The following is a 55849-nucleotide window of genomic DNA, read 5'->3' as shown; positions in this document are numbered from 1 at the left end:
TCCAGCGCCTTCTCGCCGTCGACGTCCTCGAGCCACAGGTAGGGGTCGGTCTGCGTCATGGTTCGAGCCTAGGCGTACGCCCCAGCGCGCCGGGCACGCGTCTGCGCACGGCGTAAGCCGCCCGGTTTGCCACGCCAACGCGGCAAGCCTCACCACCCGCCGCCGTACGCCCCGGCGGCGCAGCGTCAGATCGGATCGAGCGGAGGCTCCTCGGGCGACATCGCCGGGGTCGCGCCGACGATGCGGTCGCGGGCGATGACCGACTGCAGCGCCCGCAGCGCCGACGTCGTCTCGCCGCCCCACGAGGAGAAGAACGAGAACTGCCACCACCACAGCGCCTCGATCGGACGCCCCGCACGGGCGTGCTGCATCCCGTGCGCGAGGGCGGCGACGAGGGAGATGACGTCGTCGGAGATCCGGTACGCGGCCGGCTCCGCGGGATCGTCGTACGGGTCGAAGACCTCGACGTAGGTGTCGAACCCGTCGAGCACCGTGGCCAGTCCGACCCGGACGTCGTCGAGCTCGATCTCCGGACCGCTGTCGGGCTCGTAGCGGTCGGGCGGGACCATGCGGGGCATCGCCGCCATCCGGGCGCCGATCGTCAGCGCGCGGCTCAGCTCGACGAGCAGCCCGGCGACCATCTCCTCGCCGTCGGTGATCCCGATCAGCGTGCGGAAGCCCTCGAGCACGGCATCGACGTCCTCGGCGAACCCTCGGGCCACCGCGGCCAGCTCGTCGTCGTTGGTCTCGGTCACGATCCCCCCGTGCTCGTGCGGTCAGTCGACGGTGCGGCGACCCTCGAAGGCCCGCCCGAGCGTGACCTCGTCGGCGTACTCGAGGTCGCCGCCTACGGGTAGTCCACTGGCCAGACGCGTCACCCGCAACCCCAGGGGCTTCAGCAGTCGCGTCAGGTAGGTCGCGGTCGCCTCGCCCTCGAGGTTGGGATCGGTGGCCAGGATGATCTCCTGGATCGCCCCGTCGGACAGCCGCTGCATGAGCTCCTTGATGCGCAGGTCGTCGGGCCCGACGCCCTCGATCGGCGAGATCGCGCCGCCGAGGACGTGGTAGCGGCCCCGGAACTCGCGGGTCCGCTCGATCGCGACGACGTCCTTCGACTCCTCGACGACGCACAGGACGGACGGGTCACGGCGCGGGTCGGCGCAGATCCGGCACGTCTCCGACTCCGCGACGTTGCCGCACGTGGCGCAGAAGCGGACCTTCTCCTTGACCTCCGTCAGCACCTCGGCGAAGCGCCTGACGTCGACCGGGTCGGCGTCGAGGAGGTAGAACGCGATCCGCTGCGCGCTCTTGGGACCGATCCCGGGGAGCCGGCCGAGCTCGTCGATCAGGTCCTGGACGACCCCTTCGTACATGCGTCAGAACCCGAGGGCGCCCGCGCCGCCCCCGCCGAGCTCACCGCCACCGAGGCCGCCCGCGAACGGGCCGAGCTTCTCGGCGGCCAGCTGCTCGGCCTGGTCGGTGGCGTCCCGGACCGCGGCGACGACCATGTCACCGAGGATCTCGGTGTCGTCGGGGTCGACCGCCTCGGGCTTGATCTCGACCGACACGAGCTCGCCGGTGCCGGTCACCGTGGCCTTGACGAGCCCGTTGGCGGCCTCGCCGGTGACCTGGGCGCGGCTCAGCTCCTCCTTGGCCGCGAGCAGCTGCTCCTGCATCTGCTGGGCCTGCTGCAGCAGCGCTGCCATGTCTGGCATGCCGCCTCCGGGCTGGTTGAGCCCGCCGAAATCATCACCGAACACCGGGACGTCCTCACGTGTCGTACGACCGCGGTGCCGCCACCGCGGAGTGCACCGCCAGCCTACCGGCGCGCACCGTCGGACCGGCCCAGGCGCCGGATGCCGCTGGCGACCAGGCCGGCGACGAGCCCGACGACCGCTCCGGTGAAGACGCTGCTCCCGAACGTCGCCGAGCGCATCAGGATCTCCTCGGCGGCCGCCGGGAGCTCGCCGTCCAGCGACCCGCTGAGCTGTGGCTCGTCCTCGAACACCGAGTCCCACATGAGGTTGTGGCCGAGGCCGAGCCCGATCCCGTACAGCGCGCCGACGACGACCAGCGTCGTCACGGGCGAGGGGACGCGCGCACGCAGCGCCACGACCACCCAGACCGCGGGCGGGACGAGCGCGAGCAGGGCCGTGACGAGACCGCCGACGTCGATGCCGAGGTCGTGCACGACGACCCGCGGCAGCGCCAGCGCGGCGAGCAGCAGGAGCGCCCACAGGGGCAGCCCGAGCCGGGGTCGGTTCTCGCGAGGAGGTCGTGACGAGTCCATGGTCTGTCCTTCCGTCATCGCCGAGCGCCCCGCGGACCGCGGGAGGACTCGATGGTCAGGTGCGGCAAGGTGCGGTCCAGCCAGCGCGGCAGCCACCAGTTCCGGTCGCCGAGCAGTTCCATCACCGCCGGCACGAGCACGAGGCGGACGAGCGTGGCGTCGATGAAGACGGCGAAGGCGAGCCCGAACCCGAACAGCTGGAGCTCGCGGCTCGAGCCGAGGACGAAGCTCCCGAAGACGCACACCATGATCGCGGCAGCCGCGGAGATGACCCGTGCCGTACGGGCGAGCCCCTCCGCGACCGCGGAGGCGTTGTCTCCCGTGCGGTCGTACTCCTCGCGGATGCGCGACAGCAGGAAGACCTCGTAGTCCATCGAGAGGCCGAACACGATCGCGATGAGCATCATCGGCACCCACGCCTCGATCGGCGCGCTCGCCCCGAGGTCGAGCAGCTCGACCCCCCAGCCCCACTGGAACACCGCCACCACCGCACCGAAGGCCGCACCGAGGGAGAGCAGGTTCACGAGGACCGCCTTCACCGCGACCGCGAGCCCGCGGAAGACCGCCACGAGAAGCACGAGCGCTGCACCGAGGACGACGGCGAGGAAGAGCGGCAGCCGCTCCGCGGTGTAGTCGGCGAAGTCGACCGCCGCTGCCGTCGCACCGCCGACCGCCACCTCGAGGGCGCCGTCGGCCACGTTCGCGGGCACGACCTCGTCACGGAGGGTGTGCACGAGCTCGGTGGTCGCCTCGTCCTGCGGCCCCGTCGTCGGGATCACCTGCAGGAACGCGACGTCCCCGGCGTCGGAGAACACCGGCGGTGTCGTCGCCTCGACGCCCGGTGTCGCGGCGAGCGCGTCGGCGAGGTTCTCGACGTCGCCGGCGTCCGCGCCGTCACCGATCGCGGCCGCGACGACGAGCGGCCCGTTCGCGCCAGGGCCGAAGCCCTCCGCGACCAGGTCGTACGCCCGTCGGCCGGTGTCGCTGGTCGGCCGTGTGCCGGCGTCGGAGAACCCGAGCCGCAGGTCGAGCACGGGCAGCGTCAGCAGCACGAGCACCGCGGTCGCGGCGATCGCGGCCGGCCACGGACGTCGCTGCACCACGCGGCTCCACCGGCGCGCGAGGCGACCGCCGTCGGAGCGCGTACGACGCCGGTGCACCGAGAGCCGGTCGATCCGTCGTCCGGTGATCGTGAGCATCGCGGGCAGCAGCGTCACCGCGGCGAGCATCGTGACGAGGACCGAGCCCGCGATGCCCAGCGCGACGCCGGTGATGACCTTCAGGTCCATCAGGACCAGGCCGAGCGACGCGATGACGACCGTGACGCCGGCGAACAGCACGGACCGCCCGGCCGTGGTCTGCGCCAGCCGCACGGCCACCGCCGGGTGGGTTCCGTCGGCCAGCGCCTCGCGGTAGCGGGTGACGACGAGCAGGGCGTAGTCGATGCCGACACCGATCGCGATCATGGCAGCGACCGGAGCGGCGAAGCTGGGCATCTCGACCACGCGCGCCCCGAGCGCCACGAGGGCCACGCCGCTGGCGGCCCCGACGACGCCGACGAGGATCGGCAGCACCATCGCGATCACCGACCCGAAGGCGAACAGAAGGATCACGATCGCCGCGAGGACGCCGATCATCTCGCTCGGCGGTCCGCTCTCGCCCTCGGCGTCGACCGCGAGACCGCCGATCTCGACGGTGAGGTCGCCACCGTCGTACGCGCTCCGTACGTCGGTGAGGTCGTCCTGGAGGTCCGCCGTCGCCTCTGCGTCCTGGGGCGGCAGCCCGACCGCGACGTACCCGGTCGTGCCGTCGGGCGAGAGCTGCCCGGCGCCCTCGGGCGAGAACGGGCTGACCACGCTCGCGTCCGGCGCCAGGCGCTCGATCTCGGCGACCATCGACTCCACCTCGGAGCGCACCGCAGGGGTGTCGAGCCCCCCGTCGCGGTGCAGCACGACCTGCGCCTGGGTGCCGGCGTCGGACGAGAATCCGCCGTCCTCGAGGATCTGCACCGCACGGTCGCTCGGGGACCCGGGCAGCTCGTAGTCGTCGCTGGTCTCGCCGCCGAACGTCCCCGACAGCGCCGACAGCGCCACGACGACGAGGACCCACCCCGCCACCACCCACCAGCGCGCTCGCTGGCACACGCGAGCAATCCTGTCCATCGCGATCCCTTCCTCCACGTGACGCGTCGTCGCTCCCTGCGACGGGTCGTCGGCGGCCCACGCTAGGAGCGCGGAGGCGGGGAATCAGTCCCTCAGGAGCGGCACCGCGGTCGCCTCCGGGCGTACGCGGCTCAGGGTCGGGCTCAGTCGACCAGGCCGGCCCGGTGGGCGAGCACGACCAGCTGCGCGCGGTCGCGGGCGTCGAGCTTGGCGAGCAGGCGGCTCACGTAGGTGCGCGCCGTCTCCGGGCTGAGGAACAACGCCTTGCCGATCTCCTCGTTCGTGAGCCCGAGCCCCACGTGCGTGAGCACCTCGACCTCGCGCTCGGTGAGGCCGGCGAGCCTCTCCTCGCGGGTACGGCGGGTGGGCAGGCGGGCGACACGGTCCATCAGCTGGCGCAGCACCCCGGGTGCGATCTGGGCACGCCCGTCCGCGGCGTTGCGAACGGCGCGCCGGAGCTCGTCGGCGTCGATGTCCTTCAGCAGGTAGCCGTTGGCCCCCGCGGCGATCGCCTCGACCACGTCGTCCTCGTCGTCGAACGTCGTGAGCACCAGCACGGGCGTCTCCGCCAGCAGCGGGTCGGCACGCATCGCCGCGATCGCCGCCGTCCCGGACATCCCGGGCATCTGGAGGTCCATGAGCACGACGTCCGGCCGCAGCTCGCGGGCGACCCGCAGCGCCTCCCGGCCGTCGCTCGCCTCTCCGGCGACGGTGATGTCGTCGGTGTTCTGCATGATGGCCCGCAGCCCGTGGCGCAGGAGGACCTGGTCGTCCACGAGCAGGAGCCTGATCACGTGGATCCTCCGGTCGCCGAGGTCTCTGGTGTCGTCGGGATCGACGCCGCGACGACCCACCCGTGCGGGCCGGCATCGACGTCGAGCGTGCCGCCGAGGTCGGCGACGCGCTCGCGCATCCCGCTCAGGCCGTGGCCCGAGCGGATCTGCGGGGGTACGACCGCCGTACCGTCGTCGACGACGCGCACGCCGAGCACGCCGGGCTCCTGCAACCCCACCCGGACGCTGATGCTCGTGCCGTTCGAGTGCCGCAGGGTGTTGGTGATCGCCTCCTGCACGAGCCGGAACGCCGCCGCACCGACCTCGGGGGCGACGTCGACCGGATCCACCTGCACGTCGACCTCGTACCCGACCGCGGTCGGCGCGGCTCCCAGGCGGTCCACCTGGTCGAGCCCCGCCTCGGCGTCGAAGGTCCCCCGTCCACGCAGCACGGCGACGGTGCGCCGCAGCTGCGCGGACGCGTCGGTGATCGACGTGCGCACGAGCTCGAGGGCGTCGTCGCGCTCGTCGCCGTCCGGCGCCTCGCGGGCGACGTCGGAGTAGAGCGCCGCCACCGACAACGAGTGCCCGATCGAGTCGTGCAGCTCGCGGGCGAGCCGCATCCGTTCGTCGCGGACCTGCGCGACGTGGTCCAGCTCGCCCTGGCGGGTGAGCAGGCGCGAGACCTGCTCGGTGCGTCGCCGCAGGTGCCGCCCGACCCGGACGCTGTGTCCGAGCGCGATCGCGGCGGCGATCAGGGCGGCGTGCGAGACGAACTCGTACCCGACGACGAACGAGGCGCTCTGGCCGTCCGCCAACCGGTACGCCGTCGACAGCCCGAGCGTGAGCGTGCCCGTGACGACGGCCGCGCGAAGGTGGCCCATCTCCGCGGCCGAGTACAGCGCCGCCGCGATCGGCACCGCCACACCGATCGCCGGGAAGCCGGCCGCGTAGTAGCTGAAGAACCCCAGCGTCGTCAGCACGAGCACCAGCACCGGGTGGCTGCGCCGGATGAGCATGAGGAGGCCGAGCCCCAGAGCCCAGAGGTAGGCCAGCGGGTTCACGTCCCCCGAGCGCCCTTCGTGGGAGTTGACCACGACGGCGAGCACGGCGGCGACACCGACGCACAGCAGCACGTCCGTCCTGCGTGGGCTCATCGCGGCTCCCTCCGTCCCTCCGATGCTAGGGCGGGGAGGGCGACGGCGCGGTCGCTGCCGGGCGACATCCGTGTCGCCCGGGAGCGACGGACCGGCCGGATCACGCTCGGGACGGCCTGTCTAGGCTTCTGGTGTGGACCGACCCGAAGGACCGGCGGCCGAGGTCTGGCTGTTCTTCTTCGTCGTCGTCTTCCTGCGGGCTCAGGCGACGTACTGGATCGCGCGCGTCGCGACCAGCCAGGTGATCGACCACACGCATCCCGTCACCGGCTGGCGAGCACGGGTGCACGGCTGGCTGTCCGGGGACTCGACCGCGCGCGGCATCGAGGTGCTGCGCCGATGGGGTGCGTGGGCGGTGCCGTTCTCGTTCCTCACCGTCGGGCTCCAGACCGTGGTGAACGCCGGGGCGGGCGTGATCCGGATGCCGTACGTCCGCTACCTGCTCGCGATGCTGCCCGGGTGCGCGGCGTGGGCGCTGGTGTGGACGACGGTCGGGATGTCGGCGTTCTACGCCGCGCTCGCGGCCGGGCTCACGACCGGGTGGGGGATCGCGCTCGGCGTCCTCGCGATCGTCCTCGTCGCCGCCGGTGTCGCGGTCTGGCGTCGCCGCCGGGTGGACGACCGCACGCCCTAGCGTCCGAGGAACGCCGCGAGCAGGTCGTGCCCGCGCGGCGTCAGGATCGACTCGGGATGGATCTGCACGCCCTCGACCGGGTGCTGACGGTGCCGGACCCCCATCAGGACGCCCTCGCCGTTCCACGCGGTGGGGACCAGCACGTCCGGCAGGTCGCGCACGATCAACGAGTGGTAGCGGGCCGCGACGAGCGGCCCCTCCATCCCTTCGTACACGCCGGCGCCGTCGTGGTGCACCAGTGACGGCACGCCGTGCACGGGTCGCGGCGCGCGGGCGACCGCGGCACCGTACGCCTCCCCGATCGCCTGGTGCCCGAGGCAGACCCCGAGGACCGGAGTGGTCGCGCCGAGGGCGCGGACGGCGTCGACGCTCACGCCGGCCTCGGACGGCGCGCCGGGTCCGGGCGAGATCACGAGGTGCGTCAACGCGCCGGTACGACGCAGCCGCTGCAGCTCTCCCACGGTCACCGCGTCGTTGCGGACCACCGTCGCCTCGGCCCCGAGCTCGCGGACGTACTGCGCGAGGTTGTGCACGAACGAGTCGTAGTTGTCGATCAGCAGCACCCGCGCCGCGGCGGCCCGGTACGACGCTGCGGACGGACGAGGAGTCTCGACCAGCCCGCGGCCGGAGTGCCTCGCCCTCCTGTCGAGTCCCTGGATCCACGCGGTCGTGGGGCCAGGATCTCGTCGTACGACGCCGGCGACCTCGACGACCGGGCGCACCCGCCCGATCGCGTTCGTGACGAACAGCTCCGTCACGCGCTCCAGCTGGTCCAGCCCGATCCTCCGCTCGAAGACGGGCACCCGGTGCGTCCGCAGCAGACTCAGCACGACCTCGCGCGTGACGCCGGGCAGGATGCGGCCGTCGAGCGCCGGGGTGTGGACGCCGTCGTCGAACACCGCGAACACGGTGCCGCGCCCGGTCTCCAGCACCGACCCGTCGTCGTCGACCAGCAGCGGGTCGTGGGTGTCGTCCCACGGGGCGCCGGGAAGGTTCTCGAGGATGCGGCGGTCGTTCCACTTGGCGTCGCCGAGCCCGCCGGGGACCACGGCCGGGAGGAGCGTCCACGGAGCGGTCGGGACAGCACCCGCGGGGACCGCGCGGACGTCGACGCGACCGCTCGCCGGGTTGTAGGTGATCCGCACGCGGTGCGCGTCGCCCAGGCCCTCGGCGAGCGCCCGGACCTCCGCCGTGAGCGCAGCGGCGTCGACGTCGTCCTCGTACGTCGCCGCGACCGCCGCCGTGAACCGTGCGACGTGCCCCTCGAGATCGACCGCCGAGCCGTCGCGGGCGAGGAGCGTGTCGAAGATCCCGACCGAGGGATCGGGCCGTGTCGTCGCGACCCGCTCCGGTCGCTCCACCGGCGCAGCCTCCGGGGGGCGTGTCATCCCCTCCGCAGCGGCCAGGTCGAGCCCGCCCCCGACCGCCCGCAGCAGCGGCGCCGCCTTCGTGAAGCACTCGCGCAGCTCGTCGTCCGGGTCGGAGCCCGCGACGACGCCCCCACCGACCCCGAGCCACACACGGTCGTCGCGGATCTCGAACGTGCGGATCACGACGCTCGCCTCGAGCCCGTGTGGCCCCGCGTAGCCGATCGCCCCCGTGTAGACCTCGCGCCCCGTCGCCTCCAGCTCCCCGATGACCTGCATCGCCCGCACCTTCGGCGCGCCCGTGACGGACCCGGGCGGGAACGACGCGCGCAGCAGGTCGCCGTCGGTCGCATCCGGGAGCAGCGTCGCCTCGACGTCGGAGACCAGGTGCCAGACCCCGGTGTGCGCGCGCGGCGCCGCGGTCGCGGTCACGCGGACGGTGCCCGTCTCGGCGACGCGGCCCAGGTCGTTGCGGACGAGGTCGACGATCATCACGTTCTCGGCCCGGTCCTTCACCGACGCCGCGAGCGCCGCGGGGTCGGTGTCGGCCGGTGCCGTGCCCTTGATCGGCGACGACACGACGGCACGGCCGGTCCGCCGGACGTACAGCTCCGGCGACAGGCTGACGACCGTCCCCGCTCGGCCCGCGACGTACGCGGCGTACGCCGGCGCGAGCGCGTCGACGCCCGCGAGGAACATCTCCAGCCCGGCACCCGACCGGTCCGCGCCCTCGATCCGTGACTCGAGCCGCAGGCAGACGTTGGCCTGGAAGATGTCGCCGGCGTGGACGTGGGCGACCGCGCGGCGCACCGCCTCGCGATGGGCGTCGAGCCCGGGGACGGGGACGAACGACGCCAGCTGGTACGGCGTGGGGCGCGGCGCGTCGCCGGCGAGCAGGCCGCTCAGCAAGGCCCACCGCGCCTCGGTCTCGGGCGCCGGCGCGACCGACTCGAACCACCACTCGCCGTCGGTGCGGCGCAGGACCGTCTCGTACAGCGCGAGGTCCGCGTCCGGCAGACGGTCCGGGCGCGGCGGGACCGGACCGACGTCCTCCAGGCGGGCGCCGAGCTGGTAGCCCCACCAGCCGATCCACGTCCCGGCGTCCCGCGCTCCCGCCGGCCCCGTGCCCAGGTCGAACGGGTCCTCGTCGTCACCGAGGGTGCGCACCGGGTCGTACGCGACGAGGTCGGCGCCGGAGTCCCAGGCTCCGACCAGCGCGACGAGCCGGTCGCGGCCCCGCAGCCGCCGCAGCAGCACGTCGAGCCCGAGCCGGCCGACCTTGCGCCGGTCGGTGGGCGGGCTCATTCGGGAGCGAGCTCCGTGGGCCGCGGGAGCAGCGCGGCGTCGTGCCGCAGCCACGCGTCCACCGCCTCGTACGCCCGTCGGCGCGGGGCTTCGAGCGAGAGGAACACGTCGTGCCGCGCGCCCTCGATCGGGACGACGCGGGTGTCGCCGCCGAGGCAGCCGCACCAGCGGGCGATCTGGCGGACGTCGAGGACACCGTCGGCGGCGTCGATCTCCTCCGAGTACGCGGCGGCGAAGTGGGTGCGGGTCGAGCGCAGGACGAGCGCGGGCACGCCGATGTCGAGCCCGCGGTGCAGCCGCGCGTGGCCGACGCGGATCGCGCGCAGCCAGCCGAACGTGACGGGGAAGCCGGCGATCGGCTTCCACGCCGTGTTGAACTCCCACTCGCCGTTGTGCGACGCCGCCAGACTGCTGCCGTACGCGCCGCCCGGCGGGAGCTTGATGACGCCGGTCGGCCGGACCCGGCCGATCACCTTGATGGCCTCGGTGCCGACCGTGCGCAGGTACGGCGCGCCCTGGAGGTCGAACCACGGGCTGTTGAGGACGAGACCTGCGACGCCCTCGCCGCGCACACCGCTCGCGCGTCGGCGGCGGTCGAGCCACAGCGGGAGGATCAGGCCTCCGGTCGAGTGGGCGGCGAGCAGCACGTCGGCGCCGGTCTCCTCGCGGACGATCGCGAGCGCCTGGTCGAGCTCCTCGTCGTACATCGCGAGGTCCGACACGTAGTGCGCGGTGTGGCTCGGGCGCAGCGACCGGCCGCACTTGCGCAGGTCGAGCGCGTAGAACGCCATGCCGCGCTCGGCGAAGAAGTCCGCGAGAGCCGTCTGGAAGAAGTAGTCGCTGAACCCGTGGACGTAGAGCACGGCGCCGGTCGGCGACTCCCCCTCGCGCGGCAAGCGACGGACCAGCGTCGCGTCGATCGTGCCCTCGCCGTCGGGGTCGGGCCCGAGATCGATCCGACGCTGCTCGTAGCCGGGACCGAGGACGTCAGGCTGCCAGCTGCTCATGGGTGCTCCTCTCGCGCGGCCGACGGACCGCGGCCTCCACGTCGAAGGGTACGGAAACGTACGCCCGCGCGGGACCGCGGTCCACAACCTCCCGCCACGCGCCGGGCTAACCCACCTTCTCGAACGGCGTCGGCGCCCGGCCGGTCCAGCGATGGAGGTCGAGCGCGCCGGACTGCTTGGTCACGCCGTCCTCGACGACGCGAACGCCGGACGCGCCGTAGAAGTAGCCGCCCCCGACCGACACGAGCCCGTACGACGCGTCGAAGGTCCAGCCGAAGGTCGACGACACGGGGTCGTACTGCCCCTGCGGCAGCAGGGTCAGGTAGTCACCCAGCTCCGGCGCGGCCTGCCCGCGGACGACCTGCTCGTACGGAGCGCGGTCGCCGTCGACGACGAAGAGCGAGTAGTTCGGGTACGACGGCTTGGTCCCCTTGTAGACGGCGAGGAACCAGTGGCCGGACGCCTCGTCGTACTCGAGGTTCTGGACGCCGTACGTCGTGTTGCCGGTGTGCACGAAGAACTTGTTGCGGACCTCGCGGGGACCGCTGTGGTGCGGCGCGCTCTGCTCGAGGGGCCGCTCGTACCGGCGCCAGCCCGCGACGTCGTACTCGAGCAGCACCTGGTTGTCGTTGTCGATGCGGTCCTTGTTGGCGTACACGCCGTACGCGACCCGCAGGACCTGCCTGCCCTTGCGCTTGCCGTCGGCCGGGCCGAAGGCGACCCCGTCGATGCCGCTGCTGCCGTAGCGGTGGTCGGGCGTGGCAGCGACATCGCCGTCGAAGACGCCGTTACCGTCCATGTCGGCGGTGAAGTCCTCGACCACCTCCGGCAGGTAGACCGTGGTCATCACGCCGTCGGCCTCGGCGTCCATGCCGACCCGGTCGATCGCGTCGCCGTCGAAGATCGCGATGTAGAACGCCTTCTCGGCCTTGTACTCCAGCGAGCCGTAGACGCGTCCGTCCTTCGGGTTGATGTCGAGGTCGCCGAGGTGTCCGGTGAGTCCGGTGACGGTGCCGAGGACGTTGCCCTCGAGGTCGGTCTTGACGAGCATCTGCGTGAACGACCAGTAGACGATGCCGCGACGCTGGTCGATCGCGGCGCCTTGCACGTGGCTGGTCGGCCAGGCGCCGCCGTCGATGTGGCGCGGGAGCTTCGACGGCTCGGCCCGGCCGGCCGAGGGCGCGTCCGTGCGCGCGGTCGCCTCAGGACTCGCCGAGGCCTGGGTGGTGGTGAGCAGGACCGTTGCGGCGGTCGCGGCGATCGCGGCGGCACGCAGGGTGGGTTTGCGCATGGGTTCCTCTCGTCGCTGTCACGAGGAGACGTGACGGGTACGGGACGAGTCCCAACGAAGCGAGGCGAGGTGGCGGGAAGGCGACATCCGGGCGACGGGTCGGCGAACTCCCGCCACCCCTGGGGACGCGCTGTCAGTCGTGCGGGATCTCGCTGATGACCTGGGCGCCGAGCGTCCGGCTCAGGAGCTCCTCGTGGCTCAGCCCGTCGTTGTCCATCGCCGGGTCGTCGGCGGTGACGTGCCGATCGGGGTCGTACGCCTCCGGCCGCGCGGCGTCGTCGCGCAGGCTGGCCCGCGCCGCGGCGATCGCGTCGGCGCTGGCCCGCTCACGGGGCGGCGGCGCGGTCGGCGGGGCGGGTGCCGGCTCGGGAGTCGGCGGCGGTGCGGCGGCCGGTGGAGCGGCGTCGGCCGGGTCCGGCGCCGGCGGCGCGGGGTCGGACGGCCGTTGCGGCGGCGGCGCGGGGCGGGACGCCGCGGAGGCACCGGCGTTGGGGTCGACGATCGCCTCGACGCGCCACGTCCCGCCCAGCACGTCGGCGAGCGCCTGCACGAGGATCCCGTCGGACCCGCTGCGGACGAAGGAGTCGCGCGCACCGCTGTTGACGAGGCCGATCGTGAGCGTGGTGCCCTCGAGCGAGTGGACCTGGGCGTTCTGGCTGAGCATCACCCAGGTGAAGCGACGGATCACCCGCACCTTGTCGAGGATCTCGGGCCAGAGGCGGCGTACGTCGGCCACGCCCGGGGTGCCCGTCGGGGCGGCGGCCTGGTCGGCGGGCGGGGCGTCGACGCGGGGTGCCCGCTCGACCGGCGGGGCGGGCGGCTGCTCTGCCGGCTGCTCGACCGGCGCGGCCGAGGTCTCGACCCGCTCCGCTCGCTCGGCCACCGGGGTCGGCGTCGGCTCGACCACCGGAGCGGGCGGCTGCTCAGCCGGCGGGGCGGCGGTCTCGGGGCGCGGCGCCCGCTCGTCCGCCGACGGGGCAGACGGGGCGTCGCCGACCATCGACAGGCGACGCTCGATCCGGTCGAGCCGCGCCTGGACGCCGTCCGGCGTCGCGTCGGCGCCCGGCAGCAGGATGCGGGCGCACATCAGCTCCAGCAGCAGGCGCGGCGCGGTCGCGCCCCGCAGCTCGGTGAGTCCGGCGCTGACCACGTCGGCCGCGCGGGTGAGGTCGGCGCGACCGAAGCGGGAGGCCTGGTTCTCGACGCGTTCGGCGCGGTCGCCGGGGATGTCGATGAGGCCCATCCCGATCGCGTCGGGGACGTTGGCGACGATGACGAGGTCGCGCAGCCGCTGCAGGAGGTCCTCGGCGAAGCGCCGCGGGTCCTGTCCGGTCTCGACGACCTTGTCGACCGCCGCGAACACCGCGCCCCCGTCGCCGGCGGCGAACGCGTCGATCACCTCGTCGAGCAGCGAGTCGGGGGTGTAGCCGAGCAGCGAGGCCGCGAGGTCGTAGGTGACGCCGTCGTCGGAGGCGCCCGCGATCAGCTGGTCGAGCACGCTCAGCGTGTCACGGACCGATCCACCGCCCGCGCGGACGACCAGGGGCAGCGCCGTCGGCTCGAGCGGCACGCCCTCGGTGCGGCCGAGCTCCTCGAGGTAGGTGGTCAGCGTCTTGGGCGGGACCAGCCGGAACGGGTAGTGGTGGGTCCGCGAGCGGATCGTGCCGATGACCTTCTCGGGCTCGGTCGTCGCGAAGATGAACTTGAGGTGGGGCGGGGGCTCCTCGACGAGCTTGAGGAGCGCGTTGAAGCCCTGGCTCGAGACCATGTGGGCCTCGTCGATGATGTAGACCTTGTAGCGGCTGTTGACCGGGGCGAAGAACGCGCGCTCCCGCAGGTCGCGCGCGTCGTCGACGCCGCCGTGGCTCGCCGCGTCGATCTCGATGACGTCGATGCTCCCCGGCCCTCCGCGCGCGAGGTCGCGGCAGCTCTGGCACTCGCCGCACGGGTCGGCGACCGGGGCCTTCTCGCAGTTGAGCGTGCGCGCCAGGATGCGGGCGCTCGTCGTCTTGCCGCAGCCGCGCGGACCGGAGAACAGGTAGGCGTGGTTGACGCGGTTGTTGGCGAGCGCGTGTCGCAGCGGCTCGGTCACGTGGGACTGGCCGATCACCTCGGCGAAGGTCTCCGGGCGGTAGCGCCGGTACAAGGCCATGGGTTCGTCCACGCGTCAACCCTAACGATCGTCCCTGACGTCCCGAAGCGCCCTGTCGTGTGCCGCCCGGGGCGCCCGGCGATGCGCAAGGCCCCACGACACACGTCGGCGTCGCGGGGCCTTCCGGGGGTTTGCTTCATCGCATGGCGCCCGAGGCGCACCTGCACTGTCCTACCGTGCGATCAGGAGCGGGTGCAAGGGTACGAGCGGGAGAAGTTTGACCTTTTCGCGTCGTCCAGAGGGTCGTACACAGGAGTCGGACCGCCATCCACAGATCGCGCCCGTTCATCCACAGTTTCCCCACAGGGTGAACTGTTCCGGATCGTGAGACCGGGCGCGGTCGCGACGTCCGGCGACCTCACGCGGACGGTTCGTCGGCGGCCTGCCGCCCGTACGTCACCACCGCCGCCACCTCGGCCGGCACACCGTCGGCGAGCTGCCGGTCGGGCCGGGCCCCGAGCGCGTCGTTGACGGTGGAGAACGCCAGCCGCAGCGCGACGAACGCCGTCGCCTCGAAGATCTCCCGGTCGCCCAGGCCGACCGCCCGCAGCCCGGCGACGTCGTCGCCGCTGGTCGCGTTGGGATCGCGGACGACCACCGACGCCCAGGCGGCGAGCGCCCGGGTGCGCGGGTCGAGGCCGTCGGTGTCGCCGCTCAGGACGCCCGCCGCCGTCGCAGGGTCGGTCAGGCTCGCCAGCCGACGCCCCCAGGCCAAGGAGCAGTACGAGTCGCCGCGCGCTGCCGCGGTCGCCGCCACGAGCACCGCCCGGTCGGCGTCGGTCAGCGCGCTGTCCCGCGCGACGGTGGCGCGTGCCTGCGTCGCCGCCTGCTCGACGTCCGGACGCCACGCCCACACGCGGGTGAGGTTGTTGACGTAGCCGTCGCTCTCACGGTCGGCGTCGTAGAGGGCTCGCACCTGGTCGTCGTACGGCGGTTCGTCGAGGAACATGTGCTCAGCATGCTCCGTACCGCGGGCCAGCGGGCGGCGCCAGGCATGAAAAGGTCCCTCGCGCACCCGGTAGAGCTCACTTACCCTTGCTGCCTTCCGGCCCTGGGGGAGTTGGGCGAGATGCCGCCGCGCGAGGGACTGCCGTCATCCTACCGAGCACGGGCAAGGGCCGGGACCCGGGGGAGGCCTACCCCGGATTTCAGCGCGGGAGGGGCGAACGGGTACCCTGCTCGCGGAGGATTCGCATAGTGGCCTAGTGCGCACGCTTGGAAAGCGTGTTGGGTTAACGCCCTCAGGGGTTCGAATCCCCTATCCTCCGCCACAACCTCGAAGGCCCGGACCGTGCTGCGGTCCGGGCCTTCGGCGTCCGGGGCCGAATCCGGTTGCCGGTCACCCGCGTGGCCCCAAGACTTGCATCCGCGACCGGATCCTGGTCGCGGATGCACGTCCTGACGACAAGTCCTGACGGAGGAGGCAGCGATGGCCGAGGATGCGACGGCGCTCCGTGCGCGGATGCGCACCGACCTCGTGGCCGCGATGAAGGCGCGGCAGCCCGAGGTCGTCACCGCCCTGCGGACCGCGATCGCCGCGATCGACAACGCCGAGGCCGTCGAGGTGACCGAGGCACCGCACGCCACGAGCACGGCGGTCAGCGAGCACGTCGCCGGCACGCAGAGCGGCGCGGGTGCGACGGAGGCGGAGCGCCGCACGCTGTCCGCGGACGAGGTCCGCGCGGTGCTTCAGGTGCAGATCGACGAGCGACTCGCGGAGGCGCAGGGATACGAGGAGCACGGCCGAGCGGATGCGGCCGCGCGGCTCCGGCGCGAGGCCGACGCACTGCAGTCGTACGTCGGCCCCGCGTCCTGAGCCGTCAGAACTCCTGCCACGTCCCGCCCGGCGGCACCCAGCCGCGGGACTTCTTGGAGTAGTCGCACACGCCGTCGGGGAACGCCGCCTTCAGCCGCGCCTTCTGGTCCGCGGTGAACGTCACCGCGTAGTCGGACCAGCGGACCGGCCTCAGCGCACAGGCGACGACGTCCTGGGCCATCGACTGCCCCGCGACCTGGCGCGGGTTGGACCCGATCTTGTAGATCGAGGCGCAGGCGTCGCCGCCCTTGTCCCAGTCGGTCGGGGCGAGCTGCCCGGTCGGCAGCCAGCACCCGTCGGTCAGCGCCGCCGGCTTGTTGCGGACGACCTTGTCCGCCTTCGAGCCGCGAGCGTGGTCACCGTCGATCGCGGTGAGCCAGGCCTCCATCGACGCGAACGCGTGCGCCGAGGCCGCGGCCGTGAGGGCCGGGACCGGCAGGTGCGCCACGATCACCTGGTTGTCGGCGTCCCCGTTGGCCTTGCGGAGCCGCTCGCGCATCACGAACGACCACTCCGCGGTGTGGAAGTTGGCCGGGACCCCGGCGACGTCGGCGTACGTCCGCAAGTCGATGACCGGGGTCTCGGCTAGCCCCTGCGACGCGGTGTTGACCATCCCGTACCGGTACGACCCGCGGACCGCCTTCAGGTCGGCGCGGCTCCGCTCGGGGACGACGACGCCCGCGGGGTCGTACCCGCCGATCTTCTCGTTGAGCGTCACGAACTGCTCGGCGTCGATCGTGCCCGCCGCGAGCGCCGCGAGCCCGTACTGCTGCCCGACGTTGTCGAGCGCGCTCCGGACGAACCCGGTCTCCGGGTCGCGCCCGACCTGGTTGACGAACTGCTCCATGGCCGCGCAGCGCACGCCGTCGGGGTTGGTGGCGGCGTCCCAGCGGACCTCGACCGGGATCACCGCCGGGCAGGAGTCGGTCGCGGTGAGCCGGTTGGCGAAGGCGAGGTCCCAGGAGACGCAGCTGCTCGCGTTGAGGTAGCCGGTCACGGCCCGCTGCTGCTCGGCGGTCCAGGAGGCACCGGCCCCGGCGTAGAACCGCTGCAGGAGCCGGCAGTCGGCGTTGGGGCCGGTGGTGGTGACGACGTCGGGGAAGCCGATGCTGGGGACGATGCCGTCGACGATCCCGGGGTAGGTGTCGGCGATCGTGTACTGCTGGATCGCGCCGCCCGAGCCGCCCCAGCCGATGGTGTGCACGGGCGCGCCGTACGTCTCGACGACGTGCTCCTTGACCATCATGGCGGTCTCGGCCGAGATGATCGGGCTGCAGTTGTTGTCGAGGACGTTGAGCGACGACGACGCCACCACGTAGCCCTGCGACAGCATCATGTGGTCCATCACCCCGCCGGTCCCGGCGCCCTGGTGGTAGCCGCCGTTGCAGCCGCCGCCGAAGGTGTAGACGAGACGGTCGTTCCACGTCGCCTCGGGCGCGGTCGGCGACGGGTCCGTGCCGTCGTACAGGCCCGCGACCTGGTAGACCGCGCGGTTGATCGTGCCGGTCTCGAGTCGCACGACGTACGGGAAGGTCCTGCCGCCGACCGTCACCGTCGCGGCGTCGGCCGGGACCTGGGTCGGGTCGGGGAGCGGCTTGAAGGAGCTGCCCGAGCGGTACTGGTAGGTGACCTTCGTCGCTGCCGCGCAGTCGGGCTGCTCGGCCGGACCGAGCCCGAAGGCCTCGGTCTCGCAGTAGAACGGCTGCTGCTGAGGTCCGGAGAGCACCGGGCCGGTGATGTCGTGGTTCGTCACGATCTCCGTGGCCAGCCTCCAGCCGCTGGCGGCGATCAGCAGGTTGCGTCCCTCGCGCAGCCCGGAGACGACGCCGGTCCGGCTGCCGTCGGCCTGCTCGACGAGCGCCGTGCTCGTACGCCGTCCGTTGAGGAGGAGGGTCACGCGCGCGTCGTCGGTGGCTCCCGTGACGCGGACCAGGACGTCACCTCCGCTGACCAGGTCCGGTCGCGGGTTGGACACCGTCTCGACCGCCAGCCGTGCCTTGCCGCCCTCGGACCCGTGCGCGGTGACCGCGCCGCTGGCCGGTGGCGACAGCGACGCCATGAGAAGTCCCGAGACCAGCACCCCTGCCGCCGGTGCCACCACGACCGCACGCCTCCACCGCATCAGCAACGCCTCTCGTCACGAGGGACCGGCTCCGCCGGAGCGGGCGTCGGGCGTCCCGCGGGACGACCGTAGTGTGTGACGCGGATCACGTCCAGCGATTGAGGAAGTCGAGGACGACCCGGTGCGCGGGTCGGCGCGCACGCGGCGCCCGAGGGGCAGACAGGCGCCTGACTACACTGCAGGGGTGATCTTCCGAGGAGTGGGTGAGGGCAAGCCGTACCCTGAGCACGGCTTGACCCAGAGCCAGTGGGCCAAGCTGCCTCCGCAGCAGGTCCGTCTGGACACCCTCATCACGGTGAAGCGCCAGCTCGACCTCGCCAATCTCCTCGACGAGGACTCCACGTTCTTCGGCGACCTGTTCCCGCACGTCGTCGGCTGGCAGGGCGACCTCTACCTCGAGGACGGTCTGCACCGCGCCCTCCGCGCGGCGCTGCAGCAGCGCCAGGTCATGCATGCCCGTATCTACGCGATGGACAGGTGACGATGAGCCGGGGGTTGCGCACGTTCCTCACGATGTCGGTGCTCGCCGCCGTCCTCGTGGCGGGCACGTACACAGGGGTGAGGCTGCTGTTCGCCGAGGCGCCGGAGCTTCCCGACGCCGACGCGTCCAGCTCCTGCCGCAACCGCACGCTGGAGCCCGGCGAGCAGCTCGCCCCCAACCAGGTCAGCGTCAACGTCTTCAACGCGGGCGGCCGCTCCGGCATGGCCAACCGGACGATGATCAACCTCCAAGGCATCGGGTTCCTGCCCGGCAAGATCGGCAACGCCCCCGACGACACCCGGATCGCGAACGTCCGCGTCGTCGCGCGCGAGCCGAAGCGGGTCGACGCCCGCCTCGTCGGCGCCCAGTTCAAGGGCAAGGTGCAGTACACGAAGGGCACCCCCGAGGACGAGGCGAGCGTCGAGGTCTACATCGGGACCGACTTCAAGGGCATGAAGAAGGAGCCGGTCAAGGCGATCAAGGCCAAGAACCGGGTCACCCTCTGCGTCCCCGACGTCGGCGTGGAGCCGGCCGCCTGACGCTCAGCTCGTGATCGCCACGACGCCGAGGTGGCTCGAGATCGACGCGTAGCGCTCGGCGTACATCCGCACGCCGCTCATGTCGTACGCGATCACCATCGCCCGGATGGACGCCCGCGCCTCGGTGAGGTTGCGCTGGTAGACGGGGCCGCCGCTGTCGCCGTTGCGGGCGATGACCCGGTCGTCGCTGCGCCGGCCACGCATCAGGTAGGTGCTGCAGGTCGACGCCACGTCCGGGTCGTCGCAGAACGTGGCCGACAGGCTCGTGATCTCGATCCCGCAGACCGACTTCGTCACCGCGCCGGACGCGCAGACGTTGTCGCCGACCGCGCCGTCGTTCGCTCCGGTGACCGTCCGGACGTCGAAGTTGTCCAGCCCGTCGGTGTAGATCGAGCCCGAGTACGTCGAGCCGGCCAGCCGTGCCTGGTCGTACTCGGGATAGTTCGAACGCCCCGAGGTCTGCCCGAAGTAGTAAGCGCCCGAGTACCAGGACGTCCCGTTGCCGCCGCAGTGGCCGGCCGTCACCGAGTAGCGGGTGCTCGACGTCTTGCTCTTCACCGTGAAGCCGGACGAGCAGTTGGAGGAGCCCGACGAGATGCGGGCGCCGCCCCAGTGCGGCGCAGTGTCGGCCGTACGCGAGCTGCGTCCGGCGTCGCCGGAGTAGCGGACCACCACGGCTCCGGCCGGGACGCCCTCGACCGGCGCCGCCTGCACGTCGAGCCGTGCGGCCGCCGAGTCCGGGGCCTCCGACGCGACGTCGACGACGACGGCCTCGAGCTCGGGGTCGAGGTCCATCGCGTAGCCGGCCGACGGCGCGGCCGCGGAGGCACGCCACTGCTGCCCGGCGACGCCGAGCCACGCGTCGCGCAGCTCGTCGGCGGTGCGCTCGGACGTCCGGACCGTCAGCAGGCGACGCGCGGTCGTGGGGAGGCCACGCGTGAGCCGGTCCACCAGCGCCCTGCCGTCGGTGCCCTGCGTGACGACGAGCGTGTAGCCCTCGGTCGGGCTCCCGGTCACTCCGATGACACCCGCGTCGAGGCTGACCGGTACGCCGTCGGCAGGCTTCTCCCCCTGCGGCGTGAGCAGGGCCGTGACCCGGTCGGCCACCGTGCGCTGGAGCGGGGTCGCGACCGGTCCGTCGTACGCGACGGCCTCCGGCTCGTCGGCCGCGACGACGAGGGCGGTCTTGTCCGGTGACAGTGCGGCGTCGTCTCCCTGCGCTGGAGCCCCGGTGGCGGCGAGCATCCCTGCTCCGAGGACCAGAGACGCGAGCGAGGCGGTGACGAGCGGGCGTGGAGTCGGCATCGTGGGCTCCTTCGTCGCAGGGTTCGTACCAGGAGATTAGTGGGTCCCGCCCTGGACTGCCCGGCACCTCTTTGGTTAGCCTTACCTGAGAACGTCTGTCCGAGCAGGAGGCTCCGCGTTGACCACCACCACCGAGACCGTAGTCCAGGCCTGGCGGTTCTTCGACGTCGAGGTGGCCCGGACGACCACCCTCTCCCGCTCGTTCGTCCGCATCACCTTCCGCGGCGACGACCTCCACGAGATGGCGGCCAACGGCTTCGACCAGCGCATCAAGCTGCTCCTCCCCGACGCGACCGGCGGCTACGCGCACGTGCCCGTCGGGGCGAGCTGGTACGACGAGTGGCGCAGCCTGCCCGACGATCACCGCAACCCGATCCGCACCTACACCGTCCGCGCCTCGCGTCCGGCGCTGCGCGAGATCGACGTGGACGTGGTGCTGCACGGGACGACGGGGCCCGCCGGACGCTTCGCGGCGACCTGTCGACCGGGGACGCCGGCCGTCCTCATGGGACCCAACGCGCTCCACCCCGGCCCGCACGGCGGTCTCGAGTTCGCCGTGCCCACCGCCGACCGGCCGATCCTCGTCGTCGGCGACGAGACGGCCGTCCCCGCGATCTCACGGATCCTGGAGGACCTGCCCGGCGACCTGTGCGGCCACGTCGTCCTCGAGGTGCCGCACGCCGAGGACTTCACCGACCTCCCGCGACCTGCCGGCGTCTCCCTCACCTGGATCGCCCGCGAGGGTGCGGCCCACGGCGAGCAGCTCGTCCCCGCCGTACGCCGGTGCGCGTCGTCGCTGCTCGGCCTCCCCGTCGCCCCGGCACCGGAGGGCACGAACGCCGACACCACGACGATCGACGACGTCGCCCCCGACGAGGAGCTCCTGTGGGAGGTCGCCCTCGACGACCAGGGCGTCCCCCTCCCCCCGACCGGCGACCTGTACGCGTGGCTGGCCGGCGAGGCGTCGGTGATCAAGACGCTGCGCCGCTTCCTCGTCACCGAGAGCGGCGTCGACCGGCGCTCGGTGGCGTTCATGGGCTACTGGCGAGCGGGCCGCCCCGAGATGTGACCGGCCCCGTCCGGCTCCCGGTCGTACGCCGTCGGTCACCGTAGTCTCGAGCCCATGATCACGGCCGTCGTGTTCGACCTGGACGGGGTCCTCGTCGACTCCGAGGAGCGGTGGGACACCGCGCGCCGCGACGTCGTGGCCGCGGCCGGGCGTCCGTTCCCCGACCACGCCACCCGCGCGATGCAGGGGATGAGCGCCCCCGAGTGGGAGCGCTACCTGCACGGCGAGCTTGGGGTGCCCGACCCGCCCGACCGGATCGGTCGCGCGGTCGTGGAGGTGATGGCGGCCGGCTACCGCGACGACCTCCCGCTCCTCCCCGGGGCCGTCGACGCCGTGACCGCCCTTGCCGGGTCGTACCGGCTGGCCGTCGCCTCGTCGGCCAACCGCGTGCTGATCGACCTCGTCCTTGCTCTGGCGGGGGTCGCCGACCGGTTCGCCGCGGTCGTCTCCAGCGAGGAGGTCCCCCGCGGGAAGCCGGCGCCGGACGTCTACCTCGAGGCGGCGACGCGGCTCGGTGTCGCGCCGGAGGCCTGCGCGGCGGTCGAGGACTCCTCCAACGGGCTGCGCTCCGCCCACGCGGCGGGGATGACGGTCGTCGCCGTCCCCAACGCCGCCTACCCGCCCGACGACGACGCGCTCGCGCTCGCCGCGGCGGTCGTGGAGCGCGTCGACGCGGTCACGCCGGAGATGGTCGCCGGGTTGCGCTGACCGGGCGCCCGGCCTGACAAGCAGCGAACCCCGCCTGGACGCGGGTCCAGACGGGGTTCGTACGGCGGTGGCGGTGGGATTTGAACCCACGGTAGGTTGCCCTACACAACATTTCGAGTGTTGCACCTTCGGCCGCTCGGACACGCCACCGCAGAAGAGATTACCGGACCGGGTCCCCGGCTCCCCACCCGGGTCCGCTGCCTCAGCGGTGCTCGGCGAAGAACGCCAGCAGCTGCGCGGACGCCTCGTCGGCGCGCACCCCGCCGCGTACCTCCGGGCGGTGGTTCAGGCGCCGGTCGCGCACGACGTCCCAGAGAGAGCCGACCGCGCCCGCCTTCTCGTCGTACGCACCGAAAACCAGCCGCGAGACCCTCGCCAGGACGAGCGCGCCCGCGCACATGGTGCAGGGCTCGAGCGTCACGACGAGCGTGCAGCCGTCGAGCCGCCACTCACCCCGGGCCTCGGCGGCCGCACGAAGGGCGAGGACCTCGGCGTGGGCGGTCGGGTCGCCGTCGCGCTCGCGGGCGTTCCAGCCCTCGCCGAGCACTGTGCCGTCGGCGTCGACCACGAGGGCACCGACCGGGACGTCGGCGGAGGCGAGAGCACGCGGAGCGAGATCGAGGGCGCGACCCATCAGGGCCTCGTCGCGGGCGAGCGGGGACGGCACGTCAGTCGACGAGCGCCTGGTAGGCGTCGCCGAAGCCGAGCCGCTCGGCGATGTCGCCCAACACCTCGTCGGGATAGGCGTCGGGGTCGTCGAGCATCACGGCTAGGTCGATCGCGGTCACGCCGAGGTCGGCGAGGATCTCCATGTCGCCGGCCGGCTGCGGCTCGTCGTCCTCCTCCGGGTCGGGGAGGTCGAGCTCGTCGGCCACGGAGCTGGCCAGCGGCCACTCGTCGATCGCGGTGACGTCGGACAGCAGCAGCCGCGTGTGGGTGCCGGAGACGCGGGCGAGCACGAAGAAGTCCTCGTCGACCGCGACCATCCCGATCACCCCGCAGTCGGACGGGAAGGGGCGCAGCGCCCGCTCCAGCTCCTCGACGTCCTCGCCGACACCGGACGGGAGCGCGGTCAGCTGCCACACGCCCTCCTCGCGGTAGGCGACCAGCGCGACGTCGACCGCGTCCTCCACCTCGTTCTCCACGACCGACACCCCCCTCCGGCGCTCACCGTCGAACGCGTACCCCCGAGGATGTCAGAGGATCGCGCGCTCGTGTTGGAGAGCTACCGCGAGTTCGCTGGTCGGTAGGGTGCCGGTCATGGACATCCACGTCGTCGACCACCCGCTGGTCGCGCACAAGCTCACGACGCTCCGCGACGCCGGGACCGACTCGCCGACCTTCCGGCGGCTGACCGACGAGCTGGTCACGCTCCTGACGTACGAGGCGACGCGCGACGTCCGCGTCGAGCCGGTCCGGGTCGAGACCCCCGTCTCGCCGGCCCAGGGCGTCCGCCTGGCGCCGCCGAAGCCGCTCATCGTGCCGATCCTGCGCGCCGGCCTCGGGATGCTCGAGGGGATGCAGCACCTGCTCCCGACCGCGGAGGTCGGCTTCCTCGGCATGATCCGCAACGAGGAGACGCTCGAGCCCGCGACGTACGCCGAGCGCCTTCCCGACGACCTCACGGGCCGGCAGGCGTACGTGCTCGACCCGATGCTCGCCACCGGCGGCACCCTGTCGGCGGCGATCGAGTTCCTCGTCTCGCGCGGCTGCTCCGCCATCACGGCGGTGTGCCTGCTCGCGGCGCCCGAGGGCATCGCGCGCGTCGAGGCGGACCTCGCCGACATCGCGGTGCCGGTGTCGCTGGTCGTGGCGGCCGTGGACGAGAAGCTCAACGACGTCGGCTACATCGTGCCGGGGCTGGGCGACGCAGGAGACCGCTTGTACGGCGTGGTGTGAGGCACCCGCGCACCCGTTGGTGCCTCAGCGGTCACCGGTGCGACGCGGGTGACCACTGACCCACCGACGCAGACCGCGCGGACGGCGCATCATCAGCACGCCGATCGCGGCCACGGCGACGCCGCGCGGCGCCTCGTACAGGAAGCCGGAGAGGCCTGCCGTCGCGGGGACCGGCACGAAGAACCCGACCATCCCGGCGAGCGTGAGGATCGCGATCCAGCGCGGGACGGCCCGGTTGCGGAGCATGCTCGCGCCGAGCAGACCCATGCCGAGCAGCATCACGAGGCCGCCCAGGGTGTTGAAGAGCCCGAACGCGGTCGTGCCGATCATCGTGTCGTCGTCGGCGATGAGGTGCGCCGTGTCCGGGTTCTCGGCCAGCGGGTGGGCCACGAACAGCTCGACGGTCAGGTGGCCGGCCGCGGTGACGATGTTGCCGACCAGGTAGAGGAGCGTGCCGACGAACCCGGCCGTGCCGAGCCGCGGGCGCATCCACGCGTACATCGCGGGCAGGCCCAGGATCAGCAGGACGGTCCCGATCCCGAGCAGGATCTGGGCGATCGGCGTGCCGGGGCTGGTCAGGGCTTCGACGGAGTGGCCCTTGCCGTGCACGATCGGGTGGAGGACCCCACCGGCGATGCACAGGGTGCCGCCAAGAGCGAGCGCCGCTCCGGCCATGCGCAGTACAGTCTCGCGAGACGGGCCACCGACCTCGGTGCGGGACTCGGCGCGGGAGGTTGAGGTGGGCTGGGTTGCTGTGGTGTTGGTCATGCGACGACGGTCGCCCAGGCCGCTGGTGTGACGCTGGTGCCGTCCTGGTCGGCCTCTGAAGCCCCGCCCGCGCCGACGATCGCGACGCTCGGCCCGCTCCAGGTGCGCGGTGGAGACGGGTCGCTGATCGCCGTCCCGGCCCGCAAGCACGCCGACCTTCTCGTCATCCTCGCGGTCGAGCGGACGACGCGCAGCGCCGACTACCTCAGCGAGCTGCTCTGGCGGGGCGACCCGCCGGAGAGCGCCCGGGTGACGCTGCAGGGCTACGTGTCCCGGCTGCGGCGGGCGCTGCGGTCGGCGCCCGACGTCACGATCGAGACCACGTCCAACGGCTACGCGCTGCGGTGCGCCGGGGAGAGCACCGACCTGGACCTGCTCGACAGCCTGTCCCGGGAGGCCCGCAGCGCGCACGCCGACGGCGACGCCGCCCGGGCGGTCGGGCTCCTCGAGCGGGCTCTCGCCCTCTGGCGGGCCGACGCACTCCCCGAGGTCGAGGACGTCGCGGAGCTCGCGCCGGAGCGTGCGCGTCTGGACGAGCTGCGCTCGGAGCTGACCGAGATGTGCGCCGAGGACCTGCTGGCGCTCGGCCGTCCGCAGCAGGCGGTCACGCTGCTCGCCGAGAGCTGCGAACGACGACCCCTGCGCGAGGGCACGGTCCGGCTGCTGGCGCTCGCGCTGCGCGACTGCGGTCGGGTGCCGGAGGCGTTGGACGTGCTCGTACGCCTGCGGCGCGGCCTGCGCGACGAGCTCGGGCTCGACCCGGCTGCGGACACGCTGCGCGTCGAGCAGGAGATCCGCAACCCGGCGGTGTCGACCGAGCCCACCTCCGCGACGGGGTCGCGTCTGATCGGCCGGGCTGACGCGGCTGCGGCGCTGGACCGGGCTTGGCAGCGCAGCGAGCGGGAGCTGGTGGTCGTCACCGTGCGCGGTCCGGCCGGGATCGGGAAGTCGACCCTCGTCGCCGACGCGGTCGACCGCCACAGGGAGACGGCGTTCGTCACCGGCGGGGTGGCCGGAGAGGGGACGGCGCCGCGCGAGACGCTGACACCCTGGCTGGACCAGGCCGCGCTCACGGGACGCGAGGTCCCGGATGCGCCCTCGGCACGGACCCTTGCCGCGCTCTTCGCCGACGTGGCCCGGGAGCGCGGCCACGTGGTCGCCGTGGTCGACGACGTGCAGTGGGCGGACCTCGACTCGCTGCGGACGATCGCCTCGGCGGTGCGGGTCCTCCGTGCGCACCCTGTGCTCGTCGTCCTCACCCAGCGCCCGGGGCGGACGGAGCCCGAGCGCGCCGCCCTGATTCAGCTGCTGCAGTCCGCCGGCGTCCACACCGACCTCGAGCTCCCGCCGCTCTCCGAGACCGACCTGGAGGCGCTGGTCGGTTCGCGGGTCGGCGGTGTCGACGCGTCAGTGGCCCGGGAGATCGTCACGCGCAGCGACGGCAGCCCGCTCGTCGCCACCCAGCTCTGCGACCTCGTCCGCACCGGCCTGCCGATCACCGACCACGCGATGACCCGCATCATCCGGGGCAAGCTCGACGCGGTGTCGGACCCCTCCCGCGCGCTCGCGGAGGTGCTGGCCGTGGTCGGACCCCGTACGACGCTGGCGCTCGCGTCGGCGGTGGATGGCACCAGCGCGGCCGGGGCGGCGGGCGCGGCCGGGGCGGCGGGCGCGGCCGGGCTCGACGGACGCGTGAGCGAGCTCGTGGCGGCGCAGATCGTGACGGTCTCCGGGTCTGAGATCGCCTTCGTGCACGACCTGGTCCGCCAGGCGGTTCTCGATCGGGTCGGGGGCGCCGAGCTCGCGGCGCTGCACGCGCGCGTCGCCGAGGCCCTCACCGTCGTGGCGCCGTCGGGGCTCGCCGCGATCGCGGTCCACCGCAGCGCGGCGGCGATGGGAGCCGTGGACGCGGGCGCCGCCCACGCCTGCCGCAGCGCTGCCGACGACGCGCTGCGGCACGGCGCCGCGGGTGAGGCCGTCCGGCTCGCCGAGCTCGGCCTCCAGCACGCCGACCCGTCCGAGGTGACGGTGGTGACCGACCTGGAGGCGCTGGCGGGGCGGGCACGCGCTCAGCTGGGCGACTACGCGTCGGCGGACGAGTGGTTCGAGCGGGCCGGGCGTCGCTGCGCGGAGCGGGCGGACTGGCCCGGCCTGGCGCGCATCGCCCTGCTCGCGGCGCCGAGGGGTGTCGGCGGCTACTTCTCGGGGTTCGGGCTCACGCAGTCCGGTTCCTCGACCTTGCGGGCGCGCGCGCTCGCGCACCGCGAGGAGCTCGACGCCGAGGTGGTGGCGCGCATCCAGGCCGTCGAGGCGGTCGACCGTGCGGTGCAGGGCCTGTCGGGCGACCTCGACCTCCTGCGCGAGGCCACGGCCTGCAGCGCACCGGGCAGTGCGGCGGAGCGCCAGGTCCACCTGGCCGCGTTCGTGTGCCGGTGGGAGCCGTCGACGGTGGCCGAGCGGACCGCGATCGCCCACACCCTCGCCGCGCTCGCCGACGACGTCGACTCCCGCGCGACCGCCCTCCACCTGCGGCGGGTGTGCGCGCTCGAGGCCGGCGACCTCCGCCTCGTACGCCGCCTGTCCGCCGAGTTCGGCCGGCTCGCCGTGGACGGCGGCGACGACCTCGAGGCGATGCAGCTCTGGTGGCAGGTGATGCTGGCGGTGCTGCGCGGCGAGTACGACGCGTCGAGGGACCTCATGGCCCGGCACCTCGCGGGAGTCGCCCCGGACAGCCCGGCACGTCGCCTCGCGGAGGTCTCGCTGATGACCAGCGCCTCGATCGAGCTGTGGCACCGCGGCCGTCTGGCGGAGAGCGTCGAGGAGGCAGACGCTCTCGCGGACGAGTTCGACGAGGACTTCGCGCTCGTCGTGGCGATGGGGGCCGCGGAGAGCGGGGACCCCCGGCGGGCGCTGGAGCTGGTGGAGGCGGTGGTCGGCCAGCCGGGTGGGCTGCACGGGCCTCGGGTCGCCGTGCGGGTGCCGCTCGCCACGGAGGCCCTCGTCGCGGTCGGTCACGTCGCGCCCGAGCTGCGCCCGCGGGTGCGCGAGGTGGCCGCGGTCCTGGAGCCGTACACGTCAGGGTGGGGCGACACCCTCGTCGTGCAGTGGCCGGGACTGGTCTGCCTCGGGCCGTCGGGACTCTACGGCGGCACGCTCCGCGGGATCCTCGGGCACGACGGTGCCCGCGTCGAGGTGGCCGCGGCAGCGCGGCGGGCACGCGCGCTCGGCGCCCGGCCGTACGCCGCCCGCGCCGAGGCCCGGCTCGAGAAGTGGCCGTTCGCGGGCTGAGCGCCGCGGAGGGCACGCGACTCCGTTTGCGCAGGTCACGTGGGGTGGACGCGAAGAAAATGTTGCGCGAGCCAACGCTCAGGTCCCAACCGATGAGATGCACGTCTCACCCACTGGTCGTCCGCCAGTCGCTGCGGATAACGTCTGCCGAATGAAGATCGGCGTGGTCAAGGAGACCTCGCCGGGTGAGACACGCGTCGCCGGCACTCCGGCGACGGTCACGCAGCTGATCAAGCTGGGTTACGACGTCGTGGTCGAGTCCGGTGCAGGCGTAGCGTCCAGCTTTTCCGACGAGGCGTACGTCGAGGCCGGTGCCTCGACGGCATCGCGCGACGAGGCGTGGCAGTCCGACCTGGTGCTCAAGATCAACGCACCGTCGTCGGACGAGATCGGCCTGCTCCGCGACGACGCGACGCTGGTCAGCCTGGTCGCCCCGGCGTTGAACGAGGCGCTCGTCGACGCGTTGGCCCAGCGCAGCCTCACGGTGCTGGCGATGGACGCGGTGCCGCGCATCTCGCGGGCGCAGTCGATGGACGTGCTCTCGTCGATGGCCAACATCGCGGGCTACCGGGCCGTGGTCGAGGCGGCGCACGAGTTCGGCCGGTTCTTCACCGGTCAGGTCACCGCCGCGGGCAAGGTGCCTCCGGCCAAGGTGCTCGTCGCGGGCGCCGGCGTCGCCGGGCTGGCCGCGATCGGTGCGGCGAGCAGCCTGGGCGCGATCGTCCGCGCCACCGACCCGCGTCCCGAGGTCGCCGACCAGGTCAAGTCGATCGGCGGGGAGTACCTCAAGGTCGACGTCGAGCAGGAGGTCTCGACCGACGGCTACGCGCGGGCGACCAGCGAGGCGTACGACCGGCGCGCCGCGGAGATCTACTCCGAGCAGGCTGCCGACGTCGACATCATCATCACGACCGCCCTGATCCCCGGGCGTGCGGCGCCCCGCCTGATCACCGAGGCGGACGTGGCGAGCATGAAGCCGGGCAGCGTCATCGTCGACATGGCGGCAGCCCAGGGCGGCAACGTCGCCGGGTCGGTCGCGGGCGAGAAGGTCGTCACCGACAACGGCGTGACGATCCTCGGCTACACCGACCTCGCGGGCCGGCTGCCCACCCAGGCCTCGCAGCTGTACGGCACGAACCTGGTCAACCTGCTCAAGCTGCTCACCCCGGCCAAGGACGGGCAGCTCGTCCTCGACTTCGACGACGTCGTCCAGCGCGGCGTCACCGTGGTCCGCGACGGCGAGAAGACCTGGCCGCCACCGCCGGTCTCCGTCTCGGCCGCACCTGCCGCCGCCGCCCCGGCAGCCGTGCCCGCCGTCACCGAGAGGAAGGCGCCGCCCAACCCCGCGATCAAGTGGGGCCTGATCGGCACCGGCATCCTCGCGCTGTTCCTGGTCAACGCCTTCGCGCCTGCCCCGCTGCCCGAGCACTTCACGGTGCTCACGCTGGCGATCGTCATCGGCTACTACGTGATCGGCAAGGTGCACCACGCCCTGCACACGCCGCTGATGTCGGTGACCAACGCGATCAGCGGCATCATCGTCGTCGGCGCGATGCTGCAGATCTCGATCGGCGACGGGGCCGACAACGCCACCACCATCCGGGTGCTGTCGTTCGTCGCGATCCTGCTGGCCTCCATCAACGTCTTCGGCGGGTTCGCCGTGACCCGTCGCATGCTCAGCATGTTCTCGAAGGACTGACGCCGCCATGACTGCACAGAGTGCTGCCACCGCGGCGTACATCGTCGCTTCCCTGCTGTTCATCCTCTCCCTCGCCGGGCTGTCCAAGCACGAGACGTCGCGCAACGGCGTCTGGTACGGCATCGCCGGCATGGCGATCGCGCTGGTCGCGACGTTCGCGCTGGTCGCCGACGTCGCCGACGCCACCGCGATCGCGCTGCTGCTCGTCGCCGTCCTGATCGGTGCCGCCATCGGACTGTGGCGTGCGCGCATCGTCGCGATGACCCAGATGCCCGAGCTGATCGCGCTGCTGCACTCGTTCGTCGGTCTGGCGGCTGTGCTGGTCGGCTGGAACGGCTACCTGGCCCCGAACCACCTGACCGGGTCGCTGGCCGACATCCATCACGCCGAGATCTTCATCGGCATCTTCATCGGCGCTGTCACCTTCACCGGCTCGATCGTCGCCAACCTGAAGCTGTCCGCGCGGATGCGCTCGGCGCCGCTGATGCTCCCGGGCAAGAACGCGATCAACGTCGGCGCGCTCGTGGCCTTCGTGATCCTGACGGTCTGGTTCGTCGTCTCCCCGAACCTCGTCCTGCTGATCGTCGTCACCGTGCTCGCGCTCGCGCTCGGCTGGCACCTCGTCGCGTCGATCGGCGGCGGCGACATGCCGGTCGTCGTGTCGATGCTCAACAGCTACTCGGGCTGGGCCGCGGCCGCGTCGGGCTTCCTGCTCAACAACGACCTGCTGATCGTCACCGGCGCGCTCGTCGGCTCCTCCGGTGCGTACCTGTCCTACATCATGTGCCAGGCGATGAACCGCTCGTTCATCTCGGTGATCGCCGGCGGCTTCGGCATCGAGGCCTCGACCAACGACGCGACCGACTACGGCGAGCACCGCGAGATCTCCGCCGCCGACGCCGCCGACCTCCTCACGAACGCCCGCTCGGTCGTCATCACCCCCGGCTACGGCATGGCCGTCGCTCAGGCGCAGTACCCGGTCGCCGACCTGGTCCGCAAGCTGCGCGACCGCGGCATCGAGGTCCGTTTCGGGGTCCACCCGGTCGCCGGTCGCCTGCCCGGGCACATGAACGTCCTGCTGGCCGAGGCCAAGGTCCCGTACGACATCGTGCTCGAGATGGACGAGGTCAACGACGACCTCGCCGACACCTCTGTCGTGCTCGTCATCGGCGCCAACGACACCGTCAACCCCGCCGCGGCCGAGGATCCGACCAGCCCGCTCGCCGGGATGCCGGTGCTGCGGGTCTGGGAGGCCGAGAACGTCATCGTGTTCAAGCGGTCCATGGCCGCCGGGTACGCCGGGGTCCAGAACCCGCTGTTCTTCCGCGACAACAGCCAGATGCTGTTCGGCGACGCCAAGGAGCGCGTCGAGGACATCCTCAAGGCCCTCTAGGCCGACGCGAGGCGGTACGACAAACGGCCGGGGTCCGTTGGGCCCCGGCCGGCCCGTCTCCCCATCCATGATGTGACATCGCGGGTGGCACATCTCGGATACCGACGGTATCTTGGCTCCATGACCTCCACGTTCACCGGCAAGGTTGCCGTCGTCACCGGAGCCGCGCGCGGCATCGGCGCAGGTGTCGCCCGCGAGTACGTCCGCCGCGGCGGTCGCGTCGCCCTCATCGGCCTCGAGCCGGACGAGCTGAAGGCGGTCGCCGCCGAGCTCGGTGACGCCGCCGCGTGGTGGGAGGCCGACGTCCGCGACACCGCTGCGGTCGAGACCGCGGTGGACGCGGCCGCCGCACGCTTCGGCCGCATCGACCACGTCCTCGCCAACGCCGGCATCGCCTCGTACGGGACGGTCCGGCAGATCGACCCCGAGGCCTTCGAGCGGGTGGTCGACGTGAACCTCAACGGAGTCTTCCGTACGCTGCGCGCGGTCACGCCGCACGTGATCGCGACCAAGGGCTACGTCCTCGTGGTCTCCTCGCTCGCCGCGTTCACCCCGCTGGCGGGGCTGGCGCCGTACAACGCGAGCAAGGCCGGCGCCGAGGCGCTGGCGCTCGCCTACCGCCAGGAGATGTGGGTCCACGGCGTGAAGGTCGGGGTCTGCCACCCGTCGTGGATCGACACCGACATCGTGCGGGGCGCGGAGGCGGACCTGCCGTCGTTCAAGGCGATCCGCAGCAGGCTCCCGTGGCCGGCCAACGGGACGACCTCGCTCGAGGACTGCGTGGAGGCGATCAGCCACGGCCTCGCAAAGAAGAAGCGTCGGGTCTACGTGCCCAAGGGGGTCGCCGTCGCGAACTTCACCAAGCCGATCTTCAGCTCGGCGCTCGCCGAGCCGGTCGCCAAGCGCCTCGTCAAGAAGACCGTGCCGGCGATGGAGCGCGAGGTCGCGGCGCTCGGCCGCAACCACTCCGCGCACGTGCCGGTGACCAAGGGCTAGACCACCGCGCCGTACGCTGGTGCGCGTGGCGGACTGGCGGATGCGGCCCAGCACGGCCGCCGACGTCGACGCGGTGGCCGAGCTGCGCGCCGTCGTGCTCCGCGCCGACCTCGAACGCCTCGGCCGGTACGACGAGCAGCGCGTCCGGCAGCGGTTGCGTGACGGGTTCTGCCCCGCCCACACGCGGGTGATCGAGGTCGCCGGCGCCTTCGCGGGCTGCGTCGCGCTGCGGCCCGCCGACGACGCGTACTGGCTCGAGCACTTCTATCTCTCGCCGCTGCTGCAGGGACGCGGGACCGGCACCGCCGTGCTGCGCGACCTGCTGGCAGGGTGCGACCGCCGAGGCGTCGCGGTGCGCTTGAACGTCCTGCGGGGCAGTGCGGCACGCCGCCTGTACGAGCGGCACGGCTTCGTGGCCGAGGCCGAGGACACGGTCGACGTCTTCATGGTCCGCGAAGCCGCCGCGGCGACGAAGGGCTAGACGGCCGCGGACACCGACGCCGCGAGCGCGACGATGTGGCCGAGCCGGGCGAGCTCGGAGTCGAGCACCGGCGGACCGCCGTGGCGCCCGAAGATCACGACCGCCTCGCGCTGGGGGACGGGCGCACCCGCGAGGACCATCGAGCCCCAGTCGGACACCGGAGGCAGCCGCTGCGCATGCTCGAGCGTGAACCACTTCTCGACGTCCGGGACGCGCTCGGGCGCGGTCGGCGTCGCGTGCACGACCTGCTGCCCGGAGTCACCCGACTCCACGAGCAGCGCCCAGTCGGCACGGAACGTCTCGGGCACGCGGTCGACGAGGCTCTCGAGCGCACGACCCGGCTCGGCCGTGAACGCCTCGACCGCCTCGAGGTCCATCGAGAGGTTCGCGCCCGCGTTGTAGCGCGAGATCCACTGCACCCGCACGCCGTCGAGGCGGTGGCAGGCCGTGATGAGCTGGTCCGGCATCGTGGTCACGGGGAGCTCGAGCAGCACGTCGTCGACAGCCTTGCCGTCGGTGCGGTGCTCGACGATCTCGATCGCGTGGATGTCCGCACCGGCCTCACCGAGCGCGGTCGCGACGGCACCCAGCGAGCCGGGGACGTCGGGGAGCTCGATGCGCAGCAGAAACGCCATGGGTCGAATCCTCCGTTCAGCCGACCACGCACGGGGGTGGTGCGTGTACGCGGTCGACGGTGACCACGGCCTGGTGCTCCGGCCCGAAGCATACCGACTCGTCAGGACGCCCAGGGTGCCCCGTGGCGATTCGTCCCCTTTGTCAGCGCAGGGGATCGAGTGTCAGCGCAGGGGATCGAGACGACGCGCGTACGACGGCACGGCGTGCCCCGTCAGACCGTCGGCGACCATCCGGCCGGTGAGGGGTCCGAGCGCGATGCCCCACATGCCGTGGCCGCCCGCGACGTGGACCCGCGGCGAGCGCGTGGCTCCCACGAGCGGCAGGCCGTCGGTCGTGCACGGGCGCGAGCCGACCCACTCCTCCTGGCGCGCGTCCCAGTCGACGCCGGTGAACATCGGGCGCGCCGACGCCACGATCGCGTCGATCCGGCGGGGCTCCAGGGGAGCGTCGGGGTGGCGGAACTCCATCGTTCCCGCGACGCGGAGCCGGTCGCCGAGAGGCGTGCAGGCGACGCGCTGGACCGGGAAGTAGATCGGGTTCTTCGGCATCTGCTCCGGGACGACGGTGAAGCTGTAGCCGCGGCCCGCCTGCACCACACGCTTCACGCCGTACGACCGGGCGAGGTCGCCGAGCCACGTGCCGGTCGCGAGGACGACGGCGTCGGCGCGCAGCCGCTCACCGGTGGCCGCCAGCACCTCGACACCGCGAGCGCCGAGATCGACGACGTCGGTGACCTCGAAGCCGCCGCGCAGCTCGCCGCCGCGGGCGACGACCGACTCGGCCAGCGAGGCGACGTACGCGGGCGGGTTCACGTAGCGCTGCCCGAGCATGCGGACACCTGCCCGGACCCCGTCACCGAGCGTCGGCTCGAGGGAACGGATCTCGTCGGCGCTCAGCAGGTCGTAGTCGACCGAGCCGCCGGACGCGACCACGTGGGCGAGCTCGTCGACCAGCGTCTTGCGGTCCTCGACGGAGGCGAAGCCGGCGAGGAACGGGTCGGCGTCCTGGATCGGCTCGAGGACGCCGTGCCCGGCCGTGCCGCCGTCGCCGAGGACGTCGTACGCGCCGAGGGCGTCGCGGTTGAGCTCGGTGAAGACCGCCATCGCCGAACGCCACTTCTTCGGCGTGCAGTGCCGGGCGAAGCCGACGAGGAAGCGCAGCAGCTTCGGGTCGGTCGTCAGCGGGACGTAGACCGGTGAGGCCGGGCTGAGCATGGCCTTGAGGCCGTACTTGAGGACGGCAGGCTCGGCCAGCGGGAGGGTCAGCGCCGGCGAGACCCAGCCCGCGTTGCCCCACGAGGAGCCGGCGGCGACGCCGGTGCGGTCGACCACCGTGACCCGGACGCCACGCTCCTGGAGGAACCATGCCGTCGAGAGTCCGACCATGCCGGCTCCGGCGACGACGACGTGCTGAGGGGTGCTCGACGCGCTCGCAGCGCTGCCCGATGTGCTCATGGTCACCATGCTCGGCGGGTACGACGCCGCGCGGGGTGTGCGTTCGGCCACGATCGACGCGGGTCCGGTGTGGGATCGCACACCGTGCGGGCGCGATCCACCCGCACCACCCGCACCACCCGCACCACCCGCACCACCCGCACCGAAGACTTGCTGTTCTGACCCGCAGGGGGTCGCAACTGCAAGTCCACGGTGCATTCGGCGGAAGACGCGCAGAGAAGACTTGCGGTTGTGACCAGTAGGTGGTCGCAATTGCAAGTCCTCCGTGCGGGGCGCGGGCACGGTGCGGCGGGCACGGTGCGGGTGCGCGGGCACGGCGCGGGCGCGCGGGCACGCTGCGGGCGGGCCGTGCGGGGGCGCGGGCCGGCGCGGAGCGCGGTCAGGCGTCGAGGTCGCGCAGCTTGACGTGCAGCGCGAGGAGGAGTCGGGTGTCCGGGTCGTCGACGTCGACGCCGACCGCCTGGGAGGCGCGGCGCAGGCGGTTGCGCAGCGTGTTCGGGTGGACGTGCAGCGACGCCGCGGCCTCACCGACGTCGCCGCCGTGCGCGAGGTAGGCGCGCGCGCTCGGGAGCAGCTCCGCGTGGTGCTCGGCGTCGAAGCGCTCGAGCGCCGTGAGGGGGCTGAAGTCCTCGTACCCCGCCAGGGCCTCGGCAGCGCGCAGCGCCACCACGTCGGCGAGCGTGCTCCGGACGGTCTCGACCACTCCCGTACGACGGCGGCGGCGCAGGATGCGGACGACCCCGTCCGCGTCGCGGGCCGAGACGTCGATCGCCGCCGGGGTATCGACCGTCCGCCCGACTCCGACGACGAGCGGGCCGTGCGCGCGGGCGAGGAAGTCGCGCGCCAGGCGCGCCGCGCTCGTCTCGTCCCCGGAGACCACCGCGTACACGACGTCGTCGACCTGCGCCGCCGCCGCGCTCGGGGCCACGGCGGCGAGGTGGAGGACGAACGCGCCGGCGCGCGGTGCGGGCACCGCGACGTCCGCGCGGTCCGAGGCGAGGACCACCGCGGTGCACGGCGGCCGCAGCCCCGCCTGCTCCGCCGCGCGGACGGCGTCGTCACCCCCGCGCAGGAGCGCCTCGACGACCTCGACCGTCCGCCGACGGCTGGAGTCCGCCCGCTCGCGCTGCCGGACGAGACCCCGGGCGACCACCGGCGCACCCTCGAGCAGCGCGCGGCGCTGGAGCTCGGTCAGCCCCGCGGGCACGGCGGCCCACACCGAGCCGAGCAGCGTCCCCGTCTCGTCCCGCACGGCCACGATGGCCCGCTGCGTCATGCCGGACCCCGGGAGGTCGACGGTGACGACGTCGTGGGAGCGGGCGATCTGGCGGTAGACGCCGGCCTCGTCGAGCAGCGCCCGGTAGTGGGGCGGTACCTGCCGGCCGAGGATCGTCGTGATCCGCGCGTCGTCGACGGCCTGCGAACGGTCGGCGTCCAGGCTCTGGGAGTAGGCCAGGACGCTTGCCTGCGGGTCCTCGATCGTGATCGGGGCGCCGACGAGCTCGGCCAGCGAGTTCGCCAGCGAGGTCAGGTCGTCGTCACGGAGGTCCATGCGGGCAATGTACGGGGTCTCGAGCCGCTCAGCCGAGGCCCGTACGGAAGCCCTCCCGCCAGCTCGCGTACGCAGGTGCCCACCCGAGCTCGCGCTTCGCCTTCGCGTTGGACGCGCCGCGGACCGTGGTCATCATGGCGATGCCGAACTCACCGATGAGCGGCCGGGCCACCCAGGCGGGCAGCCGCAGCGGTCTGCGCCCCCCGAGCTGCTCGGCGAGGTACGGCAACCACTCCGAGACGGGCGCCGGATCGTCGTCGACGACGGCGTAGACGCCGGGGGCGCCGTGCTCGACGGCCGCGACCGTCGCCGATGCCGCGTCGTCGATGTGGAGGAACGACCACACGCCGGAGCCGCCGCCGACGACCGGCATCCGGCCTCGCCGCACCATCTCGGCCATCGCGCCGCCCCGCGCGAGCCCGTTGCCGGGTCCGTAGAACGCGCCGTACCGCAGGACGAGCCCCTCGATGCCGGGTGCCGTCGTCACGGCCTGCTCGATATGACGGATCGCCGCCAGCGACTCGCGGGCCTCCCTGCCGGGGTCGTCGACCAGCGGGTCCTCCTCCGTCTTGACCCACGACCCACGCCGCTCGGTCGGCCATCCGGCGTAGCTCTGGGCGACGAACCGTCGCGCCCCGACCTCCTGCGCCGCCGCCAGCAGGTGGTCGGTCGCCTCGGTCCGCAGCCGGTTGGTCGTCGCGAACTCGCGGTCGAACCTCTTCGGGTTGCCGGTCATGTCCGACAGCGCGGTCAGCTCGTGCACGACCACGTCGGGGAGAGCCCCGGCCACGGCGGACCGTACGCTCTCGCGGTCGAGCGGATCCATGACGATCCCGGTGGCGCCGGCTTCCTCGATCCTCGCGACGCCCCCCTTCTTCCTGGTCGTGCCGACCGCCTCGTGACTGGCCTTCACCAGCGCGGGAACGAGGTGGCTGCCGAGCGCTCCGGTGGCGCCTGCGACGAAGACACGCATGATGCTCTCCTCTCTCGTCACCCCTCCGACGGCGCCGCCGTGCCCGGTGTGACAAGGTCACAGGTCGGTGACGCGTGTTTCGTCGTGAACCGGACATCTGACACCATGGGTGGCCTATGTCGTCCCCCAGCCAGACCCCCGTTTCCCGACGCCTCCCCCCGCTCCGCCGCCTCACCGGCGCCGTCGCGGCCGGCGCGCTCGCCCTCACCGGCGTCGTGGCCGTCCAGACCGTCGCCGCCCCGAGCACCGCCTCTGCTGCCGCGGGCTACGACGGCGTCTGCGAGAACATGCACACGCTCGGCTCCCTCACGCGGGCCGACGTCGACCGGGCGCGGGCGATCATGGGCGGCACCGTCGACATGGGCCAGTACGGCACCATGCGGCTCGCGGCCAACCCGTCGTGGGCGCCGCAGTCGGGGCTCGACCTCGCGGGCGACCGCTACATGCACTCGCTGCACTGGGCGCTGCCGCTGCTCAAGACGGGGCTGGCGCTCGGGGACGCCGAGGGTCAGGCGATGATCGCGCGCTTCACCGCCATCGTCGTCGACTGGGTCAAGGACAACCCGGTCAAGAAGCGCACGTACTGGCAGAACCACCCCCAGTACCTCGGCTTCCGCATCGGCACGTTCGTCTGCATGAACCGGCTGGACCCGTCGGCCACGCACAAGGCGTGGGCCGCCAAGCAGCTGCGCGTGGAGCTGACCAAGGCGCTCGCGTACGGCACGTCCGGGAACAACACGATGATGAACCTCAAGCTCACGGCGTACGCCGCCGCGCGGCAGGCCGGGACCGAGGCCCAGCGCGTGAAGCTGCGCGACCAGACGGTGAACGTCGCCCAGAGGCTCGCCCAGGCCGACGGCTCCGACCTCGAGGGCGCGCCCGGGTACGGCCTCTACCTCGGCACGATCATGCACCGCGCCTACAACGTCTTCACGCTGTACGGCGCCTCGTCGTCCGCGGGCAAGATCGCCTCCATGCTCAACGCGCGCGGCTCGTTCTACGCGCAGGCGAGCCGGCCCGACCGCTACCTCGAGACGATCGGCGACACGCACCTCCAGAAGATCCCGTCGGGCGTCTTCAGCGCGACCTCGGAGGCCGAGTGGGTCCGCACCTCCGGCAAGACGGGCCGCAAGCCCAGCGCGCTCTACCGGCGCTACGCCGGCGGCTACGCGTTCGGCCGCTCCGGCTGGGTCGCCGGCACGGACACGTCGTCGACGTTCTACTCGCTGCGCACCGCCGACCGCTACGCGCTCCCGTCGCACCGCCACGCGGACACGACGTCGATGACGATGTACGCCGACGGCGTCTCGTGGGTCGCCGACCCCGGCCCGTACGCGTACAACGGGTCCAGCCTGCGCTCGGCCGTCGTGCAGCGCGCGGCGCACAGCGCCCTCGTCGCCCCGGGGACCCCCAACCGCTCGGTCTACGGCAGGGTGCAGGTCTCGGCGACGTCGGCGTGGACCGACCGCACGTGCGTGTACGACCCCGGCTACCTCGCGGGCAGCGGGTTCGAGCTCACGCGCTGCGTCTACTACCTCCGCGCGATCGACGCGATGGTCGTCGAGGACCTGGTCCGCGCGACGAAGCGCTCGGGCACGATCCAGCAGCAGTGGGTGCTGCCCTCCGGCGTCAGCGCCCGCACCAGCGGACGCTACGTCGCGCTCTCCGGCACCGACGCCACCGGCACCGCCAGGAGCGCCCGCTTCCTGACGAGCGGCACCCCGCGCGTCTCCGGTGCGACGACGACGGCGGGCACGCTCGGTCAGTCGTACGGCAAGGCGACCCGCGGCTCGGTCGTCCGGGTGCCCGTGAGCGTGGCGACCGGCAGGACGGCACGCGTCGTCACCGTCTTCACCAGCAGCGGCACCCCGAGCGTCGCGCGGACGTCGGTCGGCGGCAAGGCGGCGCTGCGCGTCGCGGTGAACGGACGCGCGACCACGCTCGTGACGTCGGTCAACGCGTTCGCTCGCCTCGCCGCCAAGGTGGCGTTCTCGCGGTCGAAGGCCAAGGTCAAGGTCGGTCAGAAGGTTCGCTTCACGGCGCGCGTCACCTCGCTCGGGCTCGCGGCCAAGCGTGCGAAGGTCGTGCTGCAGGAGCGGCGCAAGGGCAAGTGGCGGACCGTCAAGACGCTGCGCACCGCCACGAACGGCCGCGTGTCGACCAAGGTCAAGATGACCTCCAAGGGCACGAAGCGCTACCGCGTGGTCGTGCGGGCCAAGAGCGGCACGAAGGGCTGGAAGCCGGCCGTGTCGGTGACCCGCGCCGTCAAGGTCGTCAAGAAGAAGCGCTAGCCCCGCTCACGCGATCGGCGCCGGCGGCCGCGGCGCCGTCTGCGCGAGCAGCGCACGCCAGACCCGCGCCCCGACGATCGCGTTCGATCCCATCCGGCGGGCGCCCTTGTACGAGCGCATCGTCGCCCGTGACCGTGCGTCCCACACGCCGCTGGCCGGGATGCGCAACGCCTGCTGGACCGCGCGTACGGCGGGTCCTCGGGTTCCGGAGGTGATCCGCAGCCCGGAGTACGCGACCAGCGTCCGGTGGAGCGTCGACGAGCCCGGCGCGGCCGTGACCCGCGGGTAGCGGGGGCACGGGATCGCGCGCCGCCCGGTGTAGCGCTCCGCCCAGTTGAGGTCGGCCGGTCGGCACGGTCCGTAGTTCGTGCCGGCCACCGTCTTGTCCCAGTACGAGGTGTAGCCGCGCGCGCCCGCCCACGACAGCGACAGGTGGACGTGGTTGCGGTGGCACGTGGTGTCGTACGCCGTGCCGGCGCGCCGCTTGGCGGTGCAGCCGTTGTAGACCCGCCAGCCGTCGCCCGCGCGGTAGGCCGACCAGATCTTGTTGTTCCAGATGATGTACATGACGCCGAGGCGGCGGGCGTTCGCGAACGCGTTGCCGCGGGCGTCGGTGCGCAGCAGCCAGGCCGACAGCCTGTCCCCGCGCTTCTTGCCGTTGGCGGTCCGCGCGTTGGTCATCCAGTCGACGGCCCGCCCGTCGTGGTGCTCGCTGGTCGCCGTGGTGCAGTCACGGGCGGCGGACCAGCTGGTGACCGGCCAGGTCGCGACGAGCAGCGCGCCGAGCCTGGCGGTGCCCTTCTGCGGCTTCGCGCAGCTGACCGGACCGACGTACGAGGCCGGGGCCTCGATCGCCGCGGGCAGCCCGGACGGGGTCGGTGGCGCTTTCGCCGACGCCGGTGCGACCAGGGCCAGAGCGAGGACGGACGGCGCCACCAGCAGTGATGCCGTACGCCCGAGATGCGTACGAGACATGGTGCTTCCCCCAGGTGCCCGCCCGACGCATCGACAGGTTCATCGACTTCCCCACGCCAGGCGCACCGTCCCCACGGTACGTATTACGACAATTGGTGCATCTCGAACACCACAGGTGGTCGAGTAGCGGCGAGCCCCTGGGCGAGCCGCGTATCGAGACCCCGACACGGACGATCGGTCACGTCCCTCCGACGATCGGTCAAGTCCCAGGCGGCGTTCCGCCCCACGATGGCGGTGATCCCCTCGGACAGGAGTGCCATGACCACGGCAGAGACAGAGCCCCGCTCGGCGACGACGACCGTCCAGACCCCCGGGCCGGAGGCGTCGTGGTGGGCGGTCGGAGCGCTGGCGCTGGGCATCTTCACGCTGGTGACGGCCGAGTTCCTCCCCGCGAGCCTGCTGTCGCCGATGGCGTCCGACCTCGGCGTCTCGGAGGGCATGGCCGGCCAGACGGTGACGGCCACCGCGGTGATGGGGGCGATCACCGCACCCACGCTCGCACTCCTCCTGCCACGCGTGGACCGGCGCACGGTGATGATCGGGCTCACCGCGCTCGCGCTCCTCTCGAACCTCCTCGTCGCGGTCAGTCCCGGACTCGTCACCGTCCTGCTGGCACGCCTGCTGCTCGGCGTCGCGCTCGCCGGGTTCTGGGCGATGGTTCTCGCGGTCACCGCCCAGCTCGTCCCGGCCGACCACCTCGGCCGGGCGATGATGGTGGTCAACTCGGGGGTCTCGCTGGCGACCGTGCTCGCCGTCCCGGTCGGGGCGTTCCTCGGTGAGCAGTGGGGCTGGCGGTGGGTCTTCGTCGCGGCAGGAGCGACCGCGGTCGTCGCCCTCGTCGCGCAGCTGGTGACGCTGCCTCGTCTCCCGGTCGCCGTCAGCGGGTCCCTGCGGGTGCTGCTCGAGACCGCGCGGCGACGCATCGTCATCCTTGGGATGGTCGCGACCGCGCTGGTCGCGGGTGGGCACTTCGCGGGCTTCACGTACCTGCGGCCGGCCCTCGACCGGGTCCCGGCGCTGACGGCGACCGGGCTGGCGGTGCTGCTCGCGGCGTACGGGGTGGCGAGCTTCGTGGGCAACCTCGCGAGCGGCCTTCTCGCCGACCGGAGGCTGCGCCTCGTCGTCGTCGCGGCCCCGGCCTTGATCGGCGTCGCGACGGTGACCCTCGCGCTCGCCGGCACCTCGTACACCGCCACGGGCGCCGCGGTCGTCGTCTGGGGCATCGCGTTCGGCGCGATCCCGACCGCCATCCAGACGTGGATCGCCCGGGTCGCACCCGACCGGCTGGAGAGCATCGGCGGGCTGTTCGTCGCGACGTTCCAGGTCGCGATCGCCCTCGGCGCCGCGGTGGGAGGACTCGTCGTCGACGCGTTCGACGTCCGTACGGCGCTCGTCGTCGGCGGGGTCGCCGCCGTCCTGGGCGGTGCGCTGCTGGGATCGGCGCGCCGGGTGTGAACGTCGGGCGGGAGGGCCGGACTCAGGAGGGCTGGCGGAGCCACGCCCGCGGCGACAGCCCCGTGTGCCGGCGGAACGCACGGCTGAACGCGGCCTCCGAGCCGTACCCGGTGGCGAACGCGACGTGGGTCGACGGCGACCCCGACCGGAGCAGGTCCATGGCCTTCCGCATCCGGACCGCCGTCAGGTAGCGCACCGGGGTGTCGCCGACCGCCGTACGGAACTGCTCGGAGAACTGCGAGCGGGAGGCGCTGGCGATCTGGGCGAGCGAGGCCACCGTCCACGGCGAGCCGGGGTCGGCGTGGATGGCGGCCAGCGCCTTCGCGACGTGGGGGTCGCGGATCGCCCCGAGCCACCCGCTCGCCGCTCCGCAGCCGGACTCGGCCCACTGGCGGATCGCGGCGACCATCACCAGGTTGGCGATCCGGCTCGTGAGGGAGGTCGACCCGGGACGCGCACGGCGTACCTCGTCCTCCATCGCCCCCAGCAACGGTTCCATCACCGGCTCGGCGGCGCGGAAGCAGCACGCGAGCACCGTGTCCGGCATGAGGCGGACCAGCCGCTCGCCGTCGGAGATCTCGAGCCGGAGGTCGCCGGTGTAGAGCGTGGTCGGCGTGGTCGCGCGCACGAGCGCCTCACCGCCGCGCGGAAGGAGCAGGAACGCCCCTTGCCGAAGCTCGGTGCGGACGCCGTCGCGGCTCACCACGACGTCGCCGTCGACGACGTAGTGGAACCGCATCCCGTCACCGTGATAGCGCCGTGGCTCCCCGCCGCGCAGGTCCTCCCGGGCGAACCCGGTCACGCTCCAGTGCAGCGCACCGAGAAGCTCGTCCAGCGTCGTCGGCTCCGCGTCGTACCCCGTGGCGACCATGATGAGGTCAAGTCCACCGGGCGGGGAGACATTCCCGACCGCGCCGCTACGTCAGGTGGCGCGCCAGGAACTCGCGCGTACGCGGTTCCGTGGGGTCGGTGAACAGCCGCTCGGCCGCCCCACGCTCGCGGACGACGCCGTCGTCGAGGAAGAGCACCTCGTCAGCCACCTCGCGGGCGAACTGCATCTCGTGGGTCGCCATCACGATCGTCATGCCGGCGTCCTTGAGCTCGCGCACGGCCTCGAGCACCTCGCCCACCAGCTGCGGGTCGAGCGCGGACGTGATCTCGTCGAGCAGCAGGACCTTCGGCTCCATCGCGAGCGCACGGACGAGCGCGACCCGCTGCTGCTGCCCACCGGACAAGGCGTCCGGGTGCTTACGCGCCTGGTCGGCGAGCCCGAAGCGGGTCAGCAGCCCCATCGCCCTCTCCTCGGCCTCGCGGCGCCGACCGCCGCGGACCTTGCGCGGGCCGAGCGTGACGTTGTCCAGGACCGACATGTGCGGGAAGAGGTTGTACGCCTGGAAGACGATCCCGATGTCCCGACGGACGTCGTCGACGTCGACGCGCGGGTCGGTGATCTCCCGCCCGTCGAACCAGACCTCGCCGTCGTCGACGACCTCGAGCAGGTTGAGGCAGCGCAGGAGCGTCGACTTGCCGGACCCCGATGCACCGATGAGGCACACCACGTGATGGGTGTCGACGCCGAGGTCGACGCCCTTGAGGACATCGTGGGCGCCGTAGGTCTTGCGGACGCCACGCGCCTCCAGCAACGCACTCATGCTGCTCCGCTCTGTCGCCGCGCCGCCCGCAGCGACAACCAGTCGGTGAACCGCGCGAGCGGGATCGTCGCCACGATGAAGAACACGGCCGCGACGACCATCGGCGTGAAGATGAAGTCGCGGCTGGAGTAGATCTGCGCCTGCCGCAGCGCCTCGAGCACGCCGATCGCGGAGAGCAGCGCGGTGTCCTTCTGCAGCGACACGAAGTCGTTGAGCAGCGGCGGCGTCACGCGGCGCAGGGCCTGGGGGAGCACCACGTACCGGAGGGTCTTCGCGTACGACAGCCCCAGCGACCGCCCGCTCGCCCACTGGCTCGGGTGGACCGAGAGGATGCCGGCGCGGATGACCTCCGCGACGTACGCGCCGTAGCTGAGCGTGAGCGCGACGATGCCGAGCCAGAACGGGTCGTTGGTCGTGCCCTGCAGGCCGAGCGTCGGGACGCCGAAGCCGACCAGCAGCACGATCAGCAGCGTCGGGGTGCCGCGGAAGACGTCGGTGTAGACCGTGGCGACGACCTTCAGCGGCGCCATCCACGCCGACGGGACGACGCGGACGACGGCGACGAGGAGCGCGAGCGCCAGGATCAGCACCTCGGCGATCAGGAACGCCTTGATGTTGGTGACGAACGCCTTCGCGATCTCCGGGAACGACTCCTTGGCGTCCTCCCAGTCGAAGTACGTCTCGCGGACCCGGTCCCACCCGGGCGCCGAGGTCACCAGCAGCGCGACGCCGACGAGGATCACCGTCGTCGACACGAGCGCGATCGTCATCCGGCGCCGGTCCTGCCGACGCCGGAACGCCAGCCGCTCGAGCTGGCGCTCGCTCACCTCCCAGGAGGTGCTCACGACAGCTCGGGGACGCCCGTCGTCTGAGACAGCCACTCCTTCTCGAGATCGGCGAGCGTGCCGTCCTCACGCAGGGTGGTGATCGCCTCGTCGAGGCACGTGACGAGCTCGCTGCCCTTCTCGAGCAGCAGCCCGAACTCCTCGCTCTGCCCGGTCTCCGGCTGGAACTGGCCGACGATCGTGCCGGGCTTGGAGAGCACCGCGGCCGTCGTGTAGAACGCCGACGGCAGGTCCATCACGAGGGCGTCGATCTGCCCGACCTCCAGCGCCTTGGTGGCCTGGTTGGTGTCGTCGTAGACCCGGGCCTGCTTGGTCGGGGCGATCTGGTCGATCGCGGTCAGCGACGTGGTCCCGACCTGCGCGCCGAGCTGCGCGTCCTTGAGGTCGGCGAAGCTCGTGGCCTTCGCGTACGGGCTCGACTCCAGCGTCACGACCGCCTGCGCCGCCTTGTAGTACGGCTCGGAGAACGTCACCGCCTGGGCGCGCTCCTCGGTGATCGAGATCTGGTTGATGTCGAAGTCGAACGACTTCTGGCCGGGCTGGTAGCTCGTGTTGAACGGCACGACCTCCCACGCCACCTCGTCCTTCGCGAAGCCGAGCTGGTCGGCGATCGCGTACGCGACGGCGCTCTCGAAGCCCTTGCCGTTGCTCGGGTCGTCGTCGACGAACCACGGCTCGTACGCCGGCGAGTCGGTGCCGATGGTGAGCGTGCCGGCCTTCTTGAGCGGGAGGTCGGCCTTCTCGCAAGACGCGCCGGTGGTCGAGTCGCTGGAGGCGTCGTCGTTGTCCTCGGCGGGTGCGCACCCCACGGCGAGCGTGAGGAGCGAGGCGGCCGCGAGAGCGGCGAGACGGGCGGGTCGTACGGGCTTCATGGCAAGAATCGTACGGCTCACAGCTGGCCGCGCTGCCGAAGGATCGGCATCACGCCCTCGGCGAACCAGTAGGCCTCCTCGACGTGCGGGTAGCCCGAGAGGACGAACTCGTCGATGCCGAGCTCGGCGTACTCGCCGATCAGGTCGGCCACCTCGACGTGGCTCCCGACGAGGGCCGTGCCGGCACCGGAGCGGACCAGACCGACCCCCGACCAGAGGCCCGGGTAGATCTCGAGGCTTCGCGCGTCCCCCGGCGCGTACCCGCCGTGCAGCTCGCGCATGCGCTTCTGCCCCTCGGACTCGCTCGAGGCCAGCACCGCCTGCGCCTTCGCGACGTCGGCGGGGTCGAGGTCGGCGAGCAGCTGGTCGGCGACCTCCCACGCGTCCTCGCTGTGGTCGCGGGTGATGGTGTGCAGGCGGATGCCGAACCGGACCTCGCGCCCCTCCTCCTCGGCGAGCTTGCGGATCCAGGCGATCTTCTCGGCGACCTGCGCGGGCGGCTCGCCCCAGGTCAGGTAGACGTCGACCTGCCGCGCGGTCACCGGGCCCGCCGCGGCCGACGACCCGCCGAGGTAGATCGGCGGCACCGTCGCGGGCTTGCGCGTCCGTGCGTCGGTCACGTCGTAGAAGGTGCCCTGGCGGTCGTACCCCTCGTCGGTGAAGGCCCCGCGGAAGATCTCGAGGAACTCCTCGGCACGGGCGTACCGGTCGTCCTTGCCGACGTGGTCGCCGAACCGCAGCTGCTCGGACGGGTCTCCGCCGACGACGACGTTGATCGCGAGCCGGTCGCCGGAGATGCGCTGGAAGGTCGAGGCCATCTGCGCGAGGAGCGTGGGGCTGATCAGCCCGGGGCGGGCGGCGATGAGGAACTTCAGGCGCGAGGTCTCCCGCAGCAGCGCCGACGCGACCACCCACGCGTCCTCGCAGGGCGTACCCGTCGGAGTCAGCACGGACTCGAAGCCGAGCCGCTCGGCCGTCCGCGCGACGTCGACCAGGTAGTCGAGGTCGGGCTCCCGGTAGCGGCCGGCCGTGTGCGCCGCACCGCCGGCACGCGCGAGCTCCGTCGGGACGCTGTGACCGCCTCCGACGAGGGTCCGGCTGTCGCCGGTCGTGGGCAGGAACCAGTGGACCTTCATGAGACTCCTCGACGACGACGCAGAACGACGGTCACCCTCTCGCGAAGACCCGCCCGGGACACGGATATCGCGCACGGCGACTGAAACGGCACCAGATCTGCGGCGCCCGGCGAGATGGCAGGACGACGCCTCAGGTGCGTCGTACGTTCCCCACCATGCTCCGACGACCGCGCCGCCTCGGCCTCAGCTGGCTCCCCGCCGTGATCACCGCGGTCGGGGTGCTCGTGCTGTGGACGGTCGTGGCGGCCTCGGACGTCGTCCACCCCGCCTACCTCGCCCCCAGCCCGCTGGAGGTGTGGGACGCGTTCGTCCGCGCCAACACGTACCACCCGATCGGCGGCGGCGTCGACCGTGTGGTGCGCGGCGAGGAGAACTACTTCCTGTGGGAGCACCTCGTGGTGAGCCTGCGCCGGATCGGCATCGGCCTCGCGCTCGCCATCGTGGTCGGGGTCCCGCTCGGCCTGCTGATGGGCACGGTCGCGTCCGTACGCCGGGTCGCGGGGCCGTACCTCGACTTCCTGCGGTCCATCCCGCCGCTGGCGTACATGGGCTTCCTCGTCGCATGGTTCGGCATCTACGACGCGTCCAAGATCTGGCTGCTCTTCCTGGCCGCGTTCCCGCCGATCGCCCTGGCGACGATCAACGGCGTCCAGGGCGTGCGCGAGGACCAGGTCAACGCGGTCCTGTCCCTCGGTGCCTCGCGCCGGCAGGCCGTCACGTCCGTCGTCCTGCCGGCGACGCTGCCCGACATCCTCAGCGGCATCCGGGTCGCGGTCGGCTTCGCCTGGACCACCGTCGTCGCCGCCGAGCTCGTCAACGGGCTCCCGGGCATCGGCGGTCTCGCGTACCTCTCGGGCACGCAGAACAAGATCGCGCTGTCGGTGGCCTGCATCCTCGTCATCGGTCTCACCGCCATCGCGCTCGACGCCGTCATCCGTCTCATCGAACGAACACTCGTCCCGTGGCGAGGAAAGGCCTGACCATGAAGCCAGCACCCCTGAAGTCCGCCCGCTCGAAGGCCGCCGCGGCAGCCGCCGTGACGGCGCTCGCGCTCCTCGCCTCCGGCTGCGTCGGCGGCGGCGACGAGGCCTCCGCCGGCGGCAGCTCGGACTGCCCCTGGGAGCCGGACGAGTCGATCACCTCGACCGTGCGGATCGGCTACCAGAAGATCCCGAACGGCGACGTCGTTGTGAAGGACCAGAAGATCCTCGAGAGCTGCGCGCCCAACGCGACGATCACCTGGAGCAACTTCGCCTCCGGCGGCGACGTGGTGCAGGCGTTCGGCGGCAAGAGCCTCGACATCGGCCTGATGGGCTCCTCGCCGGCGACGAAGGCGCTGTCCGCCCCGCTGAACCTGCCCGTCAAGGTCGTCTGGATCCACGACGTCATCGGCGCGGCCGAGTCGCTGGTCGTGCGCGACGGCGCCGCGACCGACATCGCGGGGCTCAAGGGCAAGACGATCGCGACGCCGTTCGGGTCCACCGCCCACTTCTCGCTGCTGCAGGCGATCACCGACGCCGGGGAGAAGGCGACCGACTACAAGCTGGTCAACGCCGAGCCGGAGCAGATCGCACCGGCGTGGTCGCGGGGCGACATCGACGCGTCCTGGGTCTGGGACCCGACGCTGAGCGAGCTCAAGAAGGACAAGGGCACCGTGATCCTCACCAGCGAGGACACCGCGAAGGCGGGCAAGCCGACGTTCGACGTGGGCGTGGCGTCGGACGAGTTCATCGCGGGTGACGCCGACTTCCTCGCGCTGTGGGCGAAGGCGCAGGACTACGCGATCGGGCAGATCGCCGACGACCCCGACAAGGCCGCCGAGAGCGTCGCGGTCGAGGTCGGGGTGACGACCGAGGAGGCGAAGGCCCAGTTCGACGGCTTCGTCTACCTGTCGGCCGAGGAGCAGGCCGGTCCCGACTACCTCGGGGGCAAGCTCGGCACGGACCTCTTCGCGACGGCGCAGTTCCTGCTCACGCAGGACGGCATCGCCGCGGTCGGACCGGAGTCCGCGTACGCCGAGGGCGTCGACCCGAGCGCGGCGGAGGCGGCGGCACAGTGACCCTGGAGTCGGTCCGTACGCACGCGGGCGCCGTGCGCGTCGCGGGAGTCGAGCACGTCTTCGGCTCCCGCGGCGCCGAGGTGCCGGCACTGGACCGGATCGACCTCACGATCGAGCCCGGCGAGCTGGTCACGCTCGCCGGGCCGTCGGGGTGCGGCAAGACCACGCTGCTGCGTCTGGTCGCGGGGTTCATGCGGCCCTCGTCCGGATCGATCACGGTCGGCGACCACGAGGTCCGCGGGCCGGGCGCCGAGCGTGGGGTCGTGTTCCAGCAGCCCACGCTCTACCCGTGGCTCGACGTGCGCGGCAACATCGCGCTCGGCCCGCGGCTGCGCGGGGCCGCCAAGGCGGAGCGGACGGCGCGCGCGGACGCGTACCTCGCGATGGTGGGGCTGACCGACTTCGCCGACCGGAGGCCGTACGAGCTGTCCGGCGGCATGCAGCAGCGCACCCAGATCGCGCGCGTCCTCGCGAACGACCCCGACATCGTGCTGATGGACGAGCCGTTCGGCGCCCTCGACGCGCTGACCCGCGAACGCCTCCAGGGCGAGCTGCTGGCGCTGTGGCGGACGACCGGCAAGACCGTCCTCTTCATCACCCACGGCGTCGACGAGGCGGTGCTCCTCGGCTCGCGCGTGCTCGTGATGAGCCCGCGTCCGGGACGGATCGTGCTCGACGAGAACGCCCCGTTCGCCGCGGCGTCGGCGGACGTCGACCCGAAGGAGCTGCGCGCCTCGCCCGAGTTCGCGGCGATGACGCGCCGCGTCCGGGACGCGATCGCCTGATCCTCCGCCCGGGGGAGCGGGCTAGCGGTCAGCCCGCAGGCCGGACTCGATCGCGAACACCACGAGCTGCGCCCGGTCGCGCGCGTGCAGCTTGACCATCGCGCGGCTCACGTGCGTACGGACCGTGTCGGGACTGACGACGAGCGCGTCCGCGATCTCCTGGTTGGAGCGGCCGGTCGCGACCCAGCCGAGGATCTCGCGCTCCCTCTCGGTGAGGTCCTCCAGGCGCGGGTGCGGACGGGACGCGGCCGACGAGCCGCTGAAGCGCTCGATCACGGTACGCGTCACCGACGGGGCGAGCAGCGACCCGCCGGCGGCGACGACGCGGATGCCGTCGAGCAGCGCCGTCGGCTCCGCGTCCTTGAGCAGGAAGCCGCTGGCCCCGTGCCGCAGCGCCTCGAAGACGTACTCGTCGAGCTCGAACGTCGTCAGCATCACGATCCGTACGTCGTCGAGCGCGGCGTCGCCGTTGACCTCGGCGAGGAGGGCGAGCCCGTCGAGCACCGGCATCCGGATGTCGCACAGCACCACGTCGGGCGTCGTCCGGCGGATCAGGGCGAGCCCCTCGCGTCCGTCCGCGGCCGCGCCGACCAGCTCGAGACCGTCCTCGGTGTCGATCAGCGTCGCGAGCCCCATCCGGACGAGCGGCTGGTCGTCGACGAGCGCGACCCTGATCACGGCTCCTCCGGCAGCGAGGCGTGGACGCGGAACCCCGCGCCGCCGGCGGGACCCGCCGCGAGCACGCCGCCGACCTCGCCGACGCGTGCCCGCATGCCCGTGATGCCCATGCCCTCATCCTGGCCGGAGGTCGGGCCACCGCGCCCGTCGTCGCTCACGGTCACCTCGAGCGTGCTGGCGTTCCGGGCGACGTCGACCACGGCCCGGGTGGCGCCCGCGTGCCGGAGCACGTTCGTCAGGGCCTCCTGCACGACCGCGTACACGACCTCGCCGAGCCGGTCGTCCACGTGCTGGACGTCGCCTGTCCGCACGACCTCCAGCCCTCCGGCGCGGACCCGGTCCAGCAGGGCGTCGAGGTCGTCGATCCCACGGACGGGTCGGCGTGCGGCCTCGGTGCCCGACATCCGCCCGAGCTCGGCTCGCAGCGCGTCGAGGGACTCGCGGCTCGTCGCGCGGATCGCCTCGAGGCTCTCGCGCGCCTTCGCCGGGTCGCGCTCGAGCACGTGCAGCGCGACACCCGCCTGCATCGCGATCACCGCGAGCCCGTGCCCGACACCGTCGTGCAGGTCCTGCGCCATCCGCAGCCGTTCCTCGGTCGCCGCCCGGGCGCTGCGGTCGGCACGCGAGGACTGCAGCTGGCTCACGGCGGTGGCGACGGCACCGGCCGCGGCGACGACGGCGAGCAGCCCGATCGCCTGCCACACCTCCTGCGTCCGCTGCCCGTCGGTGGCCAGCATCCGGATGACGAGCGCGGCCGCGGCGACGAGGGCGGCACCGACGGCCCAGGGCACCCACCGGTACGAGGTGGCGCGCAGCGCGACCATGAACGTCACGGTCGGGAGCGCCAAGAAGACCGGTCCGTCGGCGAAGCCCGCTCCGAAGTAGACGGCGGTGCAGATCCCGCTGGCCAGCAGCGCGACCTCCGCCCGCCACGGGAAGACGGCCGGGAGGACCGCGAGCACGGCGGTGAGGGCGGCGCCGACGACTTCGCCGTGGCTCGAGCCAACCTCGCGGTTGGACGCGACCGTGCCGAGCAGCACGATGATCACCACGGTCCACGGCCACCAGCCGGGAGCGTGGAGCAGGTCGGGACGCCGGTCGCTCACGGGCCGAGGATAGAACGCGCCGAGCCCTGGGGCGTACGACCGCGCGAGGCTCCGCCGTACGCAGATCCGCGTACGCAGGAGCCGCGTCAGGACGGACGCCTCACGGCACCGCGGCGACGACCGTGGAGGTCATGGACGATCTGGTGGTTGAGACACACGGGCTGACCAAGAGGTACGGCGAACGACTCGCCGTGGACTCGGTCAGCATGACCGTACGGCGGGGCGAGGTCTACGGATTCCTCGGCCCGAACGGGGCCGGCAAGACGACGACCCTGCGGATGATGCTCGGCCTGATCCGGCCCACGGCCGGCACGGCGAGCGTCCTGGGACGGCCTGCCGGCCGTCCCGACGTGATCGCCCGCGTGGGGGCGCTGGTGGAGGGGCCGGGGTTCTTCCCGTACCTGTCCGGGCGCGACAACCTGCGGACGATGGCCCGCTACCGCGGTCTCGGCGACGACGCGGTCGATGCCGCGCTGGCACGCGTCGACCTCACCGACCGTGCGGGCGACAAGTTCAAGGCCTACTCGCTCGGCATGAAGCAGCGGCTCGGCGTGGCCTCCGCACTCATGGGCGACCCGGAGCTGATCGTGCTCGACGAGCCGACGAACGGGCTCGACCCTGCGGGCATGGCCGACATGCGGGCGCTCGTCGTGTCGCTCGCGCGCGGCGGGCAGACCGTGCTGCTCTCGAGCCACCTCCTCGCCGAGGTCCAGGAGATCTGCGACCGCGTCGGCGTCATCAACGGTGGTCGGCTGCTGCGCGAGGCGCGGGTCGACGAGCTCCGCGGCGACGCGACGCTGCGGGTGCACGCGACTCCGGAGGACGGGGCGATCGCGGTCGCGATGCGCGTCGCGGGCGAGGACGCCGTACGCCGCACCCCGCACGGTCTCGAGATCGGGCTCCCGGCCACGGCCGCGCCCGCGCTCGTACGAGACCTGGTCGCCGCCGGGGTCGACGTCCACGAGGTGTCGCCCGCCGAGCGCACCCTCGAGGAGGTCTTCTTCGAGATGACCACCGAGACCCCGACGACGAAGGAGAAGGTGTCATGACCACACTGATGGACACGCCGATGGCGGCCTCCTCGATCACGCGCAGCACCCGGGCGGAGCTGCTGCGCCTCCGCAAGTGGCCGGCCGTGTGGGTGACGGTGGCCGTGTGGGTCGCGCTGGCCCTGGTGTTCGGCTACCTGTTCCCCTACCTCTCTTACCGGACGGGCGACCTCAGCTTCGCCGGCGACGGCGACACCCGGGCGCAGCTGCTCGTCGAGATGCTCCCTGCGGCACTCCCGACGGTGCTCGTCCAGGGCCTGCCGATGTTCGGCGGGGCGCTGGCGCTGGTGCTCGGCGCGATCGTGGCCGGCAACGGCTACGGCTGGGGGACGTGGAAGACCGTCTTCACCCAGGGCCCGTCGCGCCCCGCCACGGTGGGAGGCTCGATCGTCGCCCTCACGGCTGCCGTCCTCGGCATCCTGGCGTTGACCCTGGTGCTGTTCACGGGCGTCTCGCTGCTGGTCGCGGGGGTGGAGTCGCAGGCCGTCACGTGGCCCTCGGTCGGCGCCCTGCTCGAGTCCTTCGGCGGCGGCTTCCTGGTGCTCGAGATGTGGGCGCTGCTCGGCTACGCCCTCGGGACCGTGGCGCGGGGCCCGGCCCTGGCGGTCGGGCTCGGACTGGTGTGGGCCCTCGTCGTCGAGAACCTTCTCCGCGGTGTCGGCGCACTGCTCGGTCCCGTCGAGGCGGTGACGGAGGTCCTCCCGGGGACGGCGGGAGGCTCGCTCGTCGGTGCGCTCATCGACGTCTCGGCCAACCCGAACGAGACCCCCGGGATCCTCGACACGCTGTCCGGCGGGCAGGCGCTGGCGACGGTGACGGCGTACTGCGTCGGGCTGGTGGTCCTGGTTCTCGTCCTCGTACGACGCCGCGACGTCTCCTGACCGACGTCGCGTCACCGTGCGGGAGGTCCGACCCCGGGGTCGGGCCTCCCGCACGGTTGTCAGGGCTTCGCCCAGGAGGCGCGGCCGTCGCCGGTGATCGGGATCTCGGGGCCGAGCAGGACCTCCGGGCGCAGCGTCGCCTCCCCGAAGCCGCGGACGCGGGCGAGCACCTCGCGCGCGCTGACCCGCAGGCGGTTGGCGTCACCGACGGCGAGGCCGCGCACGTCCATCCCGGCGGCGCGGCCGAGGTCCACGGCGCGCGCGACGTGGAAGTCCTGCGTGACGACGATGGCGTTCTCCACCCGGAAGACCTCGCGGGCGCGCCGCATCGTGTGCCAGGTGCTGCGGCCGGCGTAGTCGGTGAAGACGTCCTCGGGCGGCACGCCCGCTCGGAGGACGGCGTCGCGCATGGCGTCCGGTTCGTTGTAGGCGTGGGTGCGGTTGTCGCCGGACACGAGGACCTTGTCGACCGTCCCCGCGCGGTAGAGCGCGACCGCGGCGTCGACGCGCTGCTGGACGACCGCTCCGAGCCGGCCGTCGGGCATGACCCAGGACCCCGGCACGAGGGCGACCTGCGCGTGCGGCAGAGCATCGGGGTCGTCAGTTATCCGGTCGTCGGTCCGCTTCACCACGACGGCGTTGGCGGTCGCGACCACGAGGGTGCCCGACAGCGCGAACGCCCCCGCGACGACGATCAGACGGCGGCGCAGGCGACTCATGCCGGTCAGCGTAGGCGGCATCGCCAACGTTGTACGGCATCCGATGACTTTCGTACGGGGCGCCGGTCTGTTCGGGTGAGTCCGTTGGGGACCACCACCATCGCGAGACGGAGACCGACCATGTCGTTCCAGGCCTACCTCGACACCCTCGAGAAGAAGACCGGCAAGACCCCGCGCGCGCTCGTCGAGGAGGCCCGGGAGCGCGGCTTCGCCGAGCCGGACGCCAAGGCAGGGCAGGTCGTCGCGTGGCTCGACGAGGAGTACGGCGTCGGCCGGGGGCACGCGATGGCACTGTGGCACGTGATCCGCAACGGCCCGAAGATCAGCACCAAGCACGTGGGCACGTCCGGCAGCCACAGCGACGCGTCGGACACGCTGTGGCTGGACGGCGCCGCGACGAACCCCGCGACGTCCTGAGGTCGCTCGCGCGCATGCCCCGCGCGACGATCGGGGCATGCGCACCGACACGATCGAGATCCGGACGGGCGACCGCGCCGTCGTCCACGACCTGACCCGCGACTGCGAGCGGTTCGTCGCGAGCGAGCGCGACGGGCTGCTGAACGTCTACGTCCCTCACGCGACCGCCGGCGTGACGATCATCGAGACCGGGGCCGGCTCCGACGACGACCTGCTGACGGCCCTCGACGACCTGCTGCCGCGCGACGACCGCTGGCGCCACCAGCACGGGACACCGGGGCACGGACGCGACCATGTCGTCCCGGCGTTCATGGCGCCGTCGGTCACCGTCCCGGTGCTCGGCGGCTCGCTCGCGCTGGGGACCTGGCAGAGCGTGGTGCTGGTCGACACGAACGTCGACAACCCGGTGCGCGAGGTGCGTCTCAGCTTTCTGGCAGGATGATCCAACACAAGTCTTCGCGATCACGTAGACTTGTGTCGTGGCCCTGATCGGCGTACGCGAGGCGGCGGAGCGTCTCGCCATCTCGCCTCGACGCGTGCACCAGCGCATCGAGGACGGCACGCTGCCCGCGGTCCGGGTCGGCAACCAGTGGGCGATCGACCCGGCCCGGCTCCCGCTGGCGGCCCCGAAGCCCTCGCGCCCGCTCTCGCCCCGCATGGCATGGGCGCTCCTCGACCTGCTGGCGGGAGGGTCGCCCGCGGTCGCGTCGACCGAGCGCGCCCGCCTCCACGCGTACGCCGAGCGTCTGCGCGCGGCCGACGACCCCGCCGCGCTGCTGCGGGGCTGGATGGCCCGCAGGGCGGACCGGCGGGAGTTCCGGGTCGCCGCGTCCGACCTCGACGACCTGCGCGACGACGAGCGGGTCCACCGCTCGGGAGTCAGCGCCGAGGGGAGCTTCATCGTCAGCGGCACCCTCGAGGCGTACGCGGCGACGGCGGACCTCGACGACCTCGTGGACGACTACTTCCTCGTCCCTGCCGACCGTCAGGAGGGCAACGTCGTCCTGCACGTCGTCGACGTGGTGCCCGACACGACGAGGTGGCCGGTCCTGGCAACGGACCTGGCCGAGCACCTAGGATCCCGCGAGAGCGCCCGTGCGACCGAGCTCGTCCGGCTCGGGTCGTCCTGAGACCAGGAGGTCGGCGTGAGCATCGTGCTCCCCGTGATGAGCGCCGAGCAGGAGGCGTCCTGGTTCGGGCTGTTCCACCTGGCCAAGAACGTGCCCGAGGGCTGGACGCTCGTCGGCGGGCAGATGGTCCACCTGCACTGCGCCGAGCGGGGCGTCGAGCCGTACCGCTCCACCCCGGACGTGGACACCGTCCTCGACGTCCGCGGCCATCCGCAGATCCTGATGACGGTGACCTCGGCGCTCTCGGAGGCCGACTTCGAGCCGCGCGGTCTGACCGCGAGTGGCAAGCAGCACCGCTGGGTCCGCGGCGCGGCGACGATCGACGTCCTCATCCCCGCGTTCACCGGACAGCCCGGTCGCAGCACGGGCGCGAGCGGCTACCCGGGGCTCGCGACGCCCGGCGCGATCTACGCCCTGCGCCGCTCCGAGCCGGTCGAGGTGACGGTCGGCGACACGACGGGCACCGTACGCCGTCCCACGCT

At 72.8% G+C, this 55849-nt stretch carries 54 protein-coding genes, 2 tRNA genes and 1 other RNA gene (2 of these 57 running past the window's edge); 24 read left to right on the top strand and 33 right to left on the bottom strand.

The window, feature by feature from the left end; genetic code table 11:
* From ACQSSQ_RS17960 to ACQSSQ_RS17925, 8 genes are all read right to left on the bottom strand, one after another.
* Nucleotides 1-59: the 5' end (the start) of a prolyl oligopeptidase family serine peptidase gene (locus tag ACQSSQ_RS17960; RefSeq protein ID WP_431328479.1), read on the bottom strand. Its footprint begins 2005 nt before the window's first position; only the first 59 of its 2064 coding nucleotides appear in the window; the start codon lies at nt 57-59; the stop codon falls past the left edge of the window.
* A 126-nt stretch (nt 60-185) separates the two neighbouring features.
* The gene (locus ACQSSQ_RS17955; RefSeq protein ID WP_431328478.1) at nt 186-755 is read right to left on the bottom strand and encodes a DUF5063 domain-containing protein; all 570 of its coding nucleotides are present in this window, start codon (nt 753-755) and stop codon (nt 186-188) included.
* Between the two features lie 21 nt (nt 756-776).
* On the bottom strand, nt 777-1373 hold the full coding sequence (gene recR / locus ACQSSQ_RS17950; RefSeq protein ID WP_431328477.1) for a recombination mediator RecR: 597 nt from the start codon (nt 1371-1373) through the stop codon (nt 777-779).
* A gap of 3 nt (nt 1374-1376) precedes the next feature.
* Nucleotides 1377-1760: a YbaB/EbfC family nucleoid-associated protein gene (locus tag ACQSSQ_RS17945; RefSeq protein ID WP_431328476.1), complete on the bottom strand. Its 384-nt coding sequence runs from the start codon at nt 1758-1760 to the stop codon at nt 1377-1379.
* Between the two features lie 59 nt (nt 1761-1819).
* The gene (locus ACQSSQ_RS17940) at nt 1820-2290 is read right to left on the bottom strand and encodes a hypothetical protein (RefSeq protein ID WP_431328475.1); all 471 of its coding nucleotides are present in this window, start codon (nt 2288-2290) and stop codon (nt 1820-1822) included.
* A gap of 14 nt (nt 2291-2304) precedes the next feature.
* Nucleotides 2305-4434, bottom strand: coding sequence for an MMPL family transporter (locus tag ACQSSQ_RS17935; protein ID WP_431328474.1), 2130 nt, complete (start codon nt 4432-4434; stop codon nt 2305-2307).
* A gap of 161 nt (nt 4435-4595) precedes the next feature.
* Nucleotides 4596-5246, bottom strand: a complete 651-nt coding sequence (locus tag ACQSSQ_RS17930; protein ID WP_431328473.1) for a response regulator — start codon at nt 5244-5246, stop codon at nt 4596-4598.
* Complete coding sequence (locus ACQSSQ_RS17925) at nt 5243-6382, bottom strand: sensor histidine kinase (protein WP_431328472.1); 1140 nt, start codon at nt 6380-6382, stop codon at nt 5243-5245. The genes ACQSSQ_RS17930 and ACQSSQ_RS17925 overlap by 4 nt, the downstream gene beginning before the upstream one ends.
* A gap of 133 nt (nt 6383-6515) precedes the next feature.
* Here ACQSSQ_RS17925 and ACQSSQ_RS17920 point away from each other — a divergent pair, with 133 nt between their 5' ends.
* Complete coding sequence (locus tag ACQSSQ_RS17920) at nt 6516-7016, top strand: DedA family protein (protein WP_431328471.1); 501 nt, start codon at nt 6516-6518, stop codon at nt 7014-7016.
* Here the strand turns inward: ACQSSQ_RS17920 and ACQSSQ_RS17915 are convergent.
* From ACQSSQ_RS17915 to ffs, 6 genes are all read right to left on the bottom strand, one after another.
* Nucleotides 7013-9688, bottom strand: a complete 2676-nt coding sequence (locus tag ACQSSQ_RS17915; RefSeq protein WP_431328470.1) for a chorismate-binding protein — start codon at nt 9686-9688, stop codon at nt 7013-7015. The genes ACQSSQ_RS17920 and ACQSSQ_RS17915 overlap by 4 nt on opposite strands.
* Complete coding sequence (locus ACQSSQ_RS17910) at nt 9685-10695, bottom strand: alpha/beta hydrolase (protein ID WP_431328469.1); 1011 nt, start codon at nt 10693-10695, stop codon at nt 9685-9687. Before ACQSSQ_RS17910 ends, ACQSSQ_RS17915 begins: the two co-directional genes overlap by 4 nt.
* A gap of 106 nt (nt 10696-10801) precedes the next feature.
* Nucleotides 10802-11986 (bottom strand): hypothetical protein, encoded by a 1185-nt coding sequence (locus tag ACQSSQ_RS17905; RefSeq protein WP_431328468.1) that lies wholly within the window; start codon nt 11984-11986, stop codon nt 10802-10804.
* Between the two features lie 133 nt (nt 11987-12119).
* A complete protein-coding gene (locus ACQSSQ_RS17900) occupies nt 12120-14138 on the bottom strand; it encodes a DNA polymerase III subunit gamma and tau (RefSeq protein WP_431328488.1) in 2019 nt (672 codons plus the stop codon).
* Nucleotides 14139-14496: 358 nt separating this feature from the next.
* Entirely contained in the window at nt 14497-15087 is a 591-nt protein-coding gene (locus tag ACQSSQ_RS17895; protein WP_431328467.1) for a carboxymuconolactone decarboxylase family protein, read from the bottom strand.
* Between the two features lie 46 nt (nt 15088-15133).
* Nucleotides 15134-15230: signal recognition particle sRNA small type (gene ffs, locus ACQSSQ_RS17890), an RNA gene on the bottom strand.
* A 91-nt stretch (nt 15231-15321) separates the two neighbouring features.
* Here ffs and ACQSSQ_RS17885 point away from each other — a divergent pair.
* Nucleotides 15322-15409, top strand: a tRNA-Ser gene (locus tag ACQSSQ_RS17885).
* Between the two features lie 158 nt (nt 15410-15567).
* A complete protein-coding gene (locus ACQSSQ_RS17880) occupies nt 15568-15954 on the top strand; it encodes a GatB/YqeY domain-containing protein (RefSeq protein WP_431328466.1) in 387 nt (128 codons plus the stop codon).
* A 4-nt stretch (nt 15955-15958) separates the two neighbouring features.
* Here ACQSSQ_RS17880 and ACQSSQ_RS17875 read toward each other — a convergent pair whose 3' ends face one another.
* Nucleotides 15959-18076, bottom strand: a complete 2118-nt coding sequence (locus ACQSSQ_RS17875) for a DUF6351 family protein (RefSeq protein ID WP_431328465.1) — start codon at nt 18074-18076, stop codon at nt 15959-15961.
* A 184-nt stretch (nt 18077-18260) separates the two neighbouring features.
* On the opposite strand from ACQSSQ_RS17875, the gene ACQSSQ_RS17870 reads away from it, so the two are divergent.
* On the top strand, nt 18261-18557 hold the full coding sequence (locus ACQSSQ_RS17870) for a type II toxin-antitoxin system VapB family antitoxin (RefSeq protein WP_431328464.1): 297 nt from the start codon (nt 18261-18263) through the stop codon (nt 18555-18557).
* 2 nt (nt 18558-18559) lie between these two features.
* Nucleotides 18560-19096, top strand: coding sequence for a LytR C-terminal domain-containing protein (locus tag ACQSSQ_RS17865; RefSeq protein ID WP_431328487.1), 537 nt, complete (start codon nt 18560-18562; stop codon nt 19094-19096).
* A gap of 3 nt (nt 19097-19099) precedes the next feature.
* On the opposite strand, the gene ACQSSQ_RS17860 is transcribed toward ACQSSQ_RS17865, so the two are convergent.
* The gene (locus ACQSSQ_RS17860) at nt 19100-20401 is read right to left on the bottom strand and encodes a hypothetical protein (RefSeq protein ID WP_431328463.1); all 1302 of its coding nucleotides are present in this window, start codon (nt 20399-20401) and stop codon (nt 19100-19102) included.
* 118 nt (nt 20402-20519) lie between these two features.
* On the opposite strand from ACQSSQ_RS17860, the gene ACQSSQ_RS17855 reads away from it, so the two are divergent.
* Nucleotides 20520-21470 (top strand): siderophore-interacting protein, encoded by a 951-nt coding sequence (locus tag ACQSSQ_RS17855; protein WP_431328462.1) that lies wholly within the window; start codon nt 20520-20522, stop codon nt 21468-21470.
* A gap of 54 nt (nt 21471-21524) precedes the next feature.
* Nucleotides 21525-22178 (top strand): HAD family hydrolase, encoded by a 654-nt coding sequence (locus tag ACQSSQ_RS17850; protein ID WP_431328461.1) that lies wholly within the window; start codon nt 21525-21527, stop codon nt 22176-22178.
* Nucleotides 22179-22243: 65 nt separating this feature from the next.
* Here the strand turns inward: ACQSSQ_RS17850 and ACQSSQ_RS17845 are convergent.
* The 3 genes from ACQSSQ_RS17845 to ACQSSQ_RS17835 all read right to left on the bottom strand — a co-directional run bounded on the left by ACQSSQ_RS17845 (nt 22244) and on the right by ACQSSQ_RS17835 (nt 23323).
* Nucleotides 22244-22328: transfer RNA gene (locus ACQSSQ_RS17845), tRNA-Ser, on the bottom strand.
* Between the two features lie 52 nt (nt 22329-22380).
* Entirely contained in the window at nt 22381-22815 is a 435-nt protein-coding gene (gene tadA, locus ACQSSQ_RS17840) for a tRNA adenosine(34) deaminase TadA (protein WP_431328486.1), read from the bottom strand.
* Nucleotides 22816-22846: 31 nt separating this feature from the next.
* Nucleotides 22847-23323: a tRNA adenosine deaminase-associated protein gene (locus ACQSSQ_RS17835; protein ID WP_431328460.1), complete on the bottom strand. Its 477-nt coding sequence runs from the start codon at nt 23321-23323 to the stop codon at nt 22847-22849.
* A 115-nt stretch (nt 23324-23438) separates the two neighbouring features.
* Between ACQSSQ_RS17835 and upp the strand changes: the two genes are divergently transcribed.
* Nucleotides 23439-24077: a uracil phosphoribosyltransferase gene (gene upp, locus ACQSSQ_RS17830; protein WP_431328459.1), complete on the top strand. Its 639-nt coding sequence runs from the start codon at nt 23439-23441 to the stop codon at nt 24075-24077.
* 24 nt (nt 24078-24101) lie between these two features.
* Here upp and ACQSSQ_RS17825 read toward each other — a convergent pair whose 3' ends face one another.
* On the bottom strand, nt 24102-24752 hold the full coding sequence (locus ACQSSQ_RS17825) for a hypothetical protein (protein WP_431328458.1): 651 nt from the start codon (nt 24750-24752) through the stop codon (nt 24102-24104).
* A 120-nt stretch (nt 24753-24872) separates the two neighbouring features.
* On the opposite strand from ACQSSQ_RS17825, the gene ACQSSQ_RS17820 reads away from it, so the two are divergent.
* From ACQSSQ_RS17820 to ACQSSQ_RS17800, 5 genes are all read left to right on the top strand, one after another.
* A complete protein-coding gene (locus ACQSSQ_RS17820; protein ID WP_431328457.1) occupies nt 24873-28133 on the top strand; it encodes an ATP-binding protein in 3261 nt (1086 codons plus the stop codon).
* 151 nt (nt 28134-28284) lie between these two features.
* Entirely contained in the window at nt 28285-29832 is a 1548-nt protein-coding gene (locus tag ACQSSQ_RS17815) for a Re/Si-specific NAD(P)(+) transhydrogenase subunit alpha (protein ID WP_431328456.1), read from the top strand.
* A 7-nt stretch (nt 29833-29839) separates the two neighbouring features.
* The gene (pntB, locus tag ACQSSQ_RS17810; RefSeq protein ID WP_431328455.1) at nt 29840-31225 is read left to right on the top strand and encodes a Re/Si-specific NAD(P)(+) transhydrogenase subunit beta; all 1386 of its coding nucleotides are present in this window, start codon (nt 29840-29842) and stop codon (nt 31223-31225) included.
* A 120-nt stretch (nt 31226-31345) separates the two neighbouring features.
* Nucleotides 31346-32221 (top strand): SDR family oxidoreductase, encoded by an 876-nt coding sequence (locus ACQSSQ_RS17805; RefSeq protein ID WP_431328454.1) that lies wholly within the window; start codon nt 31346-31348, stop codon nt 32219-32221.
* A gap of 25 nt (nt 32222-32246) precedes the next feature.
* Nucleotides 32247-32702, top strand: a complete 456-nt coding sequence (locus ACQSSQ_RS17800) for a GNAT family N-acetyltransferase (RefSeq protein WP_431328453.1) — start codon at nt 32247-32249, stop codon at nt 32700-32702.
* On the opposite strand, the gene ACQSSQ_RS17795 is transcribed toward ACQSSQ_RS17800, so the two are convergent.
* From ACQSSQ_RS17795 to ACQSSQ_RS17780, 4 genes are all read right to left on the bottom strand, one after another.
* Nucleotides 32699-33337 carry an ACT domain-containing protein gene (locus ACQSSQ_RS17795; RefSeq protein WP_431328452.1) on the bottom strand — a complete coding sequence of 213 codons (639 nt, stop codon included), beginning with the start codon at nt 33335-33337 and terminating at the stop codon, nt 32699-32701. The genes ACQSSQ_RS17800 and ACQSSQ_RS17795 overlap by 4 nt on opposite strands.
* Nucleotides 33338-33499: 162 nt before the next feature.
* Nucleotides 33500-34792 (bottom strand): NAD(P)/FAD-dependent oxidoreductase, encoded by a 1293-nt coding sequence (locus ACQSSQ_RS17790; protein WP_431328451.1) that lies wholly within the window; start codon nt 34790-34792, stop codon nt 33500-33502.
* Nucleotides 34793-35171: 379 nt separating this feature from the next.
* Nucleotides 35172-36344, bottom strand: a complete 1173-nt coding sequence (locus tag ACQSSQ_RS17785; RefSeq protein WP_431328450.1) for a PucR family transcriptional regulator — start codon at nt 36342-36344, stop codon at nt 35172-35174.
* A gap of 28 nt (nt 36345-36372) precedes the next feature.
* The gene (locus tag ACQSSQ_RS17780; protein ID WP_431328449.1) at nt 36373-37317 is read right to left on the bottom strand and encodes an NAD-dependent epimerase/dehydratase family protein; all 945 of its coding nucleotides are present in this window, start codon (nt 37315-37317) and stop codon (nt 36373-36375) included.
* A 116-nt stretch (nt 37318-37433) separates the two neighbouring features.
* Here ACQSSQ_RS17780 and ACQSSQ_RS17775 point away from each other — a divergent pair, with 116 nt between their 5' ends.
* Nucleotides 37434-39608 (top strand): heparinase II/III domain-containing protein, encoded by a 2175-nt coding sequence (locus ACQSSQ_RS17775; protein WP_431328448.1) that lies wholly within the window; start codon nt 37434-37436, stop codon nt 39606-39608.
* 6 nt (nt 39609-39614) lie between these two features.
* Here ACQSSQ_RS17775 and ACQSSQ_RS17770 read toward each other — a convergent pair whose 3' ends face one another.
* Nucleotides 39615-40583, bottom strand: coding sequence for a peptidoglycan-binding domain-containing protein (locus ACQSSQ_RS17770; protein ID WP_431328447.1), 969 nt, complete (start codon nt 40581-40583; stop codon nt 39615-39617).
* Between the two features lie 258 nt (nt 40584-40841).
* Here ACQSSQ_RS17770 and ACQSSQ_RS17765 point away from each other — a divergent pair, with 258 nt between their 5' ends.
* Nucleotides 40842-42038, top strand: coding sequence for an MFS transporter (locus ACQSSQ_RS17765; protein WP_431328446.1), 1197 nt, complete (start codon nt 40842-40844; stop codon nt 42036-42038).
* A gap of 22 nt (nt 42039-42060) precedes the next feature.
* Here the strand turns inward: ACQSSQ_RS17765 and ACQSSQ_RS17760 are convergent, their stop codons facing one another.
* The 5 genes from ACQSSQ_RS17760 to ACQSSQ_RS17740 are packed head-to-tail and all read right to left on the bottom strand — an operon-like array spanning nt 42061 to nt 46543.
* A complete protein-coding gene (locus ACQSSQ_RS17760; RefSeq protein WP_431328445.1) occupies nt 42061-42909 on the bottom strand; it encodes a helix-turn-helix domain-containing protein in 849 nt (282 codons plus the stop codon).
* 46 nt (nt 42910-42955) lie between these two features.
* Nucleotides 42956-43690, bottom strand: coding sequence for an amino acid ABC transporter ATP-binding protein (locus ACQSSQ_RS17755; protein ID WP_431328444.1), 735 nt, complete (start codon nt 43688-43690; stop codon nt 42956-42958).
* Complete coding sequence (locus ACQSSQ_RS17750) at nt 43687-44535, bottom strand: amino acid ABC transporter permease (RefSeq protein WP_431328443.1); 849 nt, start codon at nt 44533-44535, stop codon at nt 43687-43689. The genes ACQSSQ_RS17755 and ACQSSQ_RS17750 overlap by 4 nt, the downstream gene beginning before the upstream one ends.
* The gene (locus ACQSSQ_RS17745; RefSeq protein WP_431328442.1) at nt 44532-45407 is read right to left on the bottom strand and encodes an ABC transporter substrate-binding protein; all 876 of its coding nucleotides are present in this window, start codon (nt 45405-45407) and stop codon (nt 44532-44534) included. Before ACQSSQ_RS17745 ends, ACQSSQ_RS17750 begins: the two co-directional genes overlap by 4 nt.
* A 17-nt stretch (nt 45408-45424) precedes the next feature.
* Nucleotides 45425-46543 carry an LLM class flavin-dependent oxidoreductase gene (locus ACQSSQ_RS17740; RefSeq protein ID WP_431328441.1) on the bottom strand — a complete coding sequence of 373 codons (1119 nt, stop codon included), beginning with the start codon at nt 46541-46543 and terminating at the stop codon, nt 45425-45427.
* Between the two features lie 155 nt (nt 46544-46698).
* Here ACQSSQ_RS17740 and ACQSSQ_RS17735 point away from each other — a divergent pair, with 155 nt between their 5' ends.
* From ACQSSQ_RS17735 to ACQSSQ_RS17725, 3 genes are read left to right on the top strand one after another with little or no spacing between them, the layout of a single operon-like run.
* Entirely contained in the window at nt 46699-47523 is an 825-nt protein-coding gene (locus tag ACQSSQ_RS17735) for an ABC transporter permease (protein WP_431328440.1), read from the top strand.
* Between the two features lie 2 nt (nt 47524-47525).
* On the top strand, nt 47526-48602 hold the full coding sequence (locus ACQSSQ_RS17730; protein WP_431328439.1) for a taurine ABC transporter substrate-binding protein: 1077 nt from the start codon (nt 47526-47528) through the stop codon (nt 48600-48602).
* Entirely contained in the window at nt 48599-49387 is a 789-nt protein-coding gene (locus ACQSSQ_RS17725) for an ABC transporter ATP-binding protein (RefSeq protein ID WP_431328438.1), read from the top strand. The genes ACQSSQ_RS17730 and ACQSSQ_RS17725 overlap by 4 nt, the downstream gene beginning before the upstream one ends.
* A gap of 21 nt (nt 49388-49408) precedes the next feature.
* Here ACQSSQ_RS17725 and ACQSSQ_RS17720 read toward each other — a convergent pair whose 3' ends face one another.
* Complete coding sequence (locus ACQSSQ_RS17720; RefSeq protein ID WP_431328437.1) at nt 49409-50065, bottom strand: response regulator; 657 nt, start codon at nt 50063-50065, stop codon at nt 49409-49411.
* Complete coding sequence (locus ACQSSQ_RS17715; RefSeq protein ID WP_431328436.1) at nt 50062-51171, bottom strand: sensor histidine kinase; 1110 nt, start codon at nt 51169-51171, stop codon at nt 50062-50064. The genes ACQSSQ_RS17720 and ACQSSQ_RS17715 overlap by 4 nt, the downstream gene beginning before the upstream one ends.
* Before the next feature lie 143 nt (nt 51172-51314).
* Here ACQSSQ_RS17715 and ACQSSQ_RS17710 point away from each other — a divergent pair, with 143 nt between their 5' ends.
* Both ACQSSQ_RS17710 and ACQSSQ_RS17705 read left to right on the top strand, forming a co-directional pair.
* On the top strand, nt 51315-52220 hold the full coding sequence (locus ACQSSQ_RS17710; RefSeq protein ID WP_431328435.1) for an ATP-binding cassette domain-containing protein: 906 nt from the start codon (nt 51315-51317) through the stop codon (nt 52218-52220).
* Entirely contained in the window at nt 52217-53101 is an 885-nt protein-coding gene (locus tag ACQSSQ_RS17705; RefSeq protein ID WP_431328434.1) for an ABC transporter permease, read from the top strand. Before ACQSSQ_RS17710 ends, ACQSSQ_RS17705 begins: the two co-directional genes overlap by 4 nt.
* A 59-nt stretch (nt 53102-53160) precedes the next feature.
* Here the strand turns inward: ACQSSQ_RS17705 and ACQSSQ_RS17700 are convergent, their stop codons facing one another.
* Entirely contained in the window at nt 53161-53820 is a 660-nt protein-coding gene (locus tag ACQSSQ_RS17700) for a SanA/YdcF family protein (protein WP_431328433.1), read from the bottom strand.
* A gap of 120 nt (nt 53821-53940) precedes the next feature.
* On the opposite strand from ACQSSQ_RS17700, the gene ACQSSQ_RS17695 reads away from it, so the two are divergent.
* The 4 genes in view from ACQSSQ_RS17695 to ACQSSQ_RS17680 are tightly spaced (at most 37 nt apart) and all read left to right on the top strand, a layout consistent with a single transcriptional unit that may run on beyond the window.
* A complete protein-coding gene (locus tag ACQSSQ_RS17695; RefSeq protein WP_431328432.1) occupies nt 53941-54237 on the top strand; it encodes a DUF4287 domain-containing protein in 297 nt (98 codons plus the stop codon).
* Between the two features lie 37 nt (nt 54238-54274).
* Nucleotides 54275-54679 (top strand): secondary thiamine-phosphate synthase enzyme YjbQ, encoded by a 405-nt coding sequence (locus ACQSSQ_RS17690; RefSeq protein WP_431328431.1) that lies wholly within the window; start codon nt 54275-54277, stop codon nt 54677-54679.
* A gap of 37 nt (nt 54680-54716) precedes the next feature.
* Complete coding sequence (locus tag ACQSSQ_RS17685) at nt 54717-55367, top strand: helix-turn-helix domain-containing protein (RefSeq protein ID WP_431328430.1); 651 nt, start codon at nt 54717-54719, stop codon at nt 55365-55367.
* A gap of 15 nt (nt 55368-55382) precedes the next feature.
* Nucleotides 55383-55849: the 5' portion of a hypothetical protein gene (locus ACQSSQ_RS17680; RefSeq protein ID WP_431328489.1), read on the top strand. Its footprint extends 262 nt past the window's final position; only the first 467 of its 729 coding nucleotides appear in the window; the start codon lies at nt 55383-55385; its stop codon lies beyond the right edge, outside the window.

Source organism: Mumia spirodelae, assembly GCF_050632745.1.
Classification (GTDB): Bacteria; Actinomycetota; Actinomycetes; order Propionibacteriales; family Nocardioidaceae; genus Mumia.
The sequence above is the reverse complement of the archived record's forward strand: the minus strand, read 5'-3'. Positions and strand labels throughout refer to the sequence as shown.

Coding starts and splice junctions, on each gene's coding strand:
- ACQSSQ_RS17825 (WP_431328458.1), bottom strand. CDS start 24,752: ATGGCCGGAGCGGCGCTCGCTCTTGGCGGCACCCTGTGCATCGCCGGT.
- ACQSSQ_RS17875 (WP_431328465.1), bottom strand. CDS start 18,076: ATGCGGTGGAGGCGTGCGGTCGTGGTGGCACCGGCGGCAGGGGTGCTG.
- ACQSSQ_RS17795 (WP_431328452.1), bottom strand. CDS start 33,337: ATGGCGTTTCTGCTGCGCATCGAGCTCCCCGACGTCCCCGGCTCGCTG.
- ACQSSQ_RS17690 (WP_431328431.1), top strand. CDS start 54,275: ATGCGCACCGACACGATCGAGATCCGGACGGGCGACCGCGCCGTCGTC.
- ACQSSQ_RS17770 (WP_431328447.1), bottom strand. CDS start 40,583: ATGTCTCGTACGCATCTCGGGCGTACGGCATCACTGCTGGTGGCGCCG.
- ACQSSQ_RS17775 (WP_431328448.1), top strand. CDS start 37,434: ATGTCGTCCCCCAGCCAGACCCCCGTTTCCCGACGCCTCCCCCCGCTC.
- ACQSSQ_RS17755 (WP_431328444.1), bottom strand. CDS start 43,690: ATGAGTGCGTTGCTGGAGGCGCGTGGCGTCCGCAAGACCTACGGCGCC.
- ACQSSQ_RS17760 (WP_431328445.1), bottom strand. CDS start 42,909: ATGGTCGCCACGGGGTACGACGCGGAGCCGACGACGCTGGACGAGCTT.
- ACQSSQ_RS17850 (WP_431328461.1), top strand. CDS start 21,525: ATGATCACGGCCGTCGTGTTCGACCTGGACGGGGTCCTCGTCGACTCC.
- ACQSSQ_RS17765 (WP_431328446.1), top strand. CDS start 40,842: ATGACCACGGCAGAGACAGAGCCCCGCTCGGCGACGACGACCGTCCAG.
- ACQSSQ_RS17860 (WP_431328463.1), bottom strand. CDS start 20,401: ATGCCGACTCCACGCCCGCTCGTCACCGCCTCGCTCGCGTCTCTGGTC.
- ACQSSQ_RS17910 (WP_431328469.1), bottom strand. CDS start 10,695: ATGAGCAGCTGGCAGCCTGACGTCCTCGGTCCCGGCTACGAGCAGCGT.
- ACQSSQ_RS17730 (WP_431328439.1), top strand. CDS start 47,526: ATGAAGCCAGCACCCCTGAAGTCCGCCCGCTCGAAGGCCGCCGCGGCA.
- ACQSSQ_RS17700 (WP_431328433.1), bottom strand. CDS start 53,820: ATGAGTCGCCTGCGCCGCCGTCTGATCGTCGTCGCGGGGGCGTTCGCG.
- ACQSSQ_RS17695 (WP_431328432.1), top strand. CDS start 53,941: ATGTCGTTCCAGGCCTACCTCGACACCCTCGAGAAGAAGACCGGCAAG.
- ACQSSQ_RS17925 (WP_431328472.1), bottom strand. CDS start 6,382: ATGAGCCCACGCAGGACGGACGTGCTGCTGTGCGTCGGTGTCGCCGCC.
- ACQSSQ_RS17705 (WP_431328434.1), top strand. CDS start 52,217: ATGACCACACTGATGGACACGCCGATGGCGGCCTCCTCGATCACGCGC.
- upp (WP_431328459.1), top strand. CDS start 23,439: ATGGACATCCACGTCGTCGACCACCCGCTGGTCGCGCACAAGCTCACG.
- ACQSSQ_RS17900 (WP_431328488.1), bottom strand. CDS start 14,138: ATGGCCTTGTACCGGCGCTACCGCCCGGAGACCTTCGCCGAGGTGATC.
- ACQSSQ_RS17940 (WP_431328475.1), bottom strand. CDS start 2,290: ATGGACTCGTCACGACCTCCTCGCGAGAACCGACCCCGGCTCGGGCTG.
- pntB (WP_431328455.1), top strand. CDS start 29,840: ATGACTGCACAGAGTGCTGCCACCGCGGCGTACATCGTCGCTTCCCTG.
- ACQSSQ_RS17745 (WP_431328442.1), bottom strand. CDS start 45,407: ATGAAGCCCGTACGACCCGCCCGTCTCGCCGCTCTCGCGGCCGCCTCG.
- ACQSSQ_RS17915 (WP_431328470.1), bottom strand. CDS start 9,688: ATGAGCCCGCCCACCGACCGGCGCAAGGTCGGCCGGCTCGGGCTCGAC.
- ACQSSQ_RS17740 (WP_431328441.1), bottom strand. CDS start 46,543: ATGAAGGTCCACTGGTTCCTGCCCACGACCGGCGACAGCCGGACCCTC.
- ACQSSQ_RS17895 (WP_431328467.1), bottom strand. CDS start 15,087: ATGTTCCTCGACGAACCGCCGTACGACGACCAGGTGCGAGCCCTCTAC.
- ACQSSQ_RS17735 (WP_431328440.1), top strand. CDS start 46,699: ATGCTCCGACGACCGCGCCGCCTCGGCCTCAGCTGGCTCCCCGCCGTG.
- recR (WP_431328477.1), bottom strand. CDS start 1,373: ATGTACGAAGGGGTCGTCCAGGACCTGATCGACGAGCTCGGCCGGCTC.
- ACQSSQ_RS17815 (WP_431328456.1), top strand. CDS start 28,285: ATGAAGATCGGCGTGGTCAAGGAGACCTCGCCGGGTGAGACACGCGTC.
- ACQSSQ_RS17905 (WP_431328468.1), bottom strand. CDS start 11,986: ATGCGCAAACCCACCCTGCGTGCCGCCGCGATCGCCGCGACCGCCGCA.
- ACQSSQ_RS17785 (WP_431328450.1), bottom strand. CDS start 36,344: ATGGACCTCCGTGACGACGACCTGACCTCGCTGGCGAACTCGCTGGCC.
- ACQSSQ_RS17805 (WP_431328454.1), top strand. CDS start 31,346: ATGACCTCCACGTTCACCGGCAAGGTTGCCGTCGTCACCGGAGCCGCG.
- ACQSSQ_RS17865 (WP_431328487.1), top strand. CDS start 18,560: ATGAGCCGGGGGTTGCGCACGTTCCTCACGATGTCGGTGCTCGCCGCC.
- ACQSSQ_RS17880 (WP_431328466.1), top strand. CDS start 15,568: ATGGCCGAGGATGCGACGGCGCTCCGTGCGCGGATGCGCACCGACCTC.
- ACQSSQ_RS17790 (WP_431328451.1), bottom strand. CDS start 34,792: ATGAGCACATCGGGCAGCGCTGCGAGCGCGTCGAGCACCCCTCAGCAC.
- ACQSSQ_RS17780 (WP_431328449.1), bottom strand. CDS start 37,317: ATGCGTGTCTTCGTCGCAGGCGCCACCGGAGCGCTCGGCAGCCACCTC.